The 52,331-nt window shown below is 70.1% G+C and carries 42 protein-coding genes and 2 tRNA genes; 14 read left to right on the forward strand and 30 right to left on the reverse strand.

Annotated elements, in window-relative coordinates; all coding sequences use genetic code 11:
• Positions 1 to 3,005, forward strand: a 3,005-nt coding sequence (locus D7X12_RS06660; RefSeq protein WP_120624421.1) for an alpha amylase C-terminal domain-containing protein, incomplete at its 5' end; no start/stop codon positions are given.
• On the opposite strand, the gene D7X12_RS06665 is transcribed toward D7X12_RS06660, so the two are convergent.
• The 3 genes from D7X12_RS06665 to D7X12_RS06675 form a co-directional block, all read right to left on the reverse strand.
• Positions 2,989 to 4,671 carry a TldD/PmbA family protein gene (locus D7X12_RS06665; protein ID WP_120624454.1) on the reverse strand — a complete coding sequence of 561 codons (1,683 nt, stop codon included), beginning with the start codon at positions 4,669 to 4,671 and terminating at the stop codon, positions 2,989 to 2,991. The genes D7X12_RS06660 and D7X12_RS06665 overlap by 17 nt on opposite strands.
• 162 nt (positions 4,672 to 4,833) lie before the next feature.
• Complete coding sequence (locus D7X12_RS06670) at positions 4,834 to 6,153, reverse strand: nucleotide sugar dehydrogenase (RefSeq protein WP_120624455.1); 1,320 nt, start codon at positions 6,151 to 6,153, stop codon at positions 4,834 to 4,836.
• A gap of 72 nt (positions 6,154 to 6,225) precedes the next feature.
• Positions 6,226 to 8,301 (reverse strand): alginate lyase family protein, encoded by a 2,076-nt coding sequence (locus tag D7X12_RS06675; protein WP_120624422.1) that lies wholly within the window; start codon positions 8,299 to 8,301, stop codon positions 6,226 to 6,228.
• Between the two features lie 243 nt (positions 8,302 to 8,544).
• On the opposite strand from D7X12_RS06675, the gene D7X12_RS44940 reads away from it, so the two are divergent.
• The 3 genes from D7X12_RS44940 to D7X12_RS06695 all read left to right on the forward strand — a co-directional run bounded on the left by D7X12_RS44940 (position 8,545) and on the right by D7X12_RS06695 (position 10,488).
• Entirely contained in the window at positions 8,545 to 9,540 is a 996-nt protein-coding gene (locus D7X12_RS44940; RefSeq protein ID WP_158619984.1) for a histidine kinase dimerization/phospho-acceptor domain-containing protein, read from the forward strand.
• A gap of 124 nt (positions 9,541 to 9,664) precedes the next feature.
• On the forward strand, positions 9,665 to 10,285 hold the full coding sequence (locus D7X12_RS44110; protein ID WP_244224396.1) for a hypothetical protein: 621 nt from the start codon (positions 9,665 to 9,667) through the stop codon (positions 10,283 to 10,285).
• Positions 10,282 to 10,488, forward strand: coding sequence for a hypothetical protein (locus D7X12_RS06695; RefSeq protein WP_120609379.1), 207 nt, complete (start codon positions 10,282 to 10,284; stop codon positions 10,486 to 10,488). Before D7X12_RS44110 ends, D7X12_RS06695 begins: the two co-directional genes overlap by 4 nt.
• An 85-nt stretch (positions 10,489 to 10,573) precedes the next feature.
• Here D7X12_RS06695 and D7X12_RS06700 read toward each other — a convergent pair whose 3' ends face one another.
• The 6 genes from D7X12_RS06700 to D7X12_RS06725 are packed head-to-tail and all read right to left on the reverse strand — an operon-like array spanning position 10,574 to position 17,819.
• The gene (locus D7X12_RS06700; RefSeq protein ID WP_120624425.1) at positions 10,574 to 13,120 is read right to left on the reverse strand and encodes a hybrid sensor histidine kinase/response regulator; all 2,547 of its coding nucleotides are present in this window, start codon (positions 13,118 to 13,120) and stop codon (positions 10,574 to 10,576) included.
• A gap of 16 nt (positions 13,121 to 13,136) precedes the next feature.
• Positions 13,137 to 13,718, reverse strand: a complete 582-nt coding sequence (locus D7X12_RS06705; protein ID WP_120624426.1) for a chemotaxis protein CheW — start codon at positions 13,716 to 13,718, stop codon at positions 13,137 to 13,139.
• Positions 13,719 to 13,724: 6 nt separating this feature from the next.
• Positions 13,725 to 14,138, reverse strand: a complete 414-nt coding sequence (locus D7X12_RS06710; RefSeq protein ID WP_120609382.1) for a response regulator — start codon at positions 14,136 to 14,138, stop codon at positions 13,725 to 13,727.
• The gene (locus tag D7X12_RS06715; RefSeq protein WP_439329353.1) at positions 14,135 to 15,742 is read right to left on the reverse strand and encodes a methyl-accepting chemotaxis protein; all 1,608 of its coding nucleotides are present in this window, start codon (positions 15,740 to 15,742) and stop codon (positions 14,135 to 14,137) included. Before D7X12_RS06715 ends, D7X12_RS06710 begins: the two co-directional genes overlap by 4 nt.
• A 32-nt stretch (positions 15,743 to 15,774) precedes the next feature.
• Positions 15,775 to 17,259: a CheR family methyltransferase gene (locus D7X12_RS06720; protein ID WP_120624428.1), complete on the reverse strand. Its 1,485-nt coding sequence runs from the start codon at positions 17,257 to 17,259 to the stop codon at positions 15,775 to 15,777.
• Positions 17,256 to 17,819: a chemotaxis protein CheW gene (locus D7X12_RS06725; RefSeq protein ID WP_120624429.1), complete on the reverse strand. Its 564-nt coding sequence runs from the start codon at positions 17,817 to 17,819 to the stop codon at positions 17,256 to 17,258. The genes D7X12_RS06720 and D7X12_RS06725 overlap by 4 nt, the downstream gene beginning before the upstream one ends.
• A gap of 245 nt (positions 17,820 to 18,064) precedes the next feature.
• On the opposite strand from D7X12_RS06725, the gene D7X12_RS06730 reads away from it, so the two are divergent.
• Positions 18,065 to 20,113, forward strand: coding sequence for a TonB family protein (locus D7X12_RS06730; RefSeq protein ID WP_120624430.1), 2,049 nt, complete (start codon positions 18,065 to 18,067; stop codon positions 20,111 to 20,113).
• Between the two features lie 24 nt (positions 20,114 to 20,137).
• Here the strand turns inward: D7X12_RS06730 and D7X12_RS06735 are convergent, their stop codons facing one another.
• Genes D7X12_RS06735 through D7X12_RS06750 form a run of 4 tightly spaced genes read right to left on the reverse strand, consistent with a single transcriptional unit; the run spans position 20,138 to position 23,327 of the window.
• Positions 20,138 to 20,857: an HAD family hydrolase gene (locus tag D7X12_RS06735; protein ID WP_120624457.1), complete on the reverse strand. Its 720-nt coding sequence runs from the start codon at positions 20,855 to 20,857 to the stop codon at positions 20,138 to 20,140.
• A gap of 9 nt (positions 20,858 to 20,866) precedes the next feature.
• Positions 20,867 to 21,838, reverse strand: coding sequence for a myxosortase-dependent metalloprotease, MXAN_2677/MXAN_2678 family (locus D7X12_RS06740; RefSeq protein WP_120624431.1), 972 nt, complete (start codon positions 21,836 to 21,838; stop codon positions 20,867 to 20,869).
• Positions 21,835 to 22,740, reverse strand: a complete 906-nt coding sequence (locus D7X12_RS06745) for a myxosortase-dependent metalloprotease, MXAN_2677/MXAN_2678 family (protein WP_120624432.1) — start codon at positions 22,738 to 22,740, stop codon at positions 21,835 to 21,837. Before D7X12_RS06745 ends, D7X12_RS06740 begins: the two co-directional genes overlap by 4 nt.
• On the reverse strand, positions 22,740 to 23,327 hold the full coding sequence (locus D7X12_RS06750) for a hypothetical protein (RefSeq protein WP_120624433.1): 588 nt from the start codon (positions 23,325 to 23,327) through the stop codon (positions 22,740 to 22,742). Before D7X12_RS06750 ends, D7X12_RS06745 begins: the two co-directional genes overlap by 1 nt.
• 111 nt (positions 23,328 to 23,438) lie before the next feature.
• On the opposite strand from D7X12_RS06750, the gene gltX reads away from it, so the two are divergent.
• The 4 genes from gltX (at position 23,439) to D7X12_RS06770 (ending at position 25,614) form a co-directional block, all read left to right on the forward strand.
• A complete protein-coding gene (gene gltX, locus D7X12_RS06755; RefSeq protein WP_120624434.1) occupies positions 23,439 to 24,881 on the forward strand; it encodes a glutamate--tRNA ligase in 1,443 nt (480 codons plus the stop codon).
• A gap of 46 nt (positions 24,882 to 24,927) precedes the next feature.
• A complete protein-coding gene (locus tag D7X12_RS06760) occupies positions 24,928 to 25,335 on the forward strand; it encodes a hypothetical protein (RefSeq protein WP_120624435.1) in 408 nt (135 codons plus the stop codon).
• Between the two features lie 60 nt (positions 25,336 to 25,395).
• Positions 25,396 to 25,466: transfer RNA gene (locus D7X12_RS06765), tRNA-Gln, on the forward strand.
• 76 nt (positions 25,467 to 25,542) lie between these two features.
• A tRNA-Glu gene (locus D7X12_RS06770) sits at positions 25,543 to 25,614 on the forward strand.
• 159 nt (positions 25,615 to 25,773) lie between these two features.
• Here D7X12_RS06770 and D7X12_RS06775 read toward each other — a convergent pair.
• Entirely contained in the window at positions 25,774 to 26,739 is a 966-nt protein-coding gene (locus D7X12_RS06775; protein WP_208718853.1) for a response regulator, read from the reverse strand.
• Positions 26,740 to 26,811: 72 nt separating this feature from the next.
• On the opposite strand from D7X12_RS06775, the gene D7X12_RS06780 reads away from it, so the two are divergent.
• Positions 26,812 to 27,390, forward strand: a complete 579-nt coding sequence (locus D7X12_RS06780) for a hypothetical protein (protein ID WP_167508978.1) — start codon at positions 26,812 to 26,814, stop codon at positions 27,388 to 27,390.
• Here the strand turns inward: D7X12_RS06780 and D7X12_RS06785 are convergent.
• Together D7X12_RS06785 and D7X12_RS06790 are read right to left on the reverse strand one after the other, a co-directional pair.
• Complete coding sequence (locus D7X12_RS06785; protein WP_120624438.1) at positions 27,362 to 28,519, reverse strand: sensor histidine kinase; 1,158 nt, start codon at positions 28,517 to 28,519, stop codon at positions 27,362 to 27,364. The two genes, D7X12_RS06780 and D7X12_RS06785, sit on opposite strands and share 29 nt — an antisense overlap.
• 148 nt (positions 28,520 to 28,667) lie before the next feature.
• Positions 28,668 to 28,928, reverse strand: coding sequence for a DUF2795 domain-containing protein (locus tag D7X12_RS06790; RefSeq protein WP_120624458.1), 261 nt, complete (start codon positions 28,926 to 28,928; stop codon positions 28,668 to 28,670).
• Between the two features lie 195 nt (positions 28,929 to 29,123).
• On the opposite strand from D7X12_RS06790, the gene D7X12_RS06795 reads away from it, so the two are divergent.
• Positions 29,124 to 29,330 carry a hypothetical protein gene (locus tag D7X12_RS06795; protein ID WP_120624439.1) on the forward strand — a complete coding sequence of 69 codons (207 nt, stop codon included), beginning with the start codon at positions 29,124 to 29,126 and terminating at the stop codon, positions 29,328 to 29,330.
• A gap of 66 nt (positions 29,331 to 29,396) precedes the next feature.
• Here the strand turns inward: D7X12_RS06795 and D7X12_RS06800 are convergent, their stop codons facing one another.
• From D7X12_RS06800 to D7X12_RS06830, 7 genes are all read right to left on the reverse strand, one after another.
• On the reverse strand, positions 29,397 to 31,043 hold the full coding sequence (locus D7X12_RS06800) for a pyruvate dehydrogenase complex dihydrolipoamide acetyltransferase (RefSeq protein WP_120624440.1): 1,647 nt from the start codon (positions 31,041 to 31,043) through the stop codon (positions 29,397 to 29,399).
• Between the two features lie 3 nt (positions 31,044 to 31,046).
• Positions 31,047 to 32,033, reverse strand: a complete 987-nt coding sequence (locus D7X12_RS06805; RefSeq protein WP_120531808.1) for a pyruvate dehydrogenase complex E1 component subunit beta — start codon at positions 32,031 to 32,033, stop codon at positions 31,047 to 31,049.
• Between the two features lie 56 nt (positions 32,034 to 32,089).
• Complete coding sequence (gene pdhA / locus D7X12_RS06810) at positions 32,090 to 33,217, reverse strand: pyruvate dehydrogenase (acetyl-transferring) E1 component subunit alpha (RefSeq protein ID WP_120624441.1); 1,128 nt, start codon at positions 33,215 to 33,217, stop codon at positions 32,090 to 32,092.
• Between the two features lie 130 nt (positions 33,218 to 33,347).
• On the reverse strand, positions 33,348 to 34,115 hold the full coding sequence (locus D7X12_RS06815; protein ID WP_120624459.1) for an HAD family hydrolase: 768 nt from the start codon (positions 34,113 to 34,115) through the stop codon (positions 33,348 to 33,350).
• A gap of 45 nt (positions 34,116 to 34,160) precedes the next feature.
• Complete coding sequence (locus D7X12_RS06820; RefSeq protein ID WP_120624442.1) at positions 34,161 to 35,732, reverse strand: hypothetical protein; 1,572 nt, start codon at positions 35,730 to 35,732, stop codon at positions 34,161 to 34,163.
• Positions 35,733 to 35,799: 67 nt separating this feature from the next.
• Complete coding sequence (locus tag D7X12_RS06825; RefSeq protein WP_120624443.1) at positions 35,800 to 37,269, reverse strand: MFS transporter; 1,470 nt, start codon at positions 37,267 to 37,269, stop codon at positions 35,800 to 35,802.
• A 78-nt stretch (positions 37,270 to 37,347) separates the two neighbouring features.
• Positions 37,348 to 38,028: an NUDIX hydrolase gene (locus D7X12_RS06830; RefSeq protein ID WP_120624444.1), complete on the reverse strand. Its 681-nt coding sequence runs from the start codon at positions 38,026 to 38,028 to the stop codon at positions 37,348 to 37,350.
• A gap of 231 nt (positions 38,029 to 38,259) precedes the next feature.
• Here D7X12_RS06830 and D7X12_RS06835 point away from each other — a divergent pair, with 231 nt between their 5' ends.
• From D7X12_RS06835 to D7X12_RS06845, 3 genes are all read left to right on the forward strand, one after another.
• On the forward strand, positions 38,260 to 40,554 hold the full coding sequence (locus tag D7X12_RS06835) for a bifunctional metallophosphatase/5'-nucleotidase (RefSeq protein ID WP_244224397.1): 2,295 nt from the start codon (positions 38,260 to 38,262) through the stop codon (positions 40,552 to 40,554).
• Complete coding sequence (locus D7X12_RS06840; RefSeq protein WP_120624446.1) at positions 40,554 to 42,536, forward strand: single stranded DNA-binding domain-containing protein; 1,983 nt, start codon at positions 40,554 to 40,556, stop codon at positions 42,534 to 42,536. Before D7X12_RS06835 ends, D7X12_RS06840 begins: the two co-directional genes overlap by 1 nt.
• Before the next feature lie 89 nt (positions 42,537 to 42,625).
• Positions 42,626 to 44,158 carry a hypothetical protein gene (locus D7X12_RS06845; RefSeq protein ID WP_120624447.1) on the forward strand — a complete coding sequence of 511 codons (1,533 nt, stop codon included), beginning with the start codon at positions 42,626 to 42,628 and terminating at the stop codon, positions 44,156 to 44,158.
• 80 nt (positions 44,159 to 44,238) lie between these two features.
• Here the strand turns inward: D7X12_RS06845 and D7X12_RS06850 are convergent, their stop codons facing one another.
• The 7 genes from D7X12_RS06850 to D7X12_RS06880 all read right to left on the reverse strand — a co-directional run bounded on the left by D7X12_RS06850 (position 44,239) and on the right by D7X12_RS06880 (position 52,190).
• Positions 44,239 to 45,996: a GspE/PulE family protein gene (locus D7X12_RS06850; RefSeq protein WP_244224399.1), complete on the reverse strand. Its 1,758-nt coding sequence runs from the start codon at positions 45,994 to 45,996 to the stop codon at positions 44,239 to 44,241.
• Between the two features lie 77 nt (positions 45,997 to 46,073).
• Positions 46,074 to 47,843 carry an MYXO-CTERM sorting domain-containing protein gene (locus D7X12_RS06855; protein ID WP_147443549.1) on the reverse strand — a complete coding sequence of 590 codons (1,770 nt, stop codon included), beginning with the start codon at positions 47,841 to 47,843 and terminating at the stop codon, positions 46,074 to 46,076.
• 70 nt (positions 47,844 to 47,913) lie between these two features.
• Complete coding sequence (locus tag D7X12_RS06860) at positions 47,914 to 48,675, reverse strand: uroporphyrinogen-III synthase (RefSeq protein ID WP_120624450.1); 762 nt, start codon at positions 48,673 to 48,675, stop codon at positions 47,914 to 47,916.
• A 10-nt stretch (positions 48,676 to 48,685) separates the two neighbouring features.
• Positions 48,686 to 49,627, reverse strand: coding sequence for a hydroxymethylbilane synthase (hemC, locus tag D7X12_RS06865; protein WP_120624451.1), 942 nt, complete (start codon positions 49,625 to 49,627; stop codon positions 48,686 to 48,688).
• Complete coding sequence (gene hemA, locus D7X12_RS06870) at positions 49,624 to 50,964, reverse strand: glutamyl-tRNA reductase (RefSeq protein WP_244224398.1); 1,341 nt, start codon at positions 50,962 to 50,964, stop codon at positions 49,624 to 49,626. The genes hemC and hemA overlap by 4 nt, the downstream gene beginning before the upstream one ends.
• Before the next feature lie 2 nt (positions 50,965 to 50,966).
• A complete protein-coding gene (locus D7X12_RS06875) occupies positions 50,967 to 51,779 on the reverse strand; it encodes a cytochrome C assembly family protein (RefSeq protein ID WP_120624452.1) in 813 nt (270 codons plus the stop codon).
• A 45-nt stretch (positions 51,780 to 51,824) separates the two neighbouring features.
• Positions 51,825 to 52,190: a hypothetical protein gene (locus D7X12_RS06880; RefSeq protein ID WP_120624453.1), complete on the reverse strand. Its 366-nt coding sequence runs from the start codon at positions 52,188 to 52,190 to the stop codon at positions 51,825 to 51,827.
• Positions 52,191 to 52,331: the final 141 nt, after the last annotated feature.

Raw genomic sequence — 52,331 nt, forward strand, 5'->3', positions numbered from 1 at the left:
CGCTCGCCCAGCAGAAGGCCGCCGCCGCGAAGGCCGCCGCCGCCCGCCGGAACACGTCCGGTTTCGAATCCACCCCGGCCCCTGGAGCCCGGGGCCCCGCCGCCGCGATGGCCCGCGCCAGCAACGCCGGCACGCTGCTGGGCGCCGCGCCCACCGCCCCGGTGCGTCCGGGCGCCACGGTGGAGAAGCCCGTCACGCGCACCATCACGTTCACGTACGACGCGGGCCCGCACAACCAGCTCGCCAACCCCAAGCTCAAGGGCAGCTGGGACGCGGACGGCCGCTTCAACGCGCAGTGGAGCGGCGGCGGCATCCCCATGAAGCCGCTGGGCAACGGGAAGTACGAGGCCACCGTGAAGGTGGCGGACGACGGCCTCGCCCGCAACTGGGAGTGGGGCGTCAGCGTGGACGGCCCGTCCGGCAAGGACCAGTGGGCGGTGATGGGCGAGGGCAACCTCAAGCTGGACCTGTCCAAGCCCACCGCGTCCTATTCGCCCACGACGTACCACCAGATGGGCGCGCAGCGCTCCGGCCAGGACGTGTCCTTCAAGTTCTGGGCACCCGACGCGCGCGCGGTGCAGGTGAAGGTCACCGACAAGCAGGGGCAGCAGCAGCGCATCCCGTTGACGCGCGATGAAGGCGGCAACTGGACCGCCCAGGCGAAGGGCGCCTGGAGCCAGCTGGAGGGCAAGTCCTACGTCTACGAGGTCGTGGACTCCACGGGCGCCACCAGCGACCGGCCGGATCCGTATGCGCGCCGGATGATGGGCGAGCAGCGCGGCCTGGACCGCCTCTTCCTGGACCCCATGCGCGGCAAGGAGGTGGACCGCTACTTCCCCGGCGCCACCGGCCTGATGCGCTTCGACGTGGACGACGCCGAGGACGCGGACAGCGCGTACCTCGTGCTCAAGGACGGCGACGGCAACCCGCTCAACAAGGCGCAGCTCCAGGAGCGCCTGGGTGCGTTCGACGACACGCTCATCGACAAGATGCGCGGCGGGAAGCTCAACGACTTCTGGTCGCGCAACGTCACCGACGACGGCCGCATCAAGATGACGAACCAGGGCGGCGCGTGGACCACGCTCGTCAACAACCCGGACAAGCTCGCGGGCCTGCGCTACGAGTTCCAGGTGTTCGACAAGGACGCGGCGGGCAAGCTGCACCTGCGCGACGACGTGGACAACGACGGGAAGCTCTCCCGGACGGAGCGCCTGTCCTCGTCGGAGAACGACCCCTGGAGCGACCTCATCACCGTGGGCAGCGGCGTGGACTTCCGCGGCTCCATCTTCACGGACCCCACGGCGTTCCAGTTCAAGAACGACAACGTCCCGCGTGAGAAGGACCCGTCCAAGTGGACGGTGTACCAGCTGCACGCGGGCAGCTTCATGGGCCAGGCGGGCAACGCCAACCGCTCCACCATGGAGGACCTGCTCAAGAAGTTGGATTACTTCAAGGAGCTGGGCGTCACCACGCTGGAGCTGCTGCCCACGAACGAAGTCGAAGGCAGCCGCAACTGGGGCTACCTGGGCGTCAACAGCCTCGCGTCGGAGAGTTCGCTCGGCTTCGAGGACGACACGGGCCAGTGGGTGGAGGGCGACGAGGCCCTCAAGCGCTTCATCGACGCGGCCCATGGCAAGGGCCTCAACGTGGTGTCGGACGTCGTCTACAACCACGTCTTCGGCGACCACAACGGCCTGTGGAACGTGGGCGGCCCCAGCAACCCGTACTTCAACTGGTCCAAGGAGCCGGGCAAGTTCGAACAGCGCGACACGCCCTGGGGCGCCGTCCCCGCGTACAACACGCCGCAGGTGAAGCAGCTCTTCATCGACCACGCCGTGCAGCAGGTGCAGGAGCTGAAGTTCGACGGCCTGCGCTTCGACTTCACGGAGCCCATCAAGGGCGTGGGCGGCAAGGACGGCTGGGAGATGCTCCGGGAGATCAACCGCCAGGTGCACTTCGTGAACCCCCAGGTCTGGACCGTGGCGGAGCAGTTCGACTACGACCCGGCCATCTCGCGCCCGGCGAATCCGGACGGCACGGGCGGCGGCTTCGACGCGCAGTGGTACACGGAGTTCCAGCACCGGCTCGTCAATGACAACAGCAAGCCGGGCCTGGTGCAGGCAGCCGCGCGCGGGCTGAAGACGGACATGGACGCGTTCGTCAATCTGATGACGGCGCCGCGCGGGCTGGACAGCTGGCAGAAGGCGCTCTCCATCATCTCCAACCACGACGAGGTGGGGAACGCGCAGCGCACGATGAACACCGCCGAGGGCGAGAAGGCCACCGACTTCCCGGATCAGTGGACGCGCGGCGCGGCCCGCTTCGCCGGTGGCATCGGCATGGCTGGCCCCGGCATCCCGATGTTCTTCCAGGGTGACGAGTTCGGCGCGCAGAACGACTTCCGCTGGGGCAACCCCTCCACCTGGGACAGCAACTGGAGCTGGCAGTCCGTGGGCAAGGGCGTGGACTTCACGAAGGTCACCTTCAACGATGCGGCGAAGGCCACCTACGAGCGCCTCTTCACGCTCTCGCCGGACGCGCAGACGAAGGACGCGGCCTACAAGGCCTTCTCCACGGAGGACCGCAAGCTCTTCAAGGAGATCGCCTCCCTGCCCGCGGACGCGCGCAAGGGCGCGATGCTGGACGTCACGCGCCGGCAGAGCTTCAGCTTCTACAAGGACGCCATCGGCCTGCGGAACAGCAGCCCGGCCTTCAGCGCGGCGGCGGAGGTCAAGCGCGTCTACACCCACAACGACGACAGCGTGATGGCCTTCACGCGCAAGTCGGGCAACGAGGAGTTCCTCGTGGTGGGCAGCCTCAACCAGAAGAACCTGGACGGCTACGCCCTCCCGCTGCCTCCCGGGCAGTGGAAGGAGGTGCTGAACAGCGACGCCGCCGCGTACGGCGGCGGCAACTTCGGCAACTTCGGCGCCACGCTCAACGGCGGGAACACCAAGGTGAACATCCCCGCCGCCGGCTACGTGGTGCTCAAGAAGGTGGGGTAGTCGCCGGAGCCGACGGGGGAGCAGAGGGGCTGGGGAGCAGGGGCGGCCGGTCCTTGCCCTCCATCGCCCGCTGCAGCTCCAGTTCCTGGAGCAGCACCGCGGGCGCCACGGTGGACACGGGCACGCTGCCGCTCTCCGCGCCGCAGAAGCCGTTGAACACGCCCAGGCGCTGGCCCGTGGCGAGGATGCGGTTCACGGAGGAGAGAGGCGTGCCGACGATCTCCACGCCGCGCACCAGCGTCTCCTCGCCCGTCTTCACGTCCACGCGGTACACCATGCGCGGCACGCCCTTGAAGGCCTGGTAGCCGTAGCTGGACGTGTTGGTGTTGCCGCCGGTGATGTCGCGGATGATGAGCCCGTAGGGCTTGCCCTGCCGCTTCGCCTCCGCGACGAGCATCTTCTTCAGCTCCGCGTCGCTCACCTGCCTGGAGCTCTCCACCAGGAGGTTGCCCATGCGCGCCACCGGCTGGAGCGTGCCCTGGCCGCGCCCGTGGCCGTTGGACTTCGTGAAGCCCTCCACCGGGTGGCGGCTCATCAGGTAGCCCTTGAGCACGCCCTTCTCCACCAGGCTCACCGCCTGCGCCTTCACGCCCTCCTCGTCGTAGAGGTAGTGGCCGTTGAGCGGCTCCCCGTTCACCTCGCGCCTGGACGGATCATCCCGGAGCGACAGGAAGGTCGGGAGGATCTGCTTGCCCTCCTGGCCCTTGAACGTCTTGCCGTCGTTGTCGCCGTCCTGCCGGTCCGCCTCCAGCCGGTGGCCCAGCGTCTCGTGGAAGAGCACGCCCGCGGCCTCCGGCGCCAGGATGGCCGGCCCCGCGTACGGCACGATGGCCGGCGCCTTCCGGAGCGCGAGCAACTCATCGATGACCTTCTGCGCCGCCGCGTGCACCTTCGCGTCGTCCGGCATCCCCGCCTCGGTGGGCAGGTAGAAGCTGCGCGAGTCATCCAACAGCTGCCCGTCCGGCGCGCGCGTCACCGCGGACACGTGGAGCCCGTAGAGCGTCTCCTCCGTGATGAGGCGGGTGCCTTCGGAGGAGACGAACAGCCGCGTCGCCTTGTCCGCGGTGATGCGCACCTCCGAGTCGAACAGCTCCGGGTGCTTGTTGAAGCGCGCGGACACCTCGCGCGCCAGCTTGCGCCAGCGCTCGCGATCAAACGGGAAGGCCACCGGCGGCTGCACCCAGGTGACGGGCGTCTCCTTGGAAAAGGACGGCGGCCGCTTGGGGTCCTCCACCGCGTAGACGTCCTCGCCCTTCTTCTTCAGGAACTGGAAGAGCGCGGCCTTGTACTTCTCATCCGTGACGAGCCACAGCGCCGTGCGCAGCGCGAGCGGCGAGTCGTCCAGCGGCCCCTCCTTGCGCGCGGTGAAGCTGGAGCCCTTGCTGGTGCTGAAGCCGAAGTCGAGCGAGTCCGCCACGGAGCTGTCGAAGTCGTAGCTGCCCACGCGCACGTCCACGCCCAGCTTGCGCTCGCGGTAGTCGTCGTCCTGGAACACCGCCCCGTAGCGCGCGATGAGCAGCCGCGACTGGTAGTCCTTCACCAGGTAGCTGAGGAAGTACGGCGCCTCATGGCCGCTCACCTTGAGCTGCTGCTGGTTGCGCGTCAGCTCCGTCGCCATCGCCTCCAGCAGTGGCAGGCGGGGGTCGGGCGCGGGCGCCGCGCCCATCAGCAACGACGCGGCCACGAACAGCGGGAACAGGGGACGGAAGGCTCTGGGCACGAAGCCCACTGTAGCCAAAAAAGGGCGAGGGCCCTCCCCTCACGCGCCGCCCCTCCCGGCGACGCATGAAGCGAGGACCCTCTCGCCTGCCCGTGCTTCAGAAGACCGCTAGGCCTTCAGGATCTTCTCGCGGCCCTCCGTGACGGCCTTGGTCGCGTTGCGCGTGTCGATGACGATGTTCGAGCGCTGCACCAGTTCGTTGTAGTCGATGTGCGAGTGGTCGGTCAGGATGATGACCGCGTCGTACTGGTTGAGCGTCTCCGGATCCAGCGGCACGGACGTCATGTCCATGTTGAAGCCGTGGCCCTTGTGCAGCTCCTTCACGAACGGGTCGTGGTAGCTGATGTCCGCGCCCTTCTCCTTGAGGAGCGTCATCACGCGCAGCGACGGGGACTCGCGGAAGTCGTCGATGTCCTTCTTGTACGCCGCGCCCAGGCAGAGGACCTTCGCGCCGTTGAGGACCTTCTTGTTCGCGTTGAGCGCCTCCATGGTGCGCTGCACCACGTAGTAGGGCATCTGCCAGTTCACCTCACCGGCCAGCTCGATGAACTTGGTGTGGAACTCGAACTCGCGCGCCTTCCACGTCAGGTAGAACGGATCGATGGGGATGCAGTGCCCGCCGAGGCCGGGGCCCGGGTAGAACGGCTGGAAGCCGAAGGGCTTGGTGCTCGCGGCCTGGATGACCTCCCAGACGTCCACGTTCATGCGGTCGCAGAGCATCTTCATCTCGTTGACCATCGCGATGTTCACGCAGCGGTAGATGTTCTCCAGCAGCTTGGAGAGCTCCGCCACGCGCGTGGAGGACACCGGGACGACTTCCTTCAGGGCGCTGCCGTAGAGGGCGACCGCCACCTCGAGGCACGCGGGCGAGTAGCCGCCGACGACCTTCGGAATCGTCTTCGTGTTGAAGCCCTTGTTGCCCGGGTCCTCGCGCTCGGGGCTGAAGGCCAGGAAGAAGTCCACGCCCGCCTTGAGGCCGCCCTTCTCCAGCAGGGGCTTGAGGATCTCCTCGGTGGTGCCCGGGTAGGTGGTGGACTCCAGGATGAAGAGCTGGCCGGGGCGCACGTACGGCGCCAGCGCCTCGCCCGTCTTGATGATGAAGCTCATGTCCGGCTCACGCGACGCGGTCAGCGGCGTGGGCACGCAGATGATGACGCAGTCCAGCTCACGGGACCTGGCGAACTCGTTCGTCGCCGTGAGCTTGCCCGCCTTGGTGAGCTCCGCCAGCGGCTCGCTGGGGATGTGCTTGATGTAGCTCTCACCCTTGGTGATCTTGTCAATCTTGCGCTGGTCCACGTCCAGACCGGTCACCATGAAGCCGGCGTCCGCGAACGCCATGCCCAGGGGAAGACCGACGTAACCCAGACCCACCACGCCCACCTTCGCCTCCCGATTGCTGATCCGCTCCAGCAACGGGTTGCCAACCATCACGCGCATTGTCTTTGACTCCCAGCAGTTGACGTGCGGCCTCGCCGGCTCACACGTCCCGACCCACACCATTCACCTGAAGACGAACACCCACCCCAGCCTCGCCGGAGGCGACAGCTGCCTCCGGAACTCCACCGACACCGCCGGCACCACCCGCCCATACCCGGGCGAGTACCGCGACGGCACGAGCGAGGTCTCCAACCCCCGCTCCAGCAGCACCCAACCCACGGGCGCCTCCGCCGGTCCAATCTCAAGGGCCCGTGCCTCGAAGGCCTCGGGGCCTTCCTGCACGCGCCGGGCCCGCGCAAGGACTGCCGCGTCGGGCTCACACCACCGCGCCTGCCCATCGGGCAGATGCAAACGTCCCACCACCTCATGACGGCCCGTACCGATGAGCCGGTCTCCCACGGCCAGCGCGCGCACGTGCCGGTCCAGGAAGAAGGTCCTCTCAATGCCTACCGGTGACGCAAGGCCGCGGTAGCCGTCGTGCCGCACCACCAGCCGGTCGTGCACCGCGCCGGGCTGGAAGGCCACGACGCGAGCGCGGGCATCCTCCGGCAGCGCGAACAGCCGCGCCGGATCCAACGGGGCCTGCTCCGCCCCATCCACCTGAAGCGTGTTGTGCGCCGCTGTGCTCCGCATCGCGTTGCGCAGCGCCGGATCCCGCGTGTACGAACCCGTGCCGGGGTCGACGATGACGGGGCGGCCCTGGACATGAAGCTCGAAGGAAAGCTTGTCGTTGTGGCTGTGTCCTCCGACGCCCCGCTGCCCCTGTTTTCCGGCCGAGACGGTGAGCACGACCCCCGCGCCGCGCAAGGTGTGAAATCCACCTTCCGGAAAGCTCACCGACGCAGGCACCGGCGCCACGGGCAGCGCGTTGAAGCGGATCAGGCCTGCGTCACCCAACAGCCACGCCGCCTCGTCCGGGAACACGCCGCCCGCGAGCCCCACGTCGTTGAAGAGCGCCGCGCCCAGGCCTGACAGGTAGCCCTGCTCGCGATCATCGCGGTCCTGGAAGGGGAACACGCGGCCCGAATCGTTGTCGCCAATCTGCGGCGCCAGCCCCACCTCCGAGGACCAGGCGCGGGACGCCACATACATCAATCGCAGACGTGCTTCGTACGCGGGCCCCAGGGACACGCCCGCGCCGCGCGCGACGAGCCAGGCCAGCGTGAACAGCTCCACCGACAGGCGGTGGTAGGGAATGGAGCCCTCGAAGGACGTGCCCTCCGGATGCACCTGCGCGTCCATCTGCGCGCGCAGCCCGTTCACGGCGAGCGCCACCTGCTCCGGCGCGCCCGGCAGCTCCGGGAACAGCAGGCCGACGACGGCGAGCCCCACGTAGTTGGACACCAGGTGGTTGTTGGGCACCGCGCCGTGGTTTTCCAGATGGGCCTGCACCCATGCGGAGTGCTCGACGAGCGCGCCCAGCACGGGCACCAGGAACTCCGGACGGCGCACCTCGGGCGCGGCCGCGAACATCACCAGCGCCTGCGCGATGTTGGCCGCGCGCAGGGCAATCTCCATGGGGCAGGTCCAGTGGACGCCCATGCCCACGGGGTTCGCCTGGAGGAAGTCCAGCGTCTGCGCCACGAACGCCGTGGCCAGCCGCGAGCGCTCCTCCTGGGTATCCGCCACCCAGGCGCCCTGGGCCAGCGCCACCAGGCTGTCCAGCCGGCCCATCACCCACGGGTACTTCGGATCCATGCCCGTCACGAGCAGCTTCAGGCTCTCCACGGGCTCCATCGGGTAGCGCTTGCCGCTGAGGACATCCAACGACCAGTCCACCGGACGGCCCTCGCCGAAGGACACCGGCGTGCCGAAGACGCTCCACTCCTGCTTGAGCGCCTGCGCCGCGCGGACCTGCGTGCGCTGCTTCGCGCCCGGAAGCTTCGTGAGGGCGGCGCGGACGGACTCGCGCTGGGACAGTTCGCACCAGGCCCGCGACGCGCGGTGGTCGAGCGCCAGCGTCACCAGTGCTTCGGCCGTGGTGGCACCGAAGGACTCCAGGAGCTGGGCCTCATCGGCCTGCTCGCGACGGCGGTAGAGGGCCTGCCGCGCGACGCCCTGGACACGACGGACCGCGCTCTTCGCCAGGGCTCCTGGCGCCATCCGAGCGATCGCCGCGTAGTACTCGAGAGTTCCCATCCGCCCCTTCCAGACCGACCTGACGTGGGCAGGAGATAGCAAGCGCCCGGCCAGCGCCTTTTCCCAGCAAGTCCAGGGGCTTGGCGCGCCCACCTTCCCAGAAGGACGGTAAAAATGTCCGTTTGCACCGATGGCGCTGGGTAAAGGATTGCCGATGCCCGCCGAATGAATTGCCCACCGCAGGGGCCATTGCGCCTCCACCCGGGCATGGCCATTCCTAGGCACGTGCGGGCTGGGGCTTGGATGGGGCGGCGCATCGAGGACGACCTCGATGCCAGGGTGGAAACGACGCTGACGGCGGTGGCCGAGCAGGCGCTGCGCAACGGAACGCGCGCGGGCCTGGAGGCGCTCCTGAAGGCGACATTGCGGCTGACCGGTGCGACCGGCGCGGCCCTCTATGAAGGACGCGCGTGCGTGGTGAAGGTGGGGCGCATCCCCGCCGCTTCCAATGGAACGGTGAAGCGCGGCGCACGGCCCTCCGTGTTGCAGGTGTGGCCCGCGCCGCTGACGACGGCGCAGCGGCACGTGGTGGCGCGCTTCACGGCGTTCGCACCGGCGCTGCTCGCGGCGCATGCGCGGGAAGTGGCGCAGGGCGCGCGGCACTCCCGACTCCTGGAAGCGAAGACGCGCCTGGAGCGCACCGTGGTGACGCTGGAGAAGCGCAGGTCCCGCGCGGCGCACGACCTGCGCACGCCCCTGATGGTCATCAAGGGCTACGTGGACATGATGCTCAAGGGCACCGCGGGGCCGCTCAACGCGCAGATGCAGCGCTACCTGGAGCGGCTCGCCAAGTCCTCCACGGACCAGAAGGAGCTCATCGACCGGCGCCTGTCACCGCTGGCCCCGGGCCTGGACGACCTGCGCCCCGTGTTGCAGAGCGCCTTCGCCCCCACGCCGGGACGCAGGCAGGCCGCCCCCACGCTGACGCTGCCCGGGGAGCGGGCCGTCTCCGTGCGAGGCACCCGCGCGGACTGGGAGCTGCTGGCCCGCACCGTGGCCCGGAGCACCGGGGGCGCCGTCGCCGTGGACGTCCACCTGGGTCCCGCCCTGGATGCCACCCAATGGCTGCTGCGCGTCCGGGCGTGCCCTGGCGCGGCCCTGGCGGCCCGCACGGAGGCCGTCCTGCGGCACCTCGCGCAGCGGCTGGGGGGCACGCTGGCCGTGCACCGGGAGCCCCGGCTGGAACTGGCCTTCGTCTTCCCGGGCGATGACGCCTTCGCCGTCCCGGTACACCGATGAGAGTGTGAGACTTCGGGAAACGTCAGGACACCGCACGAAAGGTGGGCACAGGTCGCAACTCGCCTACCTGTCCTTGCGATAAAAGGGAAAGCTGTTTTCCTTCCTGCCCCCGAAGGTCTCCCCCATGAAGCTCTCCCGGAACTCGAGCATCCGCTCCACGAAGTCCGAGTCTGCGCTGTCGCCGCCCCCCAAGCGCAGCAACTCCGTGGATTCGAAGCCCAACACGACGACGACGACGAAGCCCACGCGTTCGAACTCGCTGCCCTCGCAGTCGCGTCCGACCAGCGACCTGTCCACGGGGAGCGCGTCGCGCACCCGTCCCCGCAACCCCGACGGGGCCGCGCGGGTGAACGGGCCGGACGCGGGCGCCGTGAAGAAGCCCACGACGAACTCGGAGATCCGCGCCTGGTACAACCAGAAGGTCGCGAGCATCCCGGCCAACGACGCGAAGCTCAAGGCGCAGGGCGCCTCCCTGGAGGACCGCGCCAGGGCGGCGGTGAAGACCCGCCACGACGCCCGGCTCGAAGCGCGCAAGTTCATGAGCAACCCCTTCGAAGTCGCGATGCTCAAGGCGCGTGACTTCTTCACCTACGGTCGGCTGGACGGCCCCTCGTTCGATCAGCTGGTCAATAAGGCCAAGGGGAACAAGTTGACTGGGGACGCCGTCTACCAGAGCCTTATCGACAGCTCGAAGCGCACCAACCAGACCGTGAACAACCACTTCAACCAGCAGGCCAAGCTATGACGGGTGATCAATTCCTGAAGCAGAAGCTGGAATGGGTGAAGACGTCGGACGCGCTGCATCCGCTGCGCACCAAGGCCGAAGGCCAGGAGCTGCGCATCCGCATCGGCGACTTCCCCGAGGAGTCCATGTACACGCTGCTCGTCGGCGAGCAGGAGGTCGCGCAGTTCGACGACTGGCCCAAGACGTGGGTCCGCCCCCGCTGAGCGGAAAGCCGCTGAAACGACGACGCCCTGTCCTTCCGCTTGAGCGAAGGCCAGGGCGTCGTGCTGTCCGCGGCGGGCCTGCGGCCTACTGCCCGCCCGACATGGGCAGCAGCTGGCGCACCAGCTCCAGCAGCTTGCCGCGCTCCACCTCGCGCTTGACGAGGTAGCCGTCCGCGCCGGCCTCCAACCCCGCCGCGCGGTCCTCCTGGCTGTCCAGCGACGTCACCAGGATGATGGGCGTGCGCCGGAACATGGGGTGTCCCTTCATCCGCCGCGCCAGCCCCACGCCGTCCAGCCGGGGCATCTGCCAGTCGCTGACCACGAGGTGGCAGTGGACGCGATCCAACACGCCCCACGCCTCCTCGCCGTCCGCGGCCGTCACCACCGGGTAGCCGGCGATCTCCAGCAGCGACTTCATCGCGAAGCGCGTCGTCAGCGAGTCGTCGCACACCAGGATGCGCGGCAGCTTCGCGTCATTCGATGCGTTGCGCATCTCCGGCTTCGCCGCGCGCAGCAGCTCCAGCGCGTTGAGCACCGGCACCACGCGGCCGTCGTCCAGCACCGCCGCGCCCGCCAGGTGCGGGACGCCCTGCAGGTGCTTTCCCAGCGTCCGGACGACCAGCTCCTGCTGCCCCACCACCTCGTCGATGGCGTACAGCACGCGCTCGTCGCCCAGCGCCAGCAGCACCGCCGTCTGCCGCCGCCCGGACTCCAACGCCAGCTCCATGCGCGGCAGCCCGATGGCCTCCGACAGCGTCAGGAACGTGAGCTGTTCGCCATCCAGCCGCGCCACCACGCGCCCCGCCACCGTGCCGATGTCGTCCTTGTCCAGCCGCAGCACCCGCTTCACGGTGTCGGACGGAATCGCGGTGATGGTGTTGCCGGTGCGCACCAGCAGGCCCAGCGCCGCGGCCAGCGTGAGCGGCAGGTCCACGATGAAGCGCGTGCCCTTGCCCTGCGTGTACTCCACGTCCGCGGAGCCCTGGAGCCGCTGCGCGGTGGCCAGCACCACGTCCAGCCCGACGCCACGGCCCGACGTGGAGGTGACCTCGTCGCGCGTGGAGAAGCCCGGCTGGAAGATGAGCCGCGCGGCCTGCGCGTCCGACAGCTTGTCCGCCGCCTCCTGGTTCATCAGGCCCCGGCGCACCGCCGTCGCGCGCACGCGGATGGGGTCCAGCCCGCCGCCGTCGTCCTCCACGATGACGCCCACGCGCGTGCCGCGCGCCTCCACCCGCACCGTCAACCGGCCCGCCTCCGGCTTGCCCGCCGCGCGCCGCACCGCGGGCATCTCCAGGCCATGGTCGATGGCGTTGCGCACCAGGTGCACCAGCGGATCCTTCAGCGCGTCCACGATGCGCCGGTCCAGCCGCACGTCGGTGCCGCCCAGCTCCAGCACCACTTCCTTGCCCAGCCGCGACGCCGTCTCGCGCACGGTGCGCCGCAGCGGCTCCAGCACCTGCGAGGCCGGCACCATGCGCAGGTCGCGCAGGTCGTCGCGCACCACCTGCGCCACCAGCGCGTGCTGCTCGCCGTCGCGGTGCGCCTCCTTGGCCTGCTCCAGCAGGCGCTTCTGCATCCCGCGCATCAGGCTCACGCCGGTGCGCAGCGGCTCCAGCGCGGAGCCGCCCCCGGCCATGGCGAGCTGCGAGGCGGCGCGCTCCAGGTGCAGCAGCACCTCATGCGCCTGATCCGTCAGCGCGCGGTAGCCCTCGGTGCGCCGGCCCTGCTGCGCCCGGCCCGCCACCAGGTGCTCCACCTGGAGCGCGAGCGAGTCCAGCGTCTTCACCGACACGCGCACCGCGCGGTCCACCGCCCCACCCCGTCCTTCCGAGGACGCCGCCGCACGGGGTGCCGGCTTCGGCACCACCGGCGCCGCCAGGGTCACGGGCACGGCCAGGGCGCCGTCGATTTCATCTTCCGACACGCCCAGCGCCGCGCGCAGGTCCACCAGCGCGCCCGCGACCTCCGAGGCCGCGAGCCCCGCCGCGTCCCCGCCCTCCTCCATCCGCGTGAAGCCCAGCGCGGCGGCCTCGGCGAGCGCGGCCACCTGATCCGCCTGCGCGGACTCCGCGCTCAGACGCAGTGCATGCGCCCGCTCCACCGCCGCGCGCACCGCGCCCGCCCGGTCCTCCACCTTGGGGGACACCAGCCGGCCCAGCGCCGCCTCCAGCGCGGAGAGGATCTTCAGGCCGTCCATGCCCAGGGGGCTCGCGCTCGAGCCGCCCTCCGGTGACGGAGAAGCCTCGCCGCCATGGCCCAGGGCCTGGAGGAGCGCGGACACGCCGTCCACCACGGGCTGCTCGCCCGCGTCACCCCGGTTGAGGGCGTTCTCGATGGCGGACAGGCCCCGCAGCATCGCCTCCACGGCGGTGCGGGAGATGGGCTCCTCCACGTTGACGTGGGACAGCCCGTCCTCGATGGCGTGGACGATGCGTTCAATGTCGTCCAGCCCCAGGCTCGCCGCGGAGCCCTTGAGGCTGTGCACGACGCGCTTGAGCGAAGGCATCAGGTCCGGCTCGCGCGCGGCGGCCGGCTGCTCCAGCCCCAGCACCTTCGACCCGATGGCTTGAATCTGCTCCCGCGTCTCCGCGGCGAACACCGGCCAGATGCTGCGCAACAACTGCGGATCCATGAAACCCCAGTCCCCTCTAGCCGCGCCGAGCGGCCGCTGGGTTGCCCAGCTGCGTCAGGTCCAGCACCGTGAGCCGGTCCGGCGTGAGGAACAGGAACGGGCCCGGCGGCGGCTGGGACAGCTCCGCGCGCGGCAACTCCCGCCGTCCGTCCACCACTTCCGCCGCCAGCCCGAACGCTTCGTCCTCCATCTCCACCACCACGACCTTGCTCAGGTCGGACATGCCGCCGCCCTCCAGGCCCAGGAGCTGCCGCAGGTCCAGCACCGGCACGATGCGCGAGCGGCTCACCACCGCGCCCAGCACGTGACGCGGCGCCCCGGGCAGCGCGCACATGCCGCGCGCCTCCAGCACGTGGTCCACCATCTCGATGCGCACCGCGTAGCGCTCGCCGCCCACCTGGAAGGCGAGCACCGTGACGACCTCCTGGCGCACCTCGTGACGCGACCCGGCCAGCGCCACCGCGCGCGCGTGGAGCACCTCGCGCCGCCTGTGGGCGCTCACCACATGGGCCCCCTCAAGCAGCATCTGCGCCGCGTCGAGCGAGGCCTTCAGCTCTTCGAAATCGATGGGCTGGAACTTGGTGTCGTCGCTGGGCATCGCGCTTTAGTACTTGGTCGCCGGCAGCTTGAGGATGTCCCGCACCTTCGAGCGGAGGTCATCCACCGAGACGGGCTTGTTGAGGAACGCGCTCGCGCCCACCAGCTTCCCCTTCTGCCGGCTCGCGTCGTCCTTCAGGGACGTGAGCAGCATGAAGGGCGTGTCATGCAGCTTGGGGTCGCCCCGGATGGCGGCGCACAACGCGAAGCCGTCCATCTCCGGCATCTGCACGTCGGAGATGATGAGGTCTGGCCGCTGCTCGCGCGCCCGCTTCAGTCCCACCGCGCCGTTGGGCGCGTCCACGAAGTCCAGCCCCCATCCCATCAAATACACCTGAAGGAGGTTGGTGATGGTCTTCGTGTCCTCCACGATGAGCACCTTCGCCGCCTTCTTGGCCCCGCTCGTCACGTTGCTGTTCATAGCTGGTACCTGCCCACTAGATCCGAGAAGCGCTTCGACAAGGTGGAGAGGTTGCCGGCCACCTGCTCGATACGCCGGGTCCCCTCCACTGAATCACTCATGGCGGATGTCAGCTCGCCCATCGCCGTGGCGATCTGTTCCACCCCGATGGTCTGCTGCCGCGTATTGCCGGCGATCTGCCGCGCGGCCCCCGACGACTCCCGGATGACCTCCGACAGTCCCAGGATGGTGTTGCCCGCGCTGCGTGCCAGCTCCATTGCCGCCTGCGCGCGCCGGCTGCCTTCGTCCGTCGTCGTCACCGCTACGCGCGTGCCCTTCTGCACCTCCCCCAGGAGCACCCGCACCTGCTCGGCCGCCATGCGGGACTGCTCCGCCAGCGTGCGCATCTCCGTGGCCACCACCGCGAAGCCACGGCCGTGCTCGCCTGCCTTCGCCGCCTCGATGGAGGCGTTGAGCGCCAGCAGGTTGGACTGTTCCGCCACGTCCTTCACCTGCCCGATGATGTCGCTGATCTGCAACGTGCGCTCGTTCAGGTCGGTGATGGCCAGGGCGATGGCCTTCACCTGCTCGCCCAGCTTCTCCATGCCGGACACGCTCTCCGTGACGACCTTCTGGCCCTCCGTGCTGAGCGACTCCGACTTCTGCGTCTGCGCGATGACGGCGTCCGCGTAGGACGTCGCCTGCTTGGACGTCTGGGCGATCTCCGCCACCGTGGTGCTCGTCTCGTTGATGGCGGAGGCCTGCTGGTGCGCCATCGCGGACTGCTGCGTGGACGTGGCCAGCACGTTCGCCGCCTCGTACTCCAGGTCGTTCGCCGCGCCCCGCAGGTCATGGAGCAGGTGCGCGAGCGCGTCCGCCATGGTGGCGAAGCTGCGCGCCAGCTCTCCAATCTCGTCCGTGCCGCGGGTGTCGATCTGCTGGCGCAGATCCCCCGCCGCGATGCCCACCGCCGCACGGGCCAGCCGCTCCAGCGGCACGATGAAGAGACCCGCCATGCCGGCGGCCGCCAGCAGGCCCACCACCAGCACCAGCAGGCCCACGCCCGCCGTGCGCCAGGTGCTGGAGGAGAGCGCGCCCGCCAGGGCCTCGCGGTCCAGCGCCAGTTGCACGGTGCCCACGCGCCGGGGCGTGCCGCCCGGAGGGCCGAAGAGGATGGGCGCCGTCGTCTCCACCACGGGCAGCGTGCCCACGGTCAACTGCCGGTCCACCACCCCGTCGCCGTCCGCCGGCTCCACCGCCGTGGCGCTCGCGAAGCGTTCCGCCGCCGAGCGCGCCATCACCTTGCCGGAGGAGTCGCGCACCACGATGTACGCGATGTCCGGCACGCTCTTGAGGGCCATGTCGGTGCCCAGCTGGAGCATCGTCGCGTCCTGGGTGGCGGCGGACGCGGACACGCTGAACGCCATGCCGATGCCCACCGCGCGCGCGCGCTTGGTCAGCTCTTCCAGCAGACCGTCATGCATCTGCATCCAGAACGCGAAGGTCAGGATGCCGACCAGCACGATGCCGAACATGCCCGTGCCGACGAGGATCTTCGTCCGCAGGCTGAGCCGCGCCGATTCCATGCCTTCGGGCAGCGCCACCTTCATCCCTTGCACTTCCACGTTATCTCCACCTCACGTCGGGACGTGCGCCGTCAGCGCGCGCCCTGCCAGCCCACCTGCGAAGGACGGGGCGAAAGCGACTTTCGGAGCCCGCCCGCGGTCATCGTCGATTCCACCCCTCGCAGCGGGTGCTCGTCATCCAATCCATCCAACGCGCGCAGCGCGTTCTGCCGCGCCCGCTCCGCCTCCTCGCGCCGGTCCATGCGGCTGTAGAGCGCCACCAGCGTGGCGTGTCCCAGCGCGAGCTGCGGCTCCAGGTACAGCGCCTTGCGCACCGCCTCCACCGCGGCGACCAGGTCCCCCCGCGCCTCCGCGACCATCGCCAGCAGCAGGTACGCCTCCGGCGACAGCGACCGCGCCGCCTCGCGTCCCAGCGCCTCTGCCTCGTCGTAGTGGCCCGCCTGCGCCGCTTCCAGCGCGCGCGTCAGCACGCCCGCCTCGTCGCCCACGCGGGGAAGGGCCCGGGGGGCGGGCGGCGGCGGCGGCGTCGGACGGCGCGCCTCAGCCGGAACCGGAGCGGGTGTCACCGGCTTGAGCGCCCAGGGCCCGGGCAGCGGCACCGGCGTGGGACTGCGCAACGCCTGCCGCGTCAGCTGGCCCGGCACCGGCGTCTCCCGGCGGAGCGCGGCGGCGGAGAAGGGCGTCGGCGTATCCCGGCGCGGCGCCGTGGCCACGGGCTCCAGCGAGGGCCAGGACGGCTCCGGGGGCACGCGCAGGACGGGCGTGCCGTCCGCGTCCAGCGTCTCCAGCCCCATCCCGTTGGTCAGCGGCACTTCCGCGGGCGACACGAAGAGCAGCCCGCCCGGCGCGAGCGCGGACACCAGCCGCGCCAGCACCGCGCGCACCAGCTCCGGCGTGAAGTAGATGAGCACGTTGCGGCAGAAGATGGCCTGGAAGCCCATGGACGGCACCGCGTCCGTGGCCAGGTTGTGACGGCGGAAGTCCACCGTGCGGATCACCTCGGGCACGACGGAGTGCTGCGCGTCCTGTCCCGCCGGGCCCGGCTGCTGGGTGAGGAAGCGCCGCTCCAGGTCCGGCTCGATGCGGCGCAGCGACCACGGGCTGTACACGGCGGCCTTCGCGCGCAGCAGCGCCCGGCCGGACACGTCCGTCGCCAGCACGCGGAAGCGCCCGGCGTCCCCCAGCCCCGCGGACATCAGCGCCATCGCGATGCTGTAGGGCTCCTCGCCGCTCGCGCAGCCCGCGCTCCACACCTGGAAGGTGCCGCCGGCGTGCAGGCGGGCCCGCAGCGCCAGCGCGCGCAGGTGCTCCGGGTGACGGAAGAAGTACGTCTCGCCAATGACGGCGTGCTCGATGAACGCCTCCACTGCCACGGGCTCCCGCATCAGCAGCTGGCGGAGGAACATCGCTTCGGACAGGCCGCGCGCCAGCGCCGCGCGGGACAACGCAGGCTCCAGGGAACGACGCAGGCTGCTCGCGAGCGTCAGGCCGCAGGCGCTCTGGAGCACCTCCTCGACCTTCGCGAGCGTGACCTCGTCGAGGAGCCCGTCGCTCACAGCGCCTCCATCCCGGCCAGCACGGCGCTCGTGCGCAAGAGCGGGCGGAGGCCCTCGGGCGTGCGGCACAGCCCGGCCATCAGCCCGGTGCCGTCCCACGGCAGCGCTTCCTCGCCGCCGGGCGAGCCGTCCAGCAGCACCGGCGTCTCCACCAGGTCCCGCACGCGGTCCACCAGCAGCGCCACCGTGCGGCCCGCGTCCACCACCACCAGGTGCGAGTCGAGATCCGGCACGCGCTTCACGCCCAACAGCCGCGCCAGATCCACCACCACCGCGGGGCTGCCGCGGTACACGAACGTGCCCGACACATGCGCGGGCGCACCGGGGAGCGCGTCCAGCGCCACCAGCCGCACCACCTCCTGGACATGCCGCGCGGGGATCAGCGCGGACGTGCCGCCTGCCTCCACGGTCAGGTAGAGGCCAGGCAGGCGCAGCTCGCCCTGCAGGGAGGCAAGCTCCTGGCGCAGCAACACCTGCTCTGCTTCCAACGCGCTCAGCCGCTGCTGCACGGAGGCGCGGCGCACCTGCGATTGAATGGGGGCTTTGGGGGTTTCGGCCATCAGGAGACTCCGCCCACCCCGAGGCAGGCAGGGATAAAAACGGTAAACCGGGAGGCCCTCCCAACGCAATGCGGGGCAGGCGGAAGTTCCCTCCTTCCGCCTGCCCCCCGGGGGCAGGGTCGCAGATGCCCCGACGTGGTGGATAACCGACCCCCATGGGGTGCGCGCGACCGTGGAGTTGTGCTTGGATGAACACCTGTCGCGTTTGACGGAGAAACCATGCTGCCTGCTTCAAGGGGACACGAATGATCAAGAGCGATTCCCCGAGTCCCGAGGCGCCGGGAACGGATCCGCTCATCGGCCGGACGTTGAACGGCCGCTTCAGCATTCTGGAGCCCCTGGGTGTGGGCGGCATGGGCAAGGTGTACCGGGCCCTGCAGGCACCGCTTGAGCGGGTGGTCGCACTGAAGGTGCTCAACCCCAACTTCCCGAGCAGCCGCGACCCGGGCTTCCAGAAGCGCTTCCTGCGTGAAGCGTCCCTGACCTCGAAGCTGCGGCATCCGAACACCGTCACCGTCATCGACTACGGGCAGACGGACGACGGTATCTACTACATCGCGATGGAGTACCTGGAGGGTCGCACGCTCGCGCAGGTGCTCGGCCAGGTGGGCCCGCTGCCGTGGGCGCGCGCGGTGTCGGTGGCGCAGCAGGTGTGCCGCTCGCTGCGCGAGGCGCACAGCCTGGGCATCATCCACCGCGACCTGAAGCCCGCGAACATCATGATCCTCAGCGAGTCGGATCAGGAACTCGTCAAGGTCCTGGACTTCGGGCTCGTGAAGTCGGTGGCGCCCCAGGAGGGGCCGGTGAGTCCGGAGATCACCCAGAACGGCACGTTCCTGGGCTCGCCGCAGTACATGGCGCCGGAGCAGGCGCGCAACGTGGCGGACGCGCGCAGCGACGTGTACTCGCTGGGCATCATGCTGTTCCAGATGCTGATGGGCCGCCCGCCGTTCATCGCGCGCGATCACATCGAGCTCATCTTCGCCCACTACAAGGAGCCGCCTCCCACGTTCCAGGCCGTGCGCCCGGACCTCGCGGTGCCGCCGGAAATCGAGATGGTGGTCCGCCGGTGTCTGGAGAAGGACCCTGCCCGGCGCTTCCAGACGATGGACGAATTGCTGGAGGGCCTGCGCGAGGCGCACATGTCCGCGGGCGGCAGCAGCGGCGTGTTCCGCCGCATGGGCGGCACGAGCACCACGGGCCCCTACCCCTCTCCGCCGACGACGGGCCCCTACGCCTCGCCGCTGTTCTCCAACGTGGGCAACAACGACGCGGCGGACGGGCTGGAGATGGACATCAGCGTGGAGGTGCCGCGCGACGTGCAGCGCGCCCGCCAGCGCACGCTGCTGATGGGCGGCCTCGGTGGCGTGGTGGTGGCGGGGCTCGTCGGCACGATGATGCTCTTCCTGCGCGGAGGTTCGGAGGACAAGCCCGCGCAGGCATCCACGCAGGTGGCGGCGCCCACCCCGCAGGCCCCGGTGGCGGAGGCCCCGGTGGCGCCCGGCGCGGGCAAGGTGCGCTTCCGGCTGATGAGCCAGCCGTCCGGCGCGCGCGTCTTCTACAGGGGCAAGGAGCGGGGCACGACGCCCTTCGTCCTGGAGCTGCCGCTGGGCAGCGAGGGCAGCATCACCGCGGAGCTGTCGTTCGTGCTGGAGGGCTACCAGACGGAGACGGTCGTCACCGGCGGCTCCGGCGAGGTGGTGCTGTCGCAGAAGCTGACGAAGCGCCGGGGCGGTGCCGACCGTCCCAGCCGCGTGGAGCTGGCCAACGCCTCCACGCCCGAGGACTTCGAGAACCTGGCCCCGGTGACGCAGGGCGGACTCGCCGCGCCGGTGATGATGCAGGCGAGCACGTCCGGCACGGTCGTCCCCGCGGCGGTGAGCGACAAGTCCGCGGGCTCGCTGGGCGCGTCCGCCGCGACGACGCAGGTGAGCGCCGCGGGCAGCCTCGCGGTGCCGTCATTGACGACGGGCGCGCTCGCGCCCATCCGCGCCGACGCCGTCATCCCCTTCAACGAGGCCATGGAGCGGCCGGTGATGCTGGAGGAGGGGCGCACCATCGCCTATTCGCGCGAGGCGCTCGCCACCAAGGCGGAGGGGCTCGTGGCGGTGCGCTGCACCATCACCACCAAGGGCCGCGTGGAGAACTGCCGCATCCTGAAGATGGTGCAGCACATGGACCGGGCGGTGCTCGACTCGCTCCAGTCCCGCCTCTACAAGCCCATCCAGTACCAGGGCCGCCCGGTGAACGTGGATTACACGTTCACCATGCGCCTCGTCGCTCCGCGCCGCTGAAGAAGCAGCACCTCCACCGCGTCCTTAGGGACCGGTGGAGGGCAAGAGCGGCGGTGAGGGTGGGACGGACGGGGCGGCGCCTCCCGGAGGCACGCCCCAGTCCACCACCGGCCAGCCCCGCCGCCGGGCCTCGCGTCGCAGGCGGTGGTCCGGGTTCACCACCACGGGGCGCCCCACCACCGCCAGCACCGGCAGGTCCGAGTACGAGTCCGTGTAGAAGGCGCACGCGGACAGCGGCACGCCCGCCTCCTTCGCGGTGGCCTCCGCGTAGAGCCGCTTGCCCTCGCCGAAGCAGATGGGCCCCAGCGCGCGGCCTGTGTGGAGCCCCGCCGCGTCCACCTCGAAGCGGTTGCACAGCACGCCGTCCAGGCGCAGCTCGCGCGCCACCAGGTCGGACAGGTAGCCCGAGGACGACGTCAGCAGCACGAGCCGGTCGCCTGCCTCCCGGTGGGCCTCCAGGGCGAGCAGGCCGCCCGGCCGGTACTGGCCGCGCACCAGCTCCGTGTAGAAGTCGGCGGAGCGCGCCTCCAGGTCCCGCGCGTCGGAGCCCGTGAGCAGCGCGGTGGCGCGCACGAGCACGTCCTGCATCGCCACGAACCCCAGGTGGTAGCGGGCGAGCAGCAGGCTGGCGCGCAGGGCCTGCCAGCGGGTGATGTGCCCCAGCGCCAGCTCGCGACGCACCCACAGCGACGCGGAGTTGGCGGCGAGCAGCGTCCGGTCCAGGTCGAAGAAGGCGACAGCCACGCTCACAGTCTAACCGCGCGGCGCGTCCACGGCAGCCTCTCGCGCACCGGACGCCAGCCCCTCTGCCCGCCCGCTCCGGCGACGCCGCGCGAGCCCCGCCGCCCACAGCAGCACGAGGGCCAAGGCCGGGCCCCCGGCGGTGGCAGCGCAGCCGGTACCCTTCCCGTCCGCCACCAGCTTGAGGCCCGGGTCCTCCGGGATGCGGCACTGGGTGGGGGGCAGGCCGCGAGGATAGGCCGAGCAGAACCCGGCGGCGGAGCCCGGGTCGATGACGCGCTTGGACGTCTCCCCCTGATCCGCGGTGTTCTCCATGGTGGAGCCCGTGTTGAAGACGTGGTCCAGGCCGACGACATGGCCAATCTCGTGCGTCATGGTGTTCTGCACGTCCGTGGCGACGCAGTTCGTGGCGGGCACGCCCTGGCACGGGGGACCGTCAACGGTGGTGAAGAAGAACATGGGGCCGGAGTCCGTCTCCGCCGCGTTGAGCTCGATGTCCGAGTCCACCACGTGCCCGTCCCTGAAGCTGAACGACGACGTGGTGAGCCCGATGGTGGCCCCCCCGTGCGACCAGCACTGGTACACGTTGCCGCACGTCTCCTCCTCCCAGCACGCGTCGTCGGCCGGAGCGACGTCCTGGCAGTCGCGCTCGCGGAAGGTGACGACGTTGTAGTTGTCGAAGGGGTGCTCCTTGTCGTAGCCGATGTCCACCCGCTGCCGCCAGTCCTCGCCCCGGATGAAGCGGTAGTCGCTGCACGTCGCGGACAGCTTCCGCCACGCGTCGAAGGCGGCCTCGATGGCGGCGAACTCCGTGTCCCCGGGCGTGCGCGTGCTGCCGGCCGCGTCCAGGTGGTAGACGTAGTCACGCCCCGGCCACACGAGACACAGCGGCCGGCCCGGCACCAACGTGCGCTTGTAGTCCTGCTGCGCGCCCGCCGCCGCCGCGCCCAGGAGCACCGCCAGCAGCAGCAGGCGACGACTCACCGCCCACCCCTGCGGCGGCGGCGCGCGAACAGCGAGGCGGCGGCGAGGAGCGGCAGCACGGCCAGGCCTCCCGACGCCGCGGCGCAGCTGCCGCCGTCCTCGTCTTCGTCCCCATCTCCGCCGCCATTGCCGGTGTCCGGCAGCGGGATGCAGGGTTTGGTCGCGCTGCCCTTGGGGTACGCGGCGCAGACGAAGTCCCTGGAGCCGGTGTCGATGGTGCGCTTCTCCGTCTCTCCCGGGGGGGCGCTGGGGTTCATCGTGGAGCCGGTGGCCAGCGTGTGGTCCAGGCCCACGAAGTGGCCCACCTCGTGCGTGGCCGTGTTCTGCACGTCCGTCTCCACGCAGTCCGGCGTGGCCACGATGCCGCACGGCCCGCCGTTGCCGGTGGTGAAGTTGAACTGCGCGGCGTTGAAGGAGATGTCGGAGTCGTACACGACGCCCGTGCGCTCGTCGTAGGTCGTGAGCGTGATGGCGATGGTGCCGTTGCTGTCATCCCAGCAGTCGTAGGTGTTCGCGCAGGTGTCCAGGTTGTTGCACGCGTCGCTGGGGTCCACCACCTCCCGGCAGCTGCGAGAGCGGAAGAGCATGAGGTTGATGTTGCTGCCGGTGCGCTCGTAGCCGACCTTCCGGCTGCTCACCCGCGGCCCCTCCTCCAGCGTCAGGTTGCCGCAGCTGGCGAAGATGTCCTGCCAGCTCTGGAACGAGTCGGAGATGGCCTTGAACTCCGTGTGGTTCGTCACCCGCTGGTTGCCCACGGTGCTCTGCTGCCAGACGATGCGCGACTGCGTCCAGTACAGACACTGCGTGGACGCATCCCCCGGGGACACCCGGCTGCGCACGTACGGCGCGGAGCTCTGTCCCAGCGCCATCGCCAGCACCACCCACGACGCGAGCGCGCCCATCACTTCGTCCCCTTCGTCGCGGGCGCGCCCTGCTGCGCCTGGAGCGCCGCGCGGATGGCCGTCTTCAGCTCCTCGAGCGTCACCGGCTTCGCGGACGACACGCTCTCCTGGCGCGTCTTCGGATCAATGAGCGTCGCGTCCCCGGTGGGCGCCGGCACCGCCATCGCGCGGGTGCCGGAGGCCGACCGCTGCACCTGGTACTTGCCCTGCGCCATGCCCGCGAGCCGGAACGCGGAAGCGCCCTTCTTCTCCAGGAAGACGACGACCTCCTCGCCCTCGGAGAACGCCGCCAGACCGCTCACCACCTGCCCGATGTCGCCCACCCGGCCGCCCGGCTGGGTGACGAGCACCGTGCCGCCGGGCTGCCCCTTGAGCGACTCGGTGACTTCAATCTCCACGTCGGTGACGATGCGCAGCTTGTCCCCGCTCCAACGGCTCTGCACGCGCCGGACGACGCCCTGCACCACCGCGTCGGACGCCTGCGCCAGTTGGGGAAGGTCCGCGCGCAGCATCGTGGTGGCCCCCACCGGAAGCCCCCCGAGCAGGGCGGCCAGCACCAGCGTGCGAACTGCGTGTCGAATCGACATGAAAGTCTCCTTGGCGGCCCAGCCTATCCTCAGGCTTTCAAGAGCGCACCGGACAAGAGGGGCGGCTTGCGTTGACCCTCGTGTCTCCCTCCTGCTATCGCGCGCCTGTCCATGGCCCCGTCCAAACCCCGCGTCCGCTTCGCTCCGTCTCCTACTGGATACCTCCACATCGGAGGTGCCCGCACCGCGCTCTTCAACTACCTCTACGCGCGGCGTTACGGCGGCACCTTCATCCTGCGCATGGAGGACACGGACCAGGAGCGCTCCACCCCGGAGTCCGTCAAGGCCATCCTGGACGGCCTGAACTGGCTGGGCCTGGACTGGGATGAAGGCCCCGGCAAGGAGGGCGCCTACGGCCCCTACTTCCAGACCCAGCGGCTGGACACCTACCGCGCCCACGCCGACCAGCTCATCTCCGAGGGCAAGGCCTTTCGCTGCTACTGCACCCGCGAGGAGATCGCGCTGCGTCGCGAGGTGGCGGACAAGGAGAACCGCGCCTACCGCTACGAGGGCACCTGCTACGGGCTGACGGCCCCGCCCGCCGGCAAGAAGCTGGAGGACGCGGTCATCCGCTTCCGCATGCCCACGGGCGACGGCGAGGTGTCGTACGACGACAAGGTCCTGGGCGTCATCACCAAGCCGTACTCGGACCTGGATGACTGGGTCATGATGCGCGCGGACGGCATCCCGCTCTACAACTACGGCTGCGTCATCGACGACCACCTGATGGACATCACCCTGGTGGCGCGCGGCCAGGAGCACATCAACTCCACCTTCCCGCAGCTGATGCTCTACAAGGCGCTGGGGTGGACGCCGCCGGCCTTCGCGCACCTGCCGCTCATCCTCGGGCCGGACCGCGAGAAGCTCTCCAAGCGCAAGCACCCGGAAGCGGACGTGATGCTCCACGCGCGCACCGGCATCATGCCGGAGGCCCTGCTCAACTTCGTCGTCCGCCTGGGCTGGGGCCACGGCAACGACGAGGTCATCAGCCGCGAGCAGATGGTGGAGTGGTTCGACTTCGACGGCGTGGGCAGCACCTCCGGCGTGTGGAACCCGGAGAAGCTCCAGTGGCTCAACCAGCAGTGGTTCAAGCTGCTGCCCCCCGCGCTCGTCGCGGAGCGGCTGGTCCCCTTCCTGGAGGCCCGCGGCTTCCAGGCCCGGGGCGACGCGCGCCTGGAGCCGCTGGTGGTCGCGCTGCGCGAGCGCTCGCGTACGCTGGACGAGATGGCGAACACCGCGTCCATCTACTTCCGCACCGGCGTCACCCTGGACGAGAAGGCCGCGGCCAAGCACCTGGGCGCCGACTCGCTGGGACTCCTGCGCCAGGCCCGCGAAAAGCTGGAAGCGCTGCCTGCCTGGACGGTGGAGCCGCTGGACGGCGTGGTGAAGGCCGTGAGCGAGGCGGCCAGCGTGGGCATGGGCAAGGTGGCCCAGCCGCTGCGCGTCGCCATCACCGGCAACACGACGAGCCCCGGCATCGGGGAGACGCTGCTGCTCGTGGGGCGCGAGGAAGCCCTGCGGCGCATCGACGCGGCGCTCGCGCGCGGCGGGTGAGATTGACGGTGGACGCGGGCCACGCCGGGCCCTATCTTGGCCGGCGATGACGCGACCGCTTGACAGCCTCCGATCCCATTTCTATAAGGCGCGCCCGCTCGGGGCCGTGCTGCTGGCCCTCTGGGCAACGGCGTCGGGCGCCGAGCTGGTGAACGGCGCCCAACTCCCGGATGGCGCCCAGAAGGTGGGCGAGAACCGGTACCGGGCATCGCGCGATTTCGAGGCGACGCTCGACTACTACAAGACGGTCTACCCGTCCTCGAGCTACCCGAGGCGGTCGATCGTCAACCAGCCGGGCGTCAAGGCGGTGCACATCACCAACCCGTCGGGGAAGAACTTCGAAGGGTTGAACATTTACGAGGCGAACGAAGAGGTTCGCATCTACGTCGTCCCGGCGCAGGGGACGACGAAACCGGCGAAGAAGGACACCAAGCCGGTCAGGAAAACGAAGTAGTTGAAGTCGAGCAGAGAAGTGGGTAGTAGAAGCGCCCGAAGTCGCAGGTCCCGCAGCTCTTGGGGAATCGTCTAACGGCAGGACAGCAGACTCTGACTCTGCTTATCTAGGTTCGAATCCTAGTTCCCCAGCTGAAGTTCCTGGTTGACGTCAGCAACCAGAAAATGTAGGAAGCGTCGGCATCAAAGGCGCGGTTGTAGGAAAGCCGGCCCTGTCGTCTAGTGGTTAGGACGGAGCCCTCTCACGGCTCAAACTCGGGTTCGAATCCCGGCAGGGTCACTGAGACGCCCACCTTCTGAAAAGAAGGTGGGCGTTTCGCTTTTGCGGGCTTGGGATGCCACGGGCGCCTCCCGGCCTCGAAGCCCCCAGAGGCTCCGAGGCCGAGCTCCGAGGCCCGGCCTCGAAGCTCCGAAGCTCGGCATCCTCGCCCTGCCCTCTTCAGGCCGCCGTGATGCTCTGGCGGAAGGTGTCCAGCGCGGCGGTGAGCCGCTCCTGGGCCCGCTGGATGCCCCGGCGCATCAGCAGCATGCGCACCTTCTCCGGCAGGACGCGGGCGGCGTTGGTCTGCCCGTAGCCCACCAGGTCCATGCGAAGGGTGATGGCCTCCAGCAGGTCGCTCAGGTCGGCGTCGGCGCCGGCCAGGAGCACCACGTCGGGAGAGCCGCCCTGGAGGCGCTCGGCCAGCGTGCGCCACTGCGGGTCTCCGGTCTCCACCACCACCACGTCCGCGCCCTCCAACTGGGGCGAGTACGGCGGCAGGTCCACCACCTCGAAGCGCGCGTCCTGCAGCACCTTCACGGCCTCGCTGCTGCCCACCACCGCCACGTGGCCGTGCTGGCCCAGGCGCACCGTCTCCTCGTAGTTGCGCAGCTCCGTCTCCAGCGCCACGTGCGCGGGCTCCGGCGCGTCGCGGCCCGCGTCCAGCAGCGCCGCGGCCTGACGGGCGACCTCGCGGGCACCGTTGCGCGTGCGCACGCGCTCCGTCCTGCGCTCCAGCGCGGCGCGCACCTTGGCGCGCAGCACGCGCAGGTCGTCGAAGGGCTTGAGGATGTAGTCGCTGGCGCCGGCGGCGAAGGCGGCGATGACGGACTCGGAGCTGGCGTAGGCGGTGATCATCACCGCCTCCAGCGCGGGCTGCATCCGGCGCGCCTCCGCGATCAGCTCCACGCCGCCCATGCCGGGCAGGTTCTTGTCCGTCACCAGCACGTCGAAGCGCTGGTCCTTCAAGAGCACGAGCGCCTCTTCCGCGCTGCCCACGGGGGACACGACGAGGTCCGCTTCACGCCCCAGGAGGCGCACGCAGATGTCGAGCACCACCGGCTCGTCATCCACCAGCAGCACCTTCGAGGCGAGCGTCCCCCGCCCTTCCCCATCACCTTCGCCGGTCTCGAACGGGAGATCCATGAATTGGGAGGATCGCACAGCTCACGTCCAACTTCGAGGGTGGGAAACGGGAGGTGCGCCTATGCTCGCGCAGTGAGCTTCGAAGACGCGCTCCGGGAGAACCGGGTGCCGCCGCTGCTGGGCGACGTGCGGCTGTTCTACGACGGCGGGCGGCTGGTGGGTGAGTCCCTGCCGCCGCCCTGGATGCTGAGGCTGCTGCCGTCGCTCTGCCTGGGGCTCGCCGGGGTGGCGACGGTGGTGGGCCTGGTGCTGCTCGTCCTGGACACCGCCCGGACACCGGGCGCCGCGGCCCTGCTGCTCCTGCTCGCGGGGGCCCTGGTGGCGGGCGCGCTCCTCCTGGAGGCCCAGCTCAAGCGCCGCCGCTTCGTCCTGCACTTCAAGACGGAGTCGCTGCGGCTGGAGACGCTCGCGTGGGCGCCGGGGGCCGCGCGCACGGAGACGCTGCCCTTCGACGACGTGCGCGCGGTGCACATCGTGCAGCCGCCGGGTGGCGGCTACTCACTCGTGGTGGAGTACGGCCCCGAAGCGGCGCCCCGGCGCGCACTCCTGGTGCGGGACGTGCGGCCCTCGGAGGGGGAGACCCTCCACCGGGTGTGGCGCCTCTTGCACAACGCCTTCGGGCTCAAGGGGGCGGGGCTCGCCGGAAGATGAGCTCGATCTCCGTGCCCTCACCCGGCGTGGACGACAGGCGGAGCTGACCTCCGAACTGCGTCACCAGCTCCTTGCAGATGGACAGGCCCAGCCCCGTGCCGATGCCCACGGGCTTCGTGGTGAACAGCGGTTGGAACACGCGCTCCTGCAGGGCGAGCGGGATGCCGCACCCGTTGTCCACCACGGACAGCACCACTTCGGACTCGCGCGCCGCCCACTTCACGTCGATGCGGCCCGGGCGGCCCGTGCCCTCCATCGCCTGCGCCGCGTTGACGATGAGGTTGAGCAACACCTGGCACAGCTTCACCGGCCCGAAGACGATGCGCACGGGGTCGCCGTTGCTCGACAGCCGCGCCTTGTCCCGCACCTCCGCTCGCGCCAGCTTCACCGCGAAGGAGACGACCTCGGCCACGTCCGCGGTGGCCTCCATGTCCTCGCCGCGCGCCTGGGCGCGCAGGCCCAGCGCCACCTCGCGCAGGTGGCCCGCGCCCTCCGACAGGTCCTTGATGAGCGCCGGCAGGTCCTCGATGGTGGAGGACACCTCCGCGTCCGGATCCGTCGCCAGGTGGCGCGACACGTACTGCACCACGCAGTGCATGTCGCGCTGGAGCGAGGACACGTTCTGCGTGAGGTAGCCCACCGGTCCCATCAGCTCGTGCGCGATGCCCGCGGTGACTTGCCCCAGCGTGGCCAGACGCTCGGACTTCATCATCCGGCCTTCCACCTCGCGGATGCGCAGCTCCAGCCGGGCGATCTTGAGCGCGTCCTCCAGCGCCGCCAGCAACTCCGCGCGATCCCACGGCTTGACGAAGTAGCGCGTCACCTGGCCGCGGTTGACGGCGTCGATGACGGCCTGCATGTCCGCGTACGCCGTGACGAGCATGCGCTTGGCGTCCGGTGCGATGGTGCGGGCGCGCTCCAGCAACTCCACGCCCGTCATCCCCGGCATGCGCTGGTCCGACAGCACCACGCCAATCTCCCCACGCCGCTGCTCCAGCAGCGCCAGGGCCTCGTTGGGGGACGAGCACCGGAAGATGCGAAACCGCTGCCCGAAGTTGGCGTCGAACACCCTCAGGTTGAGGGCGTCGTCGTCCACGTACAGCACGGCGGGCAGGTCCGAGGCGTTCATGGAGCTCCTCCAGACCGTGGCTTCCTCATCCGGAAGACAGGCTGGTCGCGCCGAAGATAACGCGCACCTCCGACCGCGCGCCTGGGGGTACGTTGTACCCAGGGCCGGAGGTGGGCTTCGAGGGGTACACCGAAGGGGAGCGCCCGACTCAGGCGGTGAGGTCCTCGACGGCGTGGACCACGGCCTCCACGGAGGGGAAACGCCCCCGGGGCAGCGCGCCCAGCTGCGACAGCACGTGCGACGGCGCCTCGTTCTCGCGCGCCACCCACGTCAGCTGCTCCGCGGTGAGGGGGAACACCGCGCCCTGAAGCGCCTGCTGCAGCGAGTGCGCCAGGGACACCACCGGGGCCAACGGAGCCGGCGAAGGCTCCACCTCCCGCAGTCCAAGTCCCAGGCGCTCGCGAGTCATGTCGTCGTTCATTGGCTCAGAAGTTAAGCAGCGAACCGCGCCGGCTGCTGGTCTTTTTTCGTCATCCGAAGGGAGTCAGGCAGGCGAGCGCCTCCCACCCACATCCCCCCGGGTGGCCGCTCCACGCCGGACATCCCACCGTACCGCCAGGAAGTCCCCTTTCAGGCCCTGCTCGCGCGGGGGAGGAGCGACACCATGGCGAAAAAGAAGCAGCAGGACCCGCAGCCCGTGAAGCACGTCCAGGCGACCCGCCCGGAGCCGTGGCCCGGCATCCAGGGGCGCTCCCAGGAGCATGAGGAGGAGCTGCCCACGGGCACGAAGCGTTCCGAGCAGGCGAGCGTCACCGACGCGCAGCGTCAGCTGGAGAAGGACGTGGAGTCGGACGAGCCGACGCGGGAGTAGCCAGCACCGTCCCTGGCCCCCGTGCAGGACGCACGGGGGCGAGGGGGTGGGTGGGCGGCTCGACCGCTAGAACAGCAGACGCGTGGGGTGCTCGAGCAGGCCCTTCAGCTCGCGCAGGTACTCCGCGCCGGTGGCCCCGTCGATGACGCGGTGGTCACCCGACAGCGTCACCGTCATCACCTTGCGCACGACGACCTGGCCGTCACGGGCCACGGCCTTCTCCGCCACCGCGCCCACCGCGAGGATGGCGGACTGGGGCGGGTTGATGACGGCGATGAACTGGTCGATGCCGTACATGCCCAGGTTGCTCACCGTGAGCGACCCGCCGGTGTACTCGGCGGGCTTCAGGGCGCGCTTGCGGGCGCGCTCCGCCATGTCGCGGGACTCGGCGGAGATGGTCTGCAGGCCCTTGAGGTCCGCGTCGCGGATGACGGGCGTGATGAGCCCGTCCTCGATGGCGACCGCGATGCCCACGTCCACGGTGCCGTAGTGCAGCACCTGGTCGCCCTGGAGCGACACGTTCATCTTCGGGGAGCGGCGCAGCGCGATGGCCGCCGCCTTCACGATGATGTCGTTGACGGACACCTTCACGTCCAGCGCCTTGGCCTCCTCGCGGATCTTCACCGCGGCCTCCATCTCCACCTCGACGGTGAGATAGAAGTGCGGCACGCCGGGCTTCACCTCCGACATGCGCTGGCCAATCACCTTGCGCATGGAGGACATGGGCACGGCCTGCGGCTCCGGACGGGTGCCGAACGCGCGGGCCTCGGGCTGCGCACCGGCCTTCTTCGCCGCGGGCGCCGCCTGCTGGGCAGGAGCCTTCGCCAGGCCCTGGCCCAGCGCCTGCTCCACGTCGCGCTTCACCACGCGCCCGAGCGGACCGGAGCCCCGCACCTGCGCGAGATCCAACCCACGCTCCTGCGCCATCTTCTTCGCCAGCGGGCTGGCGCGAAGCCGGCCTCCCCCGCTGGCGGCCGGAGCGGGCTCGCGGCGCAGCGGAACCACCTGGGCTCCGGCGGGCGGTGCGGACGGTGCCGCGGCGGCCTTCGGCGCGGAGGGCGCGACCGCCGGAGCGGAGGCCCCGGCCTTGGCACCCTTCGGGGTGAGGAACGCGATGGGCGCACCGACGGTGGCCAGGTCGCCCTCGCCCACGACGATGCGCGCGAGCGTGCCGTCGTCGTACGCCTCCACCTCGAGGTTGGACTTGTCCGTCTCCACCTCGGCGATGGCGTCACCGGAGGAGACCTTGTCGCCCTCCTTCTTGAGCCACTTGACGATCTTCCCCTCCTTCATCGTCGGGGAGAGCGAGGGCATCAGGATGGCAAGCCCCTCACCCGCGCCGGACGCGGCGGGGGCCTGCTCCGGAGCCTTCGCGGGCGGGGCCGCGGGCTTCGGGGCTTCAGCCTTGGGGGCTTCGCTCTTCGGAGCTTCGGACTTCGCGGCCGCGGCGGGCGGTCCGCCGGAGACCTTCTCGCCCTTGGCGCCGAGGTAGCCGATGGGAGCCCCCACCGTCGCGACCTCGCCTTCGGGCACGGAGATCTGCAGCAGGTAGCCGTCGTCGAAGGCCTCCACCTCGAGGTTGGACTTGTCCGTCTCCACCTCGGCGATGGCGTCACCGGAGGCGATCTTGTCTCCGACCTTCTTCAGCCACTTGATGATCTTCCCCTCCTTCATCGTCGGGGACAGGCTGGGCATCTGGATGGGCGTCGCCATCGCTCAGGCTCCCTCGCGGTACAGGACCTTCTTGATGGCCGCGATGATCTTGGGCGCGTCCGGCTGGGTCGCGTTCTCCAGGTTCGCCGCATAGGACATGTTCACGTCGAGCCCGGTGACGCGCACCACGGGCGCGTCCAGCTCGTCGAACGCCTGGGACTGGATGAGGTCCACCACGGACGCGCCAATGCCGGCCAGCGCCCAGCCCTCCTCGCAGATGACGGCGCGGTTCGTCTTGCGCACGCTCTTGAGGATGGCCTCTTCATCCAGGGGACGCAGGGTGCGCAGGTCCAGCACCTCCACGCTGATGCCTTCCTTCTCCAGGGCCTCCGCGGCCTCCATGCAGAAGTAGTACATCCGGCTCCAGGTGATCAGCGTGACGTCGGTGCCCTCACGCTTCACGTCCGCCACGCCCAGGGGGACGATGTGCTCGCCCTCCGGCACCTCGCCCTTGAGCGCGTAGAGCCGCTCGCCCTCGAACATGATGACCGGGTTCTCGTCCCGGATGGCGCTCTTGAGCATGCCCTTGGCGTCCGCCGGGGTCGCCGGGGCAATCACCTTCAGGCCGGGGAAGTGCGCGTAGTTTGCCTCCAGCGACTGGCTGTGCTGGCTGGACAGCCGGCCGCCCGCGCCGCCCGGGCCGCGGAACACGATGGGGCAGCGCAGCTGGCCGCCGCTCATGTGGCGCAGCTTGGCCGCGTTGTTGACGATCTGGTCCATCGCCAGGATGGCGAAGTTCCAGGTCATCATCTCCACCACCGGGCGCAGGCCCACGGCGGCGGCGCCCACGCTCAGGCCGGTGAAGCCCAGCTCGCTGATGGGCGCATCGATGATGCGCGCGCTGCCAAACTTGTCCAGCAGGCCCTGGGACACCTTGAAGGCGCCGTTGTAGCGACCCACTTCCTCGCCAATGAGGAACACATTGGCGTCGCGCTCCATCTCCTCGGCGAGCGCCTGGTTCAACGCTTCGCGATACATCAACTCGGGCATCGTCGGCTCCGAACTCGAACTCGAAAGGGTTGTGTGCCTGGGGGAAGGACCGAGCGCTAGCGGCTCAGGCCCGCCTTCTTGTCAGCCGCCTCGGCCTCTGCGCGGGGCTCCAGGTCCCACGTCACCTTCAGCTCCTGGCCCGTGGGGTACTTCGGCCAGTTGGTGACCTTCACGCCCAGCACGCGCTCGCGCGGGCGCACGTCCTCCTCACCCGGCTCCACGATGGTGTCGCGCCACAGCTCGTCCACGCTGGGCTCGGGCGACTCGTCGGCGAACTTCACCGCCGCGTCCACCGTGCGCTTCTCCTCCTCCTCGATGGCCTCGAAGTCCGCCTCCGACAGCCCCAGCTTCTGCTTCAGCGCGTACTCGCGCAGCTTGGGGATGGGGTCGTTGCGGCGCTCGTCCTCCACCTCCTGCTTGCTGCGGTAGTTCGCCGGGTCGGCCATCGAGTGGCCCCGGAAGCGATACGTGTTCGCCTCCATCAGCACCGGGCCCTTGCCCGCGCGGCAGTACTCCGCGGCGTCCTTCACCGCCTCGTACATCTTGAGGCAGTCCATGCCGTCCACGGCCTCGCCCCGCATGCCGTACGCGGAGGCGCGCTTGTGGATCTCCGGCACCGCCGACGTGCGCGCGATGGCCGTGCCCATGCCGTAGCGGTTGTTCTCGCAGATGTAGATGACCGGCAGCTTCCACTTCTGCGCCATGTTGAAGGTTTCGTGGAACGCGCCCTGGTTCGCGGCGGCGTCCCCGAAGAAGCACACCGTGACGCGGTCCTCGTTGCGGTAGCGCGCCGCGAAGGCCATGCCGGCCGCGAGCGGAATCTGCCCGCCGACGATGCCGTAACCTCCGTAGAAGTGGTGCTCGATGTCGAAGATGTGCATCGAGCCGCCCTTGCCCTTGCTGTAGCCGGTGCCGCGGCCGAACAGCTCCGCCATCACCATGCCGGCGTCGCTGCCACGCGCGAGCGGCTGCCCGTGGTCGCGGTAGGCGGACAGCATGTAGTCATCCGGACGGATGGCCTCGTTGCACCCGACCGCCACGGCTTCCTGGCCAATGTACAGATGGCAGAAACCGGCGATCTTCCCCAGCGTGTACTGCTGGCCCGCGCGCTCTTCGAAGCGACGCAGGAGGTACATCTTCCGGTACATCTTCAACAACAGGTCCTTCGAGTACGCGCTGGCCACCGCGGCATGCCTCCGTCTGGGCCGCCCCTGTGGACCCGAGGGGGAAAGGGCGGCGACGCCGTGCGCCTCTTAGCGCGCGGCAAAGGGACTTCCAAAGCCTTTCAGAACCACCCTCCGCCACGCCTTTCTTTCAGGCGCGGTGCGTCACGTCCTCCAGTGCAAAATGTGGCACGGACACGATGCCATCCCGCAGCTCCACGGCCCGGCCCGAGTGGTCCGTGGCCAGGTGGATGACCGTCGCCTCCGGGAAGCGGTGCCGGTAGTCATTGGCATGGGTGGGCTCGTTGTCGAACGCGGCCACCACCGTGCCCATGCGCCCCAGGCGGGCGTGCGCCTCGCGCTTGAAGGTGTCGTCGTCCTCCGCGAGCGTGGGCTTCATCACCAGGTGCACGCGCCCCCCTTCTCCCGGGGGCGTCACCATCCCGCAGCGGGCGAGGCACGCCACGGTGCCCTCCCGCATCGCCTCGTGGCGACCGGTGAGGTACACGACCTGCGCCCCCGTGGTGGCCACCGCCTGCAGGAAGGCCCCTGCCCCTTCGATGGCCTCGTCGGAGACGCAGTAGGCGCTGGTGAAGAAGCGCTCCTGCCAGAAGGCGCGCGCGTCCGGGAAGAGGCGCTCCACGTCGGCATCACCCAGGCCGCACGCGCGCATGGCGGCGCGCATGTCCCAGCCCGTCTCCCAGTGGTGGGGCTCGCAGGCGGACAGGAGGCCGAGCGCCCGCGCGTCCCCATACTCCCTGAGGATGCGCGCCTGACGGGGCCGGTTGTCGAAGAGTGTCGAGTCCAGGTCGAACGCCAGGACCGCCTGGGGGCCGAGCGAGCGGGCCCTCTCCAGGATGCCCCGGAGGATGTCGCGCCAGTCCGGCAGCACGCGTCGTTTGAGGTCTTCAAAAGCCATGGACGCCGGAAGATACATGCCCCCGGCGCGGGGCTGGCCATCAAATCACGCGCCCGCGCGCCAGGCGGCCGGCTGGATGGGCACGGACCCTGCGGGCTCCGGGGCGGCGGCGGGCTGCGGGAAGTTCTGCATGCGCTGGATGCCGTTCCTGTCCAACACCAGCCGGACCCGCTGCGCGGACTCCTTGCGCGTCCCCGCCTCCATCACCGTGAAGCGGAACACCAGGTCCACCGGGTAGCGCTTCGCGCCCCGGATGTGCCCCACGGAGAAGTCCTCCAGGTCCACGTACTCCAGCGCGAACTCCGGCTCGTCCATGTCGCGCAGGAAGCGGCCCACGTTGAGGCGCAGGATGTCCGTGACGCCGGTGAGCCCCCGCTCCGAACGGGGCAGCAGGCGCGCGTCCAGCACGATGCGCTTCTGGTAGCGGATGACCGCCTCCGACAGCTCCCCCTGGGACACCGTGAGGAAGTCGTCGTGCAACCGCAGGGCGGACACGCCCGCGGGCACCTTCACCGCCGCGCCGTAGTCCACCCGCTCCTCGCACGTCCCGATGGCGCGCGCCGTGACGGGGTCCACCAGGTCCGTGGTGCGCTCGTACAGGTGCGTGGCGGCGAAGCGGCTGAACATGCGCCGCAGGCCTTCCTTGATGCGGTCCTTCATCATGTAGCCGACGACGGCCACCAGGAAGAAGTTGAGGCTCACCTGCGTGAAGCGCACCTGCGCCCAGATGGCCACCGACGTGGCGAAGGCCATGGCCACGCCCGCGGCGATGGCGAACAGCACCTCCTCCCAGCCCTGGCGGCGCTGGCGCCGGCGCGAGGACAGGAAGAGCACGTTCATGCAGAACTTCTTCAGGAAGCCCAGCCGCTGCATGTACTCCTCGTTGTCCCCGGTGGGACTGAGGACGCTGCGCAGCCGGTGCTCCTTGCGGTAGGACTCCTCGCGCAGCACCGCCTCCATCAGCCCCTTGCGCAGGGGCAGCCACGGCCCGGAGCGCGGCAGCGCGTCCATGTCCGCCACCGCGCGGCGGAAGAACTGCTCCACCAGCAGGCTGACGTACTCGTCCACGAGCCGCAGCGACGCGCGCGTCTTCTCCTGCAGCTTCGCCTCACCCGTGGCGCGCAGCCACGCGCGGAAGCGCTCCAGCACCGCCGGCACGCTCTCCCCCGCCGAGCGCACCACCGTCTCCAGGTCCGCGCGGCCCGCGTCGCCGGCCTTCGGCTCGCAGCGCATCTCCACCGTGGTGGCGAACCGGCGCAGCGCGCCCCGCAGCACGCACGACAGCAGCTTCGCCTGGTAGACGACGTCCGACTCCGGCGCGAGCCCCGTGCGCATCCACGCCTCCAGCTTCAGGAGCGGCGAGCCCTCCGACGAGAGAATCTCGGACAGCCCCATCACCGGCGTCTTGAAGCGCACGTAGTTGTGGATGTCCGCGTAGAAGTCCGCGCGGGGGTACGTCTCCGCGTCGATGTTCAGACTCGACGGAAGGAAGAGGTAGGCCTCCACGAGGTAGCGCGTCTCGTCAGCCCCCGTCGGCTGGTACTCGAGCTTGATCTCGAACTGCTTGCGGTCGTGGACGTCGAACCGGCTGTGGAGCGCTTCAGGGGCCTGGGACACAGACCCCACTTTACGTCACAGGCCTGTCACACGGGAGCCACCCTGGACGAAGGGAGGGTGTTGGCCGCTAACCGTTGGTTCCCGTACGAGAGGATGACCCCGGCAGCGCGCCGGGGACGACATCCCCCACGGGCAGCGGCGCGGCCTTCGGCTGCGGCTTCGCGTTCCACACCCGCGAGGCCAGCACCAGGCCCACCAGGGCCAGGGGCAGCATGGCCAGGGGCCAGGGGCGCCAGTTGGCCGGGTCCTTCATCGCCTCGCCCGTGGGCAGGATGCGCCCGTACACCAGGGCGTGGATGGCCGTGCCCGCGTACACCGCGCCGTCGATGATGCCCACCACCACGCCCGCGTTCTTCTTGCCGCCGAAGTCCATGGTGGCCGTGCCGGACAGCATGCCGTGCACACCGATGACGCACAGGGACATGAACACCACGGACCAGCCCGCGCCCTGGGTGCCCAGCAGGAACACCGCGCCCACGGCGCCCACCAGCAGGCCCGCGTAGAGCACCGTGGACACCGGCCCGCGGCGCGAGTCGAAGATGCGGTCGCTGATGACGCCCGCGAACATGCCGCCCAGGATGCCGGCGACACACGACAGCATGCCCCAGTTGGACGCGACGAAGGCGCCGGACTCCCCCACCGCCTTGGCGTACTTGGGGTACCACTGCATCACCGCGTTGCGCAGGAAGCCGCTGCAGAACTCCACGCCCAGGATGATGAGGATGATGCGGTTGCTCAGCAGCTTCTTGAAGAGCTGCGGCAGCGAGGGCGCAGGGCCGGTGTCACCGCTGGACGCATCCTGCGTGTCGAAGTCCGGGTGGCCCGTCTGGCTCGGCGTGTCGCGGATGACGAACGAGTCCAGGATGAGGAAGGCCACGAGCATCCCGGCGGGCACGAAGAACACCCACCACACGGGCGCCGCGTCCGCGATGAAGCGGCTCCAGTCGAACGCGAAGTACAGGCCCAGCGAGATGAGGATGCCGAACACGCCGCCCAGCTGCCCGCGCTCGCGCACGTGGAACCACGACGCGTTCACCTTGACGATGGAGACCGCGCCGAAGCTCTGGAAGTACATGTTGATGCTGTAGAGGGCCGCCAGCCACGTCACGATGCCGCCCGGCGGCGCCCAGCCGTTCTTCAGCACCGCGTAGACGAGCCCGCCCATCGCCACGTTCGCCACCGCGGAGCCGCCCGCGGACAGCAGGATGGTGAAGCGCCCGCCCAGCTTGTCCGTCAGCGGGCCGTTGAGGAGGAAGGCCGCGCCGTAGGTGAGCGTCCCCCAGAAGAAGATGGTCGCGAAGTCCGCGTTGGACGTCTGCTGACCCATGGCCGTGGTGGCCACGTTGAGGTTGTAGCGCCCCATGTAGAGGAACGCGTACGTGAGCCCCAGCGGGAACCAGTTGAAGAAGCGGCGACGGCGGAACGCCTCGCTGTGCCCCAGCTCCACGCGCGGCAACCGCGAGAGCACCAGGCCAATGGCCCCGAGCAGGATGACGATGGGCAACAGCTGGGTCAGCCATGGGGGCAACGACGGCATGCGACGAACCTCACCTGGACGGGGGACGGAAGCGGGGAGCACCCTACCCCGTCCCTCATCGCCCCGGAAACAGCTGGCTCACCCCAGACGGGCGAGCAGCCGCGTGAGGGAGACTTCCGTCTTCGCGTCCGCGATGTCCCCCTTGCGGCAGGCCTCCAGCACCGCCTGCACCGGCCGCCACTGCAAGTGGATGCCCTCCTCTAGAGGAGAGCCATCCCCCTCCACCTCGCCCTGCGGGACGCCCGTGACGTCCACCGCGGCCGGGAACACCTTCTCCGACAGGATGCCCGGCGCGAGGAAGAACGCGCCGCCCAGCAGCTGGATGTCCTCCGGTCGCACCCCGTACCCCGCCTCCTCCTTCACCTCTTCCGCCGCGCGGCGGCGCAGCCCGTCCTCGCCCTTGTCGGACGGCTCCAGCAGGCCCGCGACGATCTCCTCCACGCGCAGGTAGCTCACCGGGTCCGGCACCGTCATGGACGACGTCTGCTCCCGGCGGAAGTACGCCGCCGGGCGCAGGTTCAGCCGCGTCAGGACCTCCACGCCCCCATCTGACGCACGGCGGTAGACGAGCACGGAGACCGCGTCCAACCGGGGACGGTCCACCACGTCCACCCGGTACACCGACGAGGACGTGCCGTCCTGGCGCCGGTTGCGGCAGCGCAAACGCCGCACTCGCAGGAAACCCTCGTCACAACGCGCCGTGGCGGAGAAGTCCTCGATGATCTCGATGTCAGTCACATTGGAACTGCTGGGACGCATGTCTGCCTGCTCTCCTGCTGCACTGGTAGGTGGAGGTGCCACGGTGGCGTTGCTTGCCCGTGCACCCTTGATCCCGTAGGTTGCGCCGTCCTCAAGTCGTCACTCTCTTGAATCACGGATCCGCCACGAATGTGTCGCGCACTGCTCGGCCTCTTCTGTGCCTGCGCCCTGGCCCTCGCCTCGTGCATGCCTGTGCTGGAAGGCCAGGATTACCACCTCGAGGGTCAGGAGGTGCGGCTTACCCTCCTTCATACCTCTGACATCCACTCGCGGCTCATCCCGTACGACTTCACGCCGCTGAAGACGGACCAGGACCTGGAGCTCGTCCCGGAGGCCGGTCCGTTCGGTGGCGCCACGCGCATGGCGTCCATCCTCAAGCGGGAGCGCAAGCGCGGCGACCGCGTCCTGCACGTGGACTCCGGCGACTGCTTCCAGGGCGCCCCCATCTTCAACGTGAACACGGGCGAGGCGGAGTTCCGCTTCCTGTCCGAGTCGCGCCTGGACGCCGCCGTGGTGGGCAACCACGAGTTCGACGCCGGGGCGCTCAACTTCGTCCAGAAGGCGCGCAACTTCGCCAACTTCCCGCTGCTGGCCGCCAACTACTTCTGGGATGACGCCAAGACGGCCGGCAACAACGGCGCGAGCATGGTCACCAGCCCCTACACCATCAAGGTCGTGAAGGGCCTGCGGGTGGGCATCATCGGCATGGCGAACATCTCCTCGCTCAACTCCATCGTGGAGGGTGGCAACAGCCTGCAGGTCACCCCGCTGGAGCAGAACGAGGCCGCGCGCTCCTATGTGGAGCTGCTGCGCCCGGTGACGGACCTCATCGTGGTGGTCAGCCACCTGGGCCTCACCGAGGACCAGGACCTCATCCAGGGCTACGAGGCCTACTACGAGTACGGCCGCGCGAAGGCCTTCATCGAGCGCTCGCACGACGCGTGGAAGGTGCTGGAGTGGTTCGGTCCGGAGGGCGACGACAAGTCGGTGGTGCGCGTGCACATCGCGGGCGTCAACGGCCTGGACGCGGTGATGGGCGGCCACCTGCACGTGGTGCTCAACCCCCCGCAGCTCGTCACCGACCCCAGCGGCCGCAAGGTGGTGCTGTCGCACTCCGGCGCGTTCGCCAAGTACGTGGGCCGCCTGGAGCTGGTCGTGAAGATGCCCCAGCGCCTGGGTGAGAACGAGGGCGCGGAGGTCGTGAGCCAGGACTACCACGCGTTCCCGGTGGACGGCCTCTGGTGCAACGAGCGGATGCGCAAGTACCGCTTCGACGACGACATCTTCTGGGACCCGGGGGAGTTCATCCAGGCCCCGGGCGTGCGCGAGGCCATCGAGGAGTGCCGCCGGCTGGAGGATCCGGAGACGACGGACCTGCTGGTGCCGTACATGCTGGGCATGGACTTCAAGCTCCAGCTGACGTCCATCTTCTCCTACGCGCCGCTCGACGTGCAGCGCCGCAACAACTCCAACGGCGGTGACTCGCCCCTGGGGAACATCGCGGCGGACTCCATGCGCAAGCGCAGCCGCGTGGAGGCGGAGATGGCGCTCACCAACTCGCTGGGCATCCGCGACAACCTCTACGCGGGCGTGGTGACGCAGGAGTCGATGTTCAACGTGTTCCCGTTCGAGAACACCATCAACATCATGTACCTCTCCGGCGTGGAGATGCAGGAGATGTTCGACTTCGTCACCGAGCGCTCCGCCGAGCGCGGGTGCGTGAGCCAGGCGCAGATCTCCGGCGCCCGCTTCACCATGGACTGCGCCCAGGTGCAGCTCAACGACCTGCGCATCGCCTGCACCCCCGCCACGGTGCAGCAGGACTGCCCGCAGACGGGCCGCGAGGGCCACGCGCCGTGGCAGTGCCTGGAGGACGCCAGCGGCGCGCGCTGCTGGGCGCACCCCGGCATCGACATCCAGATCAACGGCAAGCCGCTGGACACCAACGGCACCTACAAGGTCGCGGTGAACGACTACATCGCCAAGGGCGGCTCCGGCTTCACGGTGCTCAAGCGCAACACCACGCGCATCGAGACCAACATCAGCCTGCGCGACTCGCTCATCGGCTACATGCAGGGCTTCTGCACCTGCAAGGACCTGCTGGAGGGCAAGGAGACGTCCGCGAACGGCACGCGCTGCGGCTCGCTCGTCAACGGCCAGTGGACGGTGGACGAGAAGACGCTCGGCGCCTGCCGGGTGTCCCAGACCTTCGAGGAGGCCCTCAAAAAGAAGGTGGGAAGCTGCTCCTGCCTGAGCCTCCTCAAGCTGCCGACGGATGAGAACGAGCGCGCGGCGGCCCTCCAGGGCTGTGGCGTGCCGGGCCTGACGGCGGACGCCGCCCTGTCCCAGTGCGCGGTCCCCCAGGGTCCGTCCACCGGCCGGTGCACCTGCCGCGACCTGCTGTCGGGGACCAACCCCACCTGCGGCACCGTGACGACGCAGCTGCGTTCGTTCTGTGAGAAGCCCACTTCCATGCCCATCGCGATCGCCATCGAGGATGGCCGCATCGGGCGGAGGGTGAAGTAATGAAACGACTCCTGCTGCTGTCCACGCTGGCCCTGGCGGCCGGCTGTTACTCCAAGGAGTCCGAGACGCCGACCGGGCTCACCTCGTTCCGCGTCGAGGTGACGGCGCTGACCGTCGGGGACGGGAGCGGTGCGCTCCTGCCGGTGGTGAACGCGTGCGCCGCGAAGTACGGCAACGACCAGGCCGCGGTGCCGCCCTCCGTGCGTGGCACGGCGGAGTGCCTCTACACCCTGCCGCGCGGGGACGTGGACATCGGCCTGTCCATCACCGCGCTGGACGGCAACGGCGGGGAGATGACGTCCTTCAATGGACCGGTCTCCTTCCGCGTCGTGCCGGGTGACATCACCGGCGACTACAGCAAGCGCTGGGCGCAGCTCACCAACGGCAAGGGCACCGGCAGCGTGCGCGTGGCCCACCTGTACGGTGAGACGCACGTCTGGGTGCAGGACGAGCCCTTCGAGCTGGACTACGCGGATGGCGGCGTCGTGGGCGACCTGACCCAGGTGCCCCCGGAGCCCGCCACGCGCACGTTCTCTACGGGCCTGTCCACGCCCATCCGGTTCTCCGAGCCGGCCATCGCCACCCTCCAGACGCCGGAGGGGACCAGCGAGACGAGCGCCTTCGTCAAACAGTTCCTGCGCATCGGGCGCAGCCCGGAGGCCGGTGAGCCGCTGGTGCAGAACTGCGACCCGTCGGATCCGAACAACGGCCAGCAGATGAAGCTGCTCATCACGGGCACGGACTCCAGCGGCTTCTTCGTCACGGACATGACTGCCTGCCGCGTGCCGGAGAAGAGCCTCACGGGCGCGAACATCCAGACGCCGGAGCCGGATGGCTTCAACCCGGGTCGCTTCAACAGCGTCTACATCTACAACTACCAGTTCCCGGAAGGGCTGGACGCGGGCGACCTCATCTGGACGCTGTCCGGCACCGTGGCGGAGTTCACCAGCACCACGCAGCTGAGCTTCCCCTCCTGGACCCTGCGGGAGAACGTGCGGCTCCTGCCGCAGAGCGAGTGGAACAAGTACCTGTCCCAGGTGCCGCCGGTGGAGATCAACGGCCGGCTGTGCGGCTTCAGCGGGTCGCCGTACCTGGACGACCTGCTGTGCGGCTACAGCTACAGGAACTTCAAGATGGAGAGCCTGGAGTCGTCGCTCGTGAAGCTGCGCCGGGTGAAGTTCCCGCGCGTGTTCAAGAACTGCGACGCCAACGGCAACAACGACATGCCCATGTTCTGCCCCGCGGGCACGGGCGCGGCGCGCACCTGGAAGAACTGCTTCGAGGAGCCGGCGGATGATCCGGACCTCCCGGAGCGCCAGTGCGTCATCGACTGCACGCTGGGCATCGGGCAGTTCGCCGGGACCATCTGCGCGGAGAAGACGACGTACACGAACTTCGGCCAGTTCGTGGTGGAGATGAACGCCACGGGCCCCGCCGCCGCGGGCCTGGACGAGTCCGTCCCCGCGCGCATCACCAAGCTGTCCGTGGGCGCCACGCAGGTCAGCCCCGGCCGCCCGCAGGCCGAGGGCTCCCGGCTCAACCTCTTCTGTGATCAGCCGGTGCGCGTGCGCTTTGGCGAGGAGGGCGTGAGCGTGGACCAGACGGACACCCTCATCGCGGCCAACACCCGCTTCGAGTACACCCTGCAGGGCCCCGAGGTGCAGCTGGCGCTCGTGCGCGATGCCGCGGCGACCCGCAACGCCAGCTGCCAGCTGGCGCCGGACTCGCGCTCGCGCATCAGCCTGCAGATCAAGGACGCAGTGCCGGACCTGAACCCGGACTGCAGCGAGACGGATGCCGACGCGGCGAGGGCGCTCCAGTGCAAGCAGCTGCACGCGGCCACCTTCGACGTCGTGGGCCACCTGAAGCACGTGGGCCCTGCGCGCCCGCGGTGGAACGTTTTGCCGCGTGACCAGGACGACATGTGCTGCTACCCCGGGCCCGGCCTGGAGTGCCCGAAGCCCATCAAGCCGTGCCCGTAGTCTTTCATTTTTAAAAGTCGCATCGCGCCCCGGTGGATGCCGGGGCGCTGGGAGGAGCGGTCTCCCCCGGACCGCTTCCTGGAGGGACATTGAAAACGTTTCAGACGCTGGCCCTGACGGGCCTGACCGCTCTTTCCGCGCCCGCATGGGCCGGGGACTTCGTGGATACCCGTTTGTCGTTCGTCTTCGCGGACGACAACGTGCTTGCGGGCGCGGGTGAAACCACGCCCAACAGCCCGAACGCGCGCTTTGGCGCCGGGAACCAGAACACGCAGTTCTACGACAACTTCAACACCAAGTTCTCCGGCTTCGAGTCGCTGTCGAACGTGGTGCTCTACAAGCGCATGCCGGCGTTCTTCGAGGGCCTCACCACCGAGGCGGCCCTCACGCTGCTGGTGCTGGAGCGGCCCTCGGGCGGCGTCGACATCCTCGACAACTCCAGCTACGTGCGCCTGAACTACCAGCCGGCCGGCTGGGGTGAGAAGGAAGGCCTGTCGCTCACCGGCTTCCCGGTGTCCGCGGACCGCTTCCGTCTGGGCTACGCGTACCGCATCTCCTGGGGCGGCAGCCCCATCTTCACCAACCGCGCCACCGCCGCGGGCGTGCCGGGCGCCAAGCTCCAGCTCACGCGCGACCGCTGGTACGCGTACCTGGGCGGCAAGACGGCGCTGGTGCTCAACGACCTCGTGCTGGAGCAGGAGACGCTCTACGGCGTGATGGGCGGCGCGGGCTGGGACATCCTGGAGACGCTGCGCGTGGAGGCCGGCGGCGGCTTCTTCCAGAAGGGCATCGTCCCGGGCCTGGCCAACCAGGGCATCGAGGCGAACGTCAACGCCGCGGGCGTGTCCGGGCAGATCGTCTACCACGTGGGTGTGCCGGTCGGCACGAGCATCGACTTCCGGCTCTACAAGAACGACCCGGAAATCTACCAGCGCTTCTTCGCGCCGGAGCAGTACCCGGGTGGCCTGTCCTACTCCGTGTCGCTGGAGGGCAGCTACCTGACGCAGACGCTGGAGGATCCGGACACGTTCGGCGCCACCAAGCCGCAGGGCGCCACGGCCGCCGCGCTGCAGGGGCGCGCGAAGTACAACCTGTGGCGCTTCAACGTGCTGGCGCTCTACCGCAGCCTGTCCTTCATCCAGTTCGACGTGCCGGGCCTCCCGCCGTTCAAGGACTTCCCCACGGGCACGGAGCTGAAGCCGGAGATGTTCTTCGCGGTGGGCGCGGACTACCACCTGCCCCGCCTGCACCTGACGCCGGGCCTCATCTTCGGCGTGCAGCAGCCGGCGTCCTTCCGCAGCCCGGATCCGTCGCTCGGCGGCAGCAACCCGCCCATCGGCCTCACGGGCACGCGCACCGTGGTGGTGCGTGACGCCAACCAGCTGAGCATCCTGCCCGCCGAGTGCGGCGGCAGCACCCGCTGCGATGCGCAGGCCATCATCTCCGCCAAGGCCACGTTCCGCTGGGACCTGTCCGAGTCCGTGGCCGCGGTGGGCGAGGTCTACTACACGTACGACACCAACCGGACCACGTTCGAGGACGACGTGACGGGCGTCGCGCAGCCGAACTTCGAGAAGCCGCACGCGCTGGGCTTCAACACGCTGCTGCAGGCGCGCTTCTAGTCGCCGTCGCAACTCTGGCAGTCCCGGGGGCCCGCCGTGCAGCACGGCGGGCCCTTCGTGTTTCCAACGCCGGGTGCGGCTCAGGAAGCGGAGGTCATGCGGACCACTTCGTCGAACGCGGTGAGCCCCTGCGCCAGCTTGCGCACGGCGGCCTCGCGCAGGGTGCGCATGCCGCTCTTGCGCGCCGCCTTCACCAGCTCTGAGTACGGCGCGTCGTTGCCGATGAGCTCGCGCACCTCGTGCGTGGTGGAGACGATTTCAAAGACGCCGGTGCGGCCCGAATAGCCGGTGCCCCGGCACCTCACGCACCCCACGCCCTTCATCAGCCGCACGCCGCCGGGAAGCAGCGGCAGGGGCGCCTGGAGGGCCTGCAATTCGTCCGACGTGAGCACCGCCTCCTCCGCGCAGTGGACGCAGACGCGGCGCAGGAGGCGCTGGGCCATGACGCCCAGCAGGCTCTGCGCCAGGAGGAAGGCCGGCACGCCCAGGTCCTTCATGCGCGCCACCGCGCCCAGCGCGTCGTTGGTGTGCAGCGTGGAGAGCACCAGGTGGCCGGTGAGCGCGGCCTGGAGGGCGTTCTCCGCCGTCTCCGCGTCCCGGATTTCGCCCACCATGATGACGTCCGGGTCCTGGCGCAGGATGTGGCGCAGGGCCCCCGCGAAGTCCAGGCCCACCTTGGGCTGCACCTGCACCTGGTTGAAGGCGTCCCAGACCATCTCGATGGGGTCTTCAATCGTGGTGACGTTGACGTCCGGGCCCGCCACCGCCTTGAGCGCGGAGTAGAGCGTCGTCGTCTTGCCGGAGCCCGTGGGGCCCGTCACCAGGATGAGGCCGTGGGGTTGATCAATCCACGACTCGAAGTGGCCCTTCTCGTCCGGCTCGAAGCCCAGCTGGGCGATGTCCTGCACCAGCGTTTCCGGATCAAAGATGCGGATGACCACCTTCTCGCCGAAGGCGGTGGGCAGCGTGGAGACGCGCAGCTCCACCTCGCGGCCGTCGCGCTCCGTCTTGATGCGGCCGTCCTGGGGGCGGCGCTTCTCGGAGATGTCGATGCGCGACAGCATCTTCACGCGCGACACGATGGGCGCGTGCACCTGCGCGGGCAGCGTGTAGACGGGGTGCAGCACCCCGTCGATGCGCAGCCGCACCACGCTGGTGGCGCGCTTGGGCTCAAGGTGGATGTCCGACGCGCGGTTGTCGAACGCGTAGCGCAGCAGGTAGTCCACGGCCTGCACCACCGGCCTGTCGGAGGCCTCCAGCTCCTGGGTGCCGCTGAGCGACACCAGTTGCTCGAAGTTGCCCATCTGCGTCTGCGCGCCGCCGAAGTCGTCCGCGGCGCGCGCCAGCGTCTTCTTGAAGCCGTAGATGTCCGCGATGGACTTGAGGATGTCCGTCTTCGCCGACAGCACCGGCTCCACGGGCTCGCCGGTGAGCCGGTGGAAGCTCTCGAAGAGTTCGCGGTCGAAGGGGTTGGCCACCGCCACGCGCAGCCAGCCCTGTTCGGTGCGCTCCAGGGGCAGCAGCACGTGCTTCTGCGCGTACGGCCGCGACACGGTGCGGGTGGCCAGCGCCATGTCCATCTTCAGCGGATCCAGCTTCCGGTACTCCAGCCCCGCCGCGCGCGCGGCCGCCTCCGTCACGCGGTCCTCGTCCAGCACGCCCCGCCCGCCCGGCGCGGGGATCTGGAACGCCGCGATGACCTCCACGGGCGAGACGTCGTAGCGGACCGCGTCCTTGCCCGCCCCACCCTGCTGCTTGAGGACGCGGGCCCGGGCCGCAGGCTCGCGCGCCAGCACCTCCTGCGCCTGCTGCGGGGTGAGCAGACGCTGGGCCACCATCGCCTCCAGCAGGAAGGCGACGGTGAAGTCAGCGCTGCTCCGGGACGGGGCGTTGCCTCCGGGGGGTGCCGCCTGGGTCAACCGTTCCTCCTTCTGCGGGTGGCCAGGAGCAACAGCCCGAGCCCCGCGAGGAATGCCGCGGCGGACGCGGGCGCGCCCTGGCAGCCGCAGCCATCCGGCCCGTCCGAGGGCCCTCCCGAACCGCCGTCGGTGGGCGGGGGCGGAGGCAGCGTCCCGCCGTCGTTGCAGAGCGCGCAGGTGCCGCCGTCCGTCTTGGCGAAGGGGTCGTAGCACTTGCCGGCGGAGTCACACGCGAGCCCGTTGGGGCAGTCCTGGTTGTTGCGGCAGCTGGCCAGACAGGCATTCCCCTGCTCGAAGGGCACGCACTGGAGCGGCGAGGAGCAGGTGCCATCCTCGCAGTCGCGGAAGCAGAAGCGCTGGCCGCCCGCGCCCGCGGAACGGCAGGTGTTGCCCGGAGCGCAGGTGCAGGTGGACACGGAACAGGACTCCGCGCAGACACCCTGCGGATTGCCGTTGAGCTTCAGGCACTCCTGGTTGGTGCCGCACTCGGACGTCTGCGTGCAGGGCTCGCCCACGGTGCGGGTGCCGGCCTGCTGGGTGACGCAGGCGTGGTCGCAGGTGCGGCACGCGTAGGACGTCCCGCACTGGGCGTTGCTCGCGCAGTCCGCCACGCACACGTTGCCTTCAGGCAGCGTGGTGCAGGAGTAGCCGGAGCGACAGTCGCCCGTGCCGGGGCGGCACGTGTCCAGACAGCGCTTGCCAAGGGAGCCGACGGTCGCGCACGCGGAGCCCAGCGGGCAGTCCGCGTTCGCCGTGCAGGACTCCGTGCAGTAGCCGCCCTTCCAGGGCGGAAAGCCCGTCGTCTGATCGGCTTCGGAGAGGCAGCGGGAGTTGGCCGCGCCGCACTCGCTCGCGCTGGCGCAGGGGCTGCCCACCTTCGTGTCCTCGCCCACGGGGGCCGGCAGACACGCGAACTGCGAGCCCGACACCGCCGTGGAGGCCCGGCACTGATAGGGCGCGGGGCACGCACCGGGCACGCCGTCCGGGCACGCCTTGGTGCAGACCTTCACCGTCTTGCCGCTGGTGGTGTTCTGGGTGGTCGCGCAGGTGAGGCCGTTGCCGCAGGCCGTGGTGTCACAGGGAGAGCCCACCGCGCCCGCCTGGGGGTAGCGCTGGCACAGCGCGCCCCGGTCATAGGCGGACGGCGTGCGCCGCTGCACGCCCGGCTCCTGCACGTAGTACATGATGGATTCCCAGGTGGAGTCGCCGGTCTTACCCAGGCCCAGGCAGTGGCCAATCTCACGCATCACGGCCGTCTGCAGGTCATAGAAGCCCGCGGGCGTCGGGGTCGCGGTGGTGAAGCGGTTGTTCACGGCGTTGAGGAAGATGTCGCACTGGTAGACGTAGCCGCCGTTCGTCAGCGGGACCGCCTGCGACACGCTGTTGCCGTGGTTGAGCACCTCCGCGTACACGGGATCCGCGGCGTCCGTGACCCAGATGGCCGCGACGTTGAAGCGATCCAACCGGTCCTTCACGTCCGCGATGGGCGCGGTGGTGGAGCGGCCCTTGTACGTGAAGGCGGGCCAGGCGCAGTTCACGTCCTGCCAGGCCTTGAACGCGGCCTGAACCGTGGTCTCCACGAGCGCGAGGTCGTTGTCGCCGGGCCGGCCATTGCGCGCGTCCAGGTAGTACTCGAACGGGTCCTGGCTGTTGTTGAGCACCCAGTGGTCCAGGTACTGGTAGTCCGACGGACCCTGCGCCGCCGCGGTCGCGGCCAACGCCAGCAATCCGAGCAGGAAGCCACTCCGCTGCAACCCACGATTCATCACCCGCACCTCTTCGCGTCACGTCGCGCGGGCGCCGGCCTGGCACCCGGAGCGTCACCGGGCGGGCAGTCTAACCGCGAACAGCCCGGACCGTGGCATCCACCAGCGCCTCGGGCGTGGGGCGCTCCGCGATGGCGGCCACGTCCAGGCCGAGCTGCGCGAGCGCGGTCGCCGTCGTCGGGCCAATGGCCACCACCTTCGCCGAAGCGAGGGGCTCGCGGCCCGCGCCCTCCAGGAAGGCCTCCGCGGTGCGCGGCGAGGCGAAGAGCACCACCTGGGGCGGCGCTTCGGACAGGTGCGCCAGGGCCTCCGGCGGCAGGGGCGCGGGGGTGGAGCGGTAGGCCGTCACGCGCGTGACGCGCACGCCCAGGTCGCGCAGGCCGTCCTCCAGCTCGCGCCGTCCCTCCTCCGCCGACGGCAGCAGCACGTCGTCGTCCGGCCCGAGCAGATCGCGCAGCGCGGTGAACAGCGCCGCCCCGGTGCCCTCCGCGGGCTCGGCGGCCACCGTCAGGCCAAAGGCCTCCACCGTCCTCGCGGTGCGCGGGCCCACCGCGGCCAGCTTCACGCGGGACAGGCGGTCCAACGTGCCCGCGAGCCGCAGGGCCTCCAGGAACGCCTCCACGGCGGAGGGGCTCGCGAACACCACCCAGTGGTAGCGCTGCACGTGCTCGGCCGCGGACGCGAGCGGCCGGGGGTCCTCCGGAGGCCGCAGCTCCAGGAGCGGGAGGCTGAACACCTCGGCGCCCTCGTCCTCCAGCAGGAAGCACAGCTCTTCGGCGCGCTCTCGCGGGCGCGTCACCAACACTCGGATGCCTTCCAGTCGCCGGTCCACGGGCCGGACTCTAGGCGCGGGACGCGTCTTCGCGGCGGGCGAAATCGCGCAGGATGTCACCTGCCCCGCGCGACAGCAGCTCCTCCGCGAGCGCTTCGCCCAGCCGCTCCGCCTCCGGGACGGGGCCCCGCACCTCGCCCCGCACCACCCGGGTGCCGTCGGGGCGGCCCACCAGACCGCGCAGGTGGACCTGCCCGTCCACCACCGTGGCGTGGCCCGCCATGGGCACCGTGCAGCCGCCCTCCAGCTTCGCCAGGAAGGCGCGCTCGGCCCGCACCGCGCCGCGCGTGGTGAGGTCCTCCAGGGGCGCGAGCAGCGCGCGCACCTCCGCGTCCTCGCCGCGGCACTGGATGGCCAGCACGCCCTGCCCCACCGCGGGCAGGCTGTCCGCCACCGGGACGATCTCCGTGATGTGGTGCTCCAGGCCCAGCCGCTTGAGCCCCGCCGCGGCGAGCATCGCGCCCGCGAGCTTCAAATCGCGCGTCTTCTGCAGCCGCGTCTGCACGTTGCCGCGCAGGGAGACGATCTCCAGGTCCGGGCGGTGCGCGCGCAGGATGCAGCTTCTGCGCAACGACGACGTGCCCACCCGCGCGCCCGGGGGCAGCCGGGCCAGCGTGTAGCCCTCCGGGCTGCAGAACGCGTCGCGCGGATCCTCGCGCGTCGGCACCGCCGCCAATATCAGCCCGTCCGGGAACACCGACGTCATGTCCTTGAGGCTGTGCACCGCCACGTCCGCGCGGCCGTCGAGCAATGCCTGCTCAATCTCCTTCACGAACAGGCCCTTGCCGCCCACGGCGGACAGCGGCGCGGACAGGAAGCGGTCGCCCTCGGTGGTCATCTCCACCAGCGACACCTCCAGGCCCGGATTGCCCGCGGTGAGCAGCGAGGCCACGTGGCGGGCCTGCCAGAGCGCCAGCGGGCTCTGCCGCGTCGCGATGCGCACGGCCTTCATCGCCGGCTCCCGATGACCGCCACGTTCGGCGCCAGCTCCTGGCCGGACGCGGGCTGCGGGTCCGGCGCGATGGCGGCGGCCTCTTCCTCGCTGAGGCCGAACAGCTCCGCGGCGGCGCCGGCCAGGCGGTTGCCCTCTCCCTGCGGACCCACGGCGCGCAGCCGCGCGGTGGGCTCGTGCAGCAGCTTGTTCACGATGGCGCGTCCCATGGCCTCGATGCTCTTGCGTTGCTTGTCCGTGAGCCCGTCACCCAGGCCCAGCAGCGTGCGCTCCACCTCCGCACGGGCGATGCCCTCCGCGCGCTGACGCAGGCGGGCCAGCACCGGCATCCCGTCACGCAGCGCACGCTCCCGGGCGAAGCGCGCCACCTCCTGCGCCACCAGCCCGCCCGCCTTGTGCGCCTCTTCCGCGCGCGCGGCGGCGTTGTCCGCGACGAACTTCTGGATGTCATCCACGTCGTACGCGTGCACCCAGTCCAGCGTGCCCACCGCCGGGTCGATGTCTCGCGGCACCGCCAGGTCCACCATGAACAGCGGCCGGCCCCGGCGCGCCTTGCCCAGCGCCCCCACGTTGTCGCGCGTGAAGATGGGCACCGGCGACGCGGTGCTCGTCACCACCACGTCCGCGGACGCCAGCAGCGTGAAGAGCTCCTCGTAGGGCCGAGCGACGCCGCCCACCTCCGCCACCAGCGCCTCCGCGCGCGCGAGCGTGCGGTTGGTCACGATGAGCTTCCCGGCGCCCGCGTTCTTCAGGTGCCGCGCCGCCAGCTCGCCCATCTCGCCCGCGCCCACCACCAGCACCGTCTTGTCCTTGAGCCCGTCGAACACCTTGCTCGCGAGCTGCACCGCTGCGGACGCCATGGACGTGGCCGCGCGCCCCACCGCCGTCTCCGTGCGCACGCGCTTGGCGCAGCCGAACGCCGCCGCGCACGCGCGCGTCAGCTCCCCGCGCACCGCGCCCGCGCCCTGGCCGCGCTCGAAGGCGTCCTTCACCTGCCCCAATATCTGCGCCTCGCCCAGCACCATGGAGTCCAGGCTGGAGGCCACGCGGAACAGGTGCACGAGCGCCGCCTCGCCCTGGTGCTCGTACAGGTGCTCCAGCGCCTCCGCGCCGCCCAGCTCCTGCAGCGTCTGCCGCGCACGCTCCCGCGCCTGCTCCGCGCTGGGGGCCGCCAGGTACACCTCCACGCGGTTGCACGTGGACACCCAGAGCGCCTCCACCGGCGCCTGCGCCAGCCGCTGCAACACTTCTGTCTGCCGGGCTTCGGGCAATGCCAGCCGCTCCCGGATGCCCAGGGGCGCGGTGCGGTGGGACACGCCGATACAGATGAATTCCATGGCTACGGCATCCCCGGGCCAGCGGCGGACAGATCGTAGGACGACAGGAAGGACACCAGCACCAGGCAGAAGCCGGCCATGGTGAGCAGTGCCACGCGCCGCCCCCGCCAACCGGCGAAGATGCGCGCATTGACGAGCGCAGCGAAGACACCCCAGGCGACGAACGTCGCCAGCTGCTTGCCATCGAAGTTCCAGGCAATGCCCGGCGCCGTGGTGACGAACAGCGCCCCGGTCGCCAGGGTGAGGGACAGCGCGATGAACCCCCACACCACCAGCCGCCGGTTGAGCGTGTCCAGGAACTCCAGCGAGGGCAGCCGGGCGAAGAGCAGCCCGAAGTGCTTGGTCTTCACCTGCCGCTCCATGAGCAGGTACATGACGCCCACCCCCGCCGCCACGCCAAAGGCCGTCATCCCCAAGAGCGCGATGGAGACATGCACGGGCAACAGCGGCTGACGCACCGCGGCCGGAAGCGGCGCCGGCCCGCCATGCAACAACATCCCGACGAGCAGCACCGCCACCGCCAGGGGCGTGAGGAACGCGCCGATGACGGGCTTGCGGTAGCGCACATCCAGCGCGAGGAACAGCGCCAGCAGCAGGAAGGCGAAGGTGGACATGCCCTGCGCGGGCCCCACCAGCCGGCCTCCCTGCGCGCCCAGCAGCTCGATGAGGGCAACGCAATGCATCAGGAGCCCGGTCCCCACGAGCACGCGCCCGGTGATGGCGAGCACCTGCGACTGGCGGACCAGGAAGGCCAGGTAGACGAGCGCAGCCAGCCCGTAGGCATGGCAGGCGAGTGAGACGAGCAGGTGGCTCATGGCGGCAGGCTCATAACCACGGCCGAGGGGGCATTCAGCCTGGCCTCAGCCCATTTTATCGAGAATGAAGGCCGCCAGCAGATCGGTCTCCGAGTTGGGCTTACGCTCCGGATGAGGCGCGCCCACTTCCGCCACATAGCCTGGAACGACCTCGTACGCGGAGTCCCCCACCAGGATGGAGTCGGCCATCTGTTCGGCCCCCAGCCGGGCGAGCTGGTCCTCCGTCTTCACCCGGGCCACCAGCTGGTGCGTGTCCTCGCCCGACACCAGCTGCACCACGTGGACGGCGGGCGTGAGGGGCCAGTCGCCCCCTCCCTCGACGGCCACGATCAGCCGGCCTTCGCGCAGGTCTGCTTTGTCCGCGAGGGCCCACTCCTCGAGCTGCGCCTGGGACAGGAAGAGCTTCGTCACGTCCCCATCCTACACCAGCGCCCTGCCGCGAGGGCCCGCGAAATGGCCCCCGGCTCCGGCTCCGGCTCCGGCTCAGGCTCAGGCTCCGCATCCGGAGCAAGCCTGCGGCCCTGCATGCGCCGCGTGGACAGCCCCTCCCGC

It is taken from the genome of Corallococcus sicarius (assembly GCF_003611735.1).
Lineage (GTDB): Bacteria > Myxococcota > Myxococcia > Myxococcales > Myxococcaceae > Corallococcus > Corallococcus sicarius.

Bases quoted from the DNA above. Each gene is read 5' to 3' on its own strand.
- D7X12_RS06745 (WP_120624432.1), bottom strand. From the start codon at position 22,740: ATGGGCGCGCTCGCGTCGTGGGTGGTGCTGGCGATGGCGCTGGGACAG.
- D7X12_RS06665 (WP_120624454.1), bottom strand. From the start codon at position 4,671: ATGGGCGCGGCGCCCGCGCCCGACCCCCGCCTGCCACTGCTGGAGGCG.
- D7X12_RS06850 (WP_244224399.1), bottom strand. From the start codon at position 45,996: ATGGTGGCCCAGCGTCTGCTCACCCCGCAGCAGGCGCAGGAGGTGCTG.
- D7X12_RS44940 (WP_158619984.1), top strand. From the start codon at position 8,545: ATGGGGCGGCGCATCGAGGACGACCTCGATGCCAGGGTGGAAACGACG.
- D7X12_RS06730 (WP_120624430.1), top strand. From the start codon at position 18,065: ATGATCAAGAGCGATTCCCCGAGTCCCGAGGCGCCGGGAACGGATCCG.
- D7X12_RS06795 (WP_120624439.1), top strand. From the start codon at position 29,124: ATGGCGAAAAAGAAGCAGCAGGACCCGCAGCCCGTGAAGCACGTCCAG.
- D7X12_RS06750 (WP_120624433.1), bottom strand. From the start codon at position 23,327: ATGTCGATTCGACACGCAGTTCGCACGCTGGTGCTGGCCGCCCTGCTC.
- D7X12_RS06815 (WP_120624459.1), bottom strand. From the start codon at position 34,115: ATGGCTTTTGAAGACCTCAAACGACGCGTGCTGCCGGACTGGCGCGAC.
- D7X12_RS06785 (WP_120624438.1), bottom strand. From the start codon at position 28,519: ATGAACGCCTCGGACCTGCCCGCCGTGCTGTACGTGGACGACGACGCC.
- D7X12_RS06695 (WP_120609379.1), top strand. From the start codon at position 10,282: ATGACGGGTGATCAATTCCTGAAGCAGAAGCTGGAATGGGTGAAGACG.
- D7X12_RS06800 (WP_120624440.1), bottom strand. From the start codon at position 31,043: ATGGCGACGCCCATCCAGATGCCCAGCCTGTCCCCGACGATGAAGGAG.
- D7X12_RS06775 (WP_208718853.1), bottom strand. From the start codon at position 26,739: ATGGATCTCCCGTTCGAGACCGGCGAAGGTGATGGGGAAGGGCGGGGG.
- D7X12_RS06700 (WP_120624425.1), bottom strand. From the start codon at position 13,120: ATGGATCCGCAGTTGTTGCGCAGCATCTGGCCGGTGTTCGCCGCGGAG.
- D7X12_RS06830 (WP_120624444.1), bottom strand. From the start codon at position 38,028: ATGCGTCCCAGCAGTTCCAATGTGACTGACATCGAGATCATCGAGGAC.
- D7X12_RS06875 (WP_120624452.1), bottom strand. From the start codon at position 51,779: ATGAGCCACCTGCTCGTCTCACTCGCCTGCCATGCCTACGGGCTGGCT.
- hemC (WP_120624451.1), bottom strand. From the start codon at position 49,627: ATGAAGGCCGTGCGCATCGCGACGCGGCAGAGCCCGCTGGCGCTCTGG.
- D7X12_RS06825 (WP_120624443.1), bottom strand. From the start codon at position 37,269: ATGCCGTCGTTGCCCCCATGGCTGACCCAGCTGTTGCCCATCGTCATC.
- D7X12_RS44110 (WP_244224396.1), top strand. From the start codon at position 9,665: ATGAAGCTCTCCCGGAACTCGAGCATCCGCTCCACGAAGTCCGAGTCT.
- D7X12_RS06760 (WP_120624435.1), top strand. From the start codon at position 24,928: ATGACGCGACCGCTTGACAGCCTCCGATCCCATTTCTATAAGGCGCGC.
- gltX (WP_120624434.1), top strand. From the start codon at position 23,439: ATGGCCCCGTCCAAACCCCGCGTCCGCTTCGCTCCGTCTCCTACTGGA.
- D7X12_RS06840 (WP_120624446.1), top strand. From the start codon at position 40,554: ATGAAACGACTCCTGCTGCTGTCCACGCTGGCCCTGGCGGCCGGCTGT.
- D7X12_RS06790 (WP_120624458.1), bottom strand. From the start codon at position 28,928: ATGACTCGCGAGCGCCTGGGACTTGGACTGCGGGAGGTGGAGCCTTCG.
- D7X12_RS06670 (WP_120624455.1), bottom strand. From the start codon at position 6,153: ATGGTTGGCAACCCGTTGCTGGAGCGGATCAGCAATCGGGAGGCGAAG.
- D7X12_RS06710 (WP_120609382.1), bottom strand. From the start codon at position 14,138: ATGAACAGCAACGTGACGAGCGGGGCCAAGAAGGCGGCGAAGGTGCTC.
- D7X12_RS06675 (WP_120624422.1), bottom strand. From the start codon at position 8,301: ATGGGAACTCTCGAGTACTACGCGGCGATCGCTCGGATGGCGCCAGGA.
- hemA (WP_244224398.1), bottom strand. From the start codon at position 50,964: ATGGAATTCATCTGTATCGGCGTGTCCCACCGCACCGCGCCCCTGGGC.
- D7X12_RS06705 (WP_120624426.1), bottom strand. From the start codon at position 13,718: ATGCCCAGCGACGACACCAAGTTCCAGCCCATCGATTTCGAAGAGCTG.
- D7X12_RS06855 (WP_147443549.1), bottom strand. From the start codon at position 47,843: ATGAATCGTGGGTTGCAGCGGAGTGGCTTCCTGCTCGGATTGCTGGCG.
- D7X12_RS06805 (WP_120531808.1), bottom strand. From the start codon at position 32,033: ATGCCCGAGTTGATGTATCGCGAAGCGTTGAACCAGGCGCTCGCCGAG.
- D7X12_RS06725 (WP_120624429.1), bottom strand. From the start codon at position 17,819: ATGGCCGAAACCCCCAAAGCCCCCATTCAATCGCAGGTGCGCCGCGCC.